Origin of the sequence: Flagellimonas sp. CMM7 (assembly GCF_021390195.1) — a bacterium.
Taxonomy (GTDB): domain Bacteria; phylum Bacteroidota; class Bacteroidia; order Flavobacteriales; family Flavobacteriaceae; genus Flagellimonas.
Window position 1 is genome coordinate 4356238 of record NZ_CP090003.1, and the last position, 57671, is coordinate 4413908.

Genomic DNA, 57671 nt, shown 5'->3' on the forward strand with positions numbered 1-57671 from the left:
TTACGGTTACGATACACCACCAACTCTTGCCGGTCGCCCTATTGAAGGTATAGATTTGGACCACTGGAGGAACTCTGACAACTGGTTGATTGAAGGAAACACAATCAGAGGTTTTACAAATGGCGCAATTGGCTTAACGCCTCCTACAAATGCTACTTCCGTTGTTGTTAGAAACAATATTTATGACAACCCAGGTACAGATATCCGAATTAGTTCTAGAACCTATAAAGGTGAGGCTGATGGGCTTGCTGAAGAAGGTATTGGAAACCCAAAAGCATTCCCGGGCTGGCCTGGTATGGTAACCATGTCTAATAACCAAAGAGTAATGACCCTTACTAATGAAAACTTCATATCTACATCTGCCAATAACATCGTGATGAGAGCTTCTTTGAGCAACGACTTTGTAGTAGATGCTGAAGATGGATTTGCGGTAAGTGGACAGCCAAGAAACCCTTATTCATTCTTGTATAGAGATGAGATCACACTCAATTTTGGAGAATTCAGCAATTCTAGATTGTATTTCAATGAACAAGCGGGAAGTTATACACCTATTACAAATCAGAACGAAAGGTGGGATGCTGAAGAGGTAGAACCAGGTGGCACGGCTGAATATGTCATTCCTAATGCATGGAGAAATAAAACAAACAATCAACTCCTCTCTGTCAATTTAACCTATGAAGGCAGTACCACTCAAAACCATTCATTTGGTGGTGAAATCATGCCAGCTGGAGCCAATACACACCCTCAAATTACAGGTGGTCAGGCTACCAATATTGTTGTAGACCCATGTGCAGGTGTCACACCACCAGCGCCAACTAATGTCACAGCAACTAACAACAACTGTATTTCTGTGGATCTCAGTTGGACTGCCTCTAACTGCGCAACTTCATATAGAGTGCAGCGCAGAGTAGATGGAGGAACATGGTCTACACTCAATGCTAATTTGGCTGCCACAAATTACACAGACAACAGTCCAGCTTCTGGTGACAATGAGTATAGAGTTAGAGCACAAAATAGTGCAGGCAATTCCAGTGACGAACTGGTAACTGGTGCTGTAAGTTGTGGTATTCCTACTCAGTACACTTTAACAACAAACACAAATGGTTCAGGATCTATTTCATTGAATCCATCTGGAGGCACTTATAATGACGGAACTGTGGTTACTGCGACCGCTACCCCTGCATCGGGATATCAGTTTGATAACTGGAGTGGCTCGTCTACAAGTACAAGTAGCTCTGTAGACATTACTATGGACGCTAACAAATCCCTGACTGCTAACTTCAGTTTGATACCACCTCCTGCAGGTCTTACTGCAGAAAGTGGATCTATTTCTGGAATTAGCACAAGCGGTTATACTGCGGTGAGTCTTACAAAGTCTTTCACCAACCCTGTAGTGGTAGCCACACCAGTACTACCTTCTACTGGTACCGCTTCTGTGGTAACCAGAGTCAGAAATGTGACTGGCAACAGCTTTGAAGTTAAAGTTCAAAACCCCAGCGGATCAGCTGTTAGCGGTATTGAAGTGAAATATCTGATTGTTGAAGCAGGTACTTATACATTGGCCTCTGATGGTGTAAAAATGGAAGCGAAAACTGTGACCTCTTCTGTCACTGCCAGAAAGAATGGCTGGACTTTGGAAACGGAAACATACAATCAGTCTTATACTAGCCCTGTTGTATTGGGTCAGATTATGACTGCTAACGATGCAAATTGGAGTGTATTCTATGCCACTTCCAGTTCTAGAACTTCTCCGCCTTCTGCTAGTGCATTGAGAGCGGGCAAGCATGTTGGTGAAGATAGCAATACAAGTAGAGCAAATGAAACAGTTGGCTTGATTATCGTTGAAGCTGGCTCCGGAATTGTTGATGATATTTCATTCCAAGCTGGAGTAGGCTCTGACATTGTGAGAGGTCCTGGTAATTCTGCCAGTGGATACTCATACAGCCATAGTGTATCGGATGCTACGGGAGCAATCTTGAGTGCTTCCGGTATGGACGGGGGTGATGGTGGATTCCCAGTTTTATTGGGCGCAAGCTCGATATCAGGTTCTAATATCGCAATGACCTTTGATGAAGATCAGATTGGGGATAGCGAAAGAAATCATACTACTGAACAGGTTGCCTACATGGTGTTCAATGGCGGAAGTACGCCTCCGGTGCAATATACGTTAACCACCAGTACTGATGGAAATGGTTCAGTAACCGCAGGTGGCACCTATAATGCAGGTACGGTAGTGCAAATCTCTCCAACACCTAATGCAGGATATGTATTTAGCAACTGGTCTGGTGATGCTTCAGGCGCTTCTGTCCCGCTTTCGGTAACAATGGATGCCAACAAGAATATAGTGGCCAATTTCACGCAAAGCCCTCCTACTCAGTACATTTTAACTACAAACACGAATGGTTCGGGATCTATTTCATTGAATCCATCTGGAGGCACTTATAATGACGGAACTGTGGTTACAGCAACTGCTACTCCAGCATCAGGGTATCAGTTTGATAACTGGAGTGGTGCTTCTACAAGTACAAGTAGCTCTGTAGACATTACTATGGATGCTAACAAATCTCTGACTGCAAACTTTAGCCAAGTACAGACTTATCAGTGGAATATGGTCGATAACGCTGATGCTTCTATTTCATACAACGGAAGCTGGGCCTCCTTTACTGGTATTAGTGGTTGTGTAGCAGGCACTCACAATGAGTCCAGCTCAAGTGGTGCCAGCGCGTCGTTGACTTTTACAGGGACACAGGTAAGGATATACATTTTCGGAGAGTCTGGAGATGGAGGAAATGCTAATGTGCTCATAGATGGAAACCAGGTTGGCACCATAGATTTCACTGCATTCAGTGGTTGTAACCAGTTGGCATTCACCAGTGCTACATTAAGCGCCGGTTCCCATACAGTTCAGATTCAGAGAACCTCAGGGTTCGTATTCCTTGATGGAATCGAATTTTTTGGACCTGGTGGTGGTTCTAGTAGCTCTAAAGCTTCTAAAAGTAAAGATGTGGTGCTAAATGATAATGATAACAATAAAGTAATAATATCAATGTATCCTAATCCGGTGGAGGATGATTATGTAAATATTGGATTTATTAGAGGTATTGAAGGAAATAATGCCAAACTAAACATCTATGACATGGCTGGTAGACAGCTAGTATCAGAAGCAATTAATAATATTCAAAATAATAAAACACATCAAGTGGATATAAGTAATTTACAATCTGGAAATTATTTATTAATTGTTAAACATTCAAGAGGAACTAAATCGTTCCAAATGATTAAGAAATAAAAATAGGCGAAATACAATATTGTCCTAATGCTATTTTTAATAATAAAGACAATTGCTTTTCCATAAGGTAAGTTTGAGGTCAATTTAATAACCTTCATTTTTTATTTCTTGTTCGATATAGCAAAACATGAAGAGGCTGCCTTTGCTTCTATATATGTATAACGTATGACTTTTGGTTATCGTGAAAGCTCGGCAAAAATTTATTGTTAAGATCAATTTGGAGATATTATCCCTCAAAGTGTTTAAAATATTAAAGGTAGAAACTCCCGAAATTATTCTAATTAATTTTAAATTTTATGTACAATAAATTTATCAAGACAGGAGAAGGTCACATCATTTCCTAAATCATTCAAAAGCATATAAGCCTTAGGAAATTCATCAACCTTTATTTGTAAAGTTAACTATATTAAATTAGAGCACCTCCATCTATTGGTAACGCATGTCCTGTAATAAAAGAGGCCTTTTCTGAACAGAGCCATAATACAGCATCAACCACTTCATTTGGCTTACCGATACGACCAATAGGGTGCATCTCAATAGCCAGTTTTGTTAATTTATTATCATGAAAAAAGGCTCTTTCGGCCATTGATGTTTGTATAACGGCAGGGCAAACTGCATTAATTCTAATTCCCTTATCTGCATATTCCAAAGCCGCAGACCTTGTTACACCAACAACGCCATGTTTAGAAGCATGGTAAGCAGCTCCTGCCAGGCCACCTCTCAACCCAGCTCCTGATGCATTATTAACAATTGCACCGCTGTTTTTAAGAAGTTCTGGAATTTGATATTTCATACATAGCCATACGCCTTTCAAGTTTATATCTAAAACTTTATTCCACACTTCTAGGTCATAATCTTGTGCATTCACAAAAGGAGTACCTTCAATACCCGCATTGTTAAATGCCATATTTAGTTGGCCGTAATGCCTAATGGTGTTCCGAACCATTTTTTGGACTTCATCTGCGTTGGCTACATCTGTTTTAACAAAAATGGCTTCTCCCCCTTTTATGTTTATGTTATGTACTGTTTCTTCTCCCTCTGTTGTTCTTCTCGAAGCTACCACAACTTTAGCTCCGTGTTTAGCAAATGCCAGTGCAGCTTCTTTTCCAATCCCCGCACTTCCTCCTGTTACAATAACTACTTTAGAATCAAACATTGTATTTCTTTTTAACTTTAAGCATCTCTTTGACTAAATAAACCATTTCTTTTTCCCTTTTTCTAAGTCTTCGGATAAAATTTGAACTCCCTTTATTAAAATTTAAAAGAGGTTTTGTGCTAATTTAAAGTTATAATTTTTACTTATTGAAACCTGAAAAGATCTCTCTTACATTGTCAATACTAAGACCTATAGCTTCTATGGCACTCATAGTATGCGGTGTTTCTTCATCTGCAGCTTGTTCTAAAAAAAGCCTCGGTTTTTGATTGTGCTTTAGAAGCGTCTCAGCAATCTTTCCATAATCAATATCACCTGCTCCGAAAGTTTCGGTCCAAATCCCATTCTGGGTCTGTCTTAAGTGAAGTTCTTCAATGCGTTTTGCGTGCTCATTTATCAGTCCGTAAAGGGCATCTAATGAACCTGTGCCTTTGTAAATCCAATCTGAATCAACACAAAGCCCAAGATTTTCAGGTTTTGTATGTGTCACCACATGATTGAACTCTTTGGCGTTATTTTCCATTTCTATGGCGTGATTGTGATAAAGCATTCTAATACCAATCTTTCTCAATCCTGCTCCCAGAGAATCCAATGCCTTAGATTGTATTTTAAGTTCGGAATCTGTTTTATGCTCTACGGGTTCATTCTCTTTAGCTTCAGGATTAACCACCATGGCATCTATTCCCATCCCTTTTAATTTGCGTCCAACGCCAAGCATTTCAGCAATATGTTTTTGTGCTATGCTTTCAATGTGCATGGTTGGGTTCACAAACATACATGCACCATTAAAATTATTCTTTTGCAGCCTGGCAAAGGTCTTTTGGGGAAGCCTTGTTCCATTTCCATTAAAACCTCCATACCACTTAACGACGCTATTGATTGGTTCTTCCAAGATGCTTCCAATTCTTGATACCAACGTTTACCTTCTCTTTCAAAAAAAGTCATCCAGGTAAACTCCTGACAGTATACTTGGATTTGATTTTTACAATTATTAATTGATGCAACCACATCAATAGGGTTCATCATTAATAAACTGGAGCCCAACAGGCTTTTTTTAATAAAGCCTCTTCTTTCAATGGTCTTCATAACTTTTATTGAAGATTTTAAAAATTAGTATTTAGGTAAAATAGCATGGGCAAACCTATCTGCCATTTTCTCACTTCCTTGCTCATTCGGATGACAAACATCTTCCAAGTCATCTACTGTAAAGCCAGCATTACAGTCCACCAAAACGATTGGGGAGTCCCCTGAATTTAGTTCCGAAGCGAGCAATGCCCAATTAGAGTTAATCTTTGGCACTAACATATTTTGCTTTGGAAACTCAGTATTAAGAGGAGTTATTTGAGCTAGATAAATGGCGATTTTCGGGTTCTTTTTACGCAACTCTCTTATTATGGTGCGCATACTCGTGATTACCTGATTCAACGTAAGGTGTCCTTCAAAAATAAATTCGGTGTCATTGGTACCTAAATGAATCAAAGCGAGATCGGGGATATCCTTTAGCTCTCGCATCCATGAGTTTATTTGAGCAGAAGCATCCACCGTTGTAATGCCACTTACGCCTTGATGCCTATTATTAAAAGTATATCCTTTATAAACCGGGTATTCATTAGTACCCCCTACTCTGTTTCCAATAAAATTATGTTTGTACCCCGCATCAAGCAGTTTTTTCCATAATAAATAACGGTAATCAGATTCTTCTGTAATAGAATTGCCCAAGGCCAATATATTTTTAGTTGATGAAACTTGAGGAGACATACACGAAAGACTTTCTTTGTTTTTCAAATGGCCATCTTTATAACCGTTAATTGAAATCACCACCAAAATGAGATAAATTAATTTACTCATTACTTCAAATTTAGTTATTGGTTGATATTTTTATACTAAAGGGTTCTTTGGTAATATAATTTATAAAAACAACCAGATTATCTCTAGACATCTTTTGCTCAATAGCTTTATTAAAAGCCACATTAGGTTTATTAGAGCTGATATTAAAATCTGTCGATTTCACGTTTTCTATAATTAATGCTCCATTATTAAATGACTGCTTACTATTTGCACTAAACTTAACGGTATAATCTTCCTTAGCTTCAGTTAGGTTATTAAAAATGTGAGCGCGTTCTAATTTATCATAACCTATAAATTCAACATTACCGTTTGTGACTGTAACAGGACTAGCTTCATTCCAAGATTTGGATGGAATTATAAAGCTCTTCCTTACTTACCGATGCAAAATCAAAACTATCAAGTGCATCTTTTTTATGATTACCTTAGAATCAATCAAGCTTATTAATTAATCTCCAAGTTTAGTACTTTATTTAAGATTAAAGAAAAAGCGCCCATTAACGCTGCATTTTCCCCAAATGATGATTCCAGTAGTTCTGTTTTAGATGATAGGCTCACCATTGAATGTTTATTAATTTCACTTTCTAGCTTATTTATTAGAAACTTCTTGCCCCCTATTAGACCTCCTGAAAACACTATACATTCTGGATTGAAAAGTTTTATTAAAGTATCCAAACCAATACCAAGATATTTCATAACCTTATTATAAATACATAATGCAACTTTGTCACCTGCCATTGCTGCAACAGTGATAATTCTTGCGTCTACATTCTCAATGTTTGAGTCAATCATTTCTTCTAACAATCCTGAACCCATATCCTCAATAAGCTCTTCTTTGGCAATTTGTATTATCCCATACCCCGATGATAAAGCTTCAAGTGATCCCTTTAGGCCTGCTCTGTCAATAAAATTGCTATCGCTATCCATTATTAAATGCCCAAATTCACCTGAAAAACCATTAGAACCATAAAAAGGTTTTCCATTGGAAATAATTCCAGCGCCAATACCGTAACCTAAGTTTACACTTATAAAATGCTTGTATTCTCTTCCTATTCCATACCATAGCTCTCCTAAAGCTGTTAAACGAGAAACATTATCAAAAAATACGGGTAGTGCGGTATACTCCTTGAGCACCTCCAAAATATTAACGTTTTTCCAGTTAAATACTGGAGAATATTCTATTATGCCATTATTTTTATTCACCAAACCTGCTACTGCCAATCCAATTCCAAGAACTTTCTTATCCTTCGCTAATTTTCTGGAAGTTAGGGTCTCTATAATACCTCCTATCTGTTCAATAACTTTTTCAAATCCCTCTTCGAACTTCGTAGGAATTTCTCGTTCCAAAATAAAATCGCCATCTAAGTCTGATAAAACCCCTCGGATGTAAGTGGTCCCTAAATCAATTCCCACCACGAAATTTTCCTTAGAATTAAACCTTAGTATTTTTGGCTTTCTACCTCCGCTAGACTCCCCAGTACCAACAACAGAAACTAACTTTTCTTTATTGATAAGGTCATCTGATATTCTTGTAACGGTTGGAGCACTCAACCCTGTTCGTTTAACAATTTCGGCTCGACTTATATGCTTTTCATTTCTAATAAGATGTAAGACCCTAATTTTATTAAGTTTATTTATGTAAATGGAATTACCTATTGACAACTTTTTATCACTCATAGCATGTACTCTTATCTACGCACATAAAGCATTCTTTTTGAATTAACAGCGTGTATTGGATTAGTACCATAAGTAAAAGTACGTTTTAATAAATTTGGGATTAAAAAAAGGTGGAGGCACTTAAGTTTCCTTAATAGGACGCTTTAACCAACTCAATCATTTCGTTTTTTGTTGCCACCTTTGGATTGTTCTCATAATCTGGCAGTACCATGCATTGCTGTGCTAATGCCTCTATATCATTTTCTGGCATGTTCACATCGCTCAATTTTTTATACATACCTATTTTCTTAAGGAATTTAACAATGGCCTCTTCGGCATGCTTAGCCGCTTCTTCATTAGACAAGTCCTTTAAAGTTGAATCCATTAGTTTTGCCATTCTACCGTACTCTTGCGGCGCTGAAATTGCCGTAAATCTGGTACATGCAGGATAAACAATAGCTAATGCCTCGCCATGTGCCACGTGAGGATACATACCACCAATGGCCATTCCCATTCCATGGGGCAAGGTTACTCCCGCACTTGCAATGCATAATCCGGCCAGGGTATCAGCCCAAGCCATTTTTTCTCTATATTCAATACTTTTAGGTTCTTCAAGAACTTTAGGTAAATAGGTTACAACATGTTCTATGGCCTCCCAGGCCAACAAATCTATATAAGCTCCTCTTCCGGGATGGATAGCACTCTCAAAGGCATGACAGAAAACATCAAATCCTGTTGGAGCTGTTATGAAATTTGGCAGCGTAGTCATTAATTCAGGGTCTACAATACATACAGCCGGAAAAATTAAAGGGTGATAAAGCGCACTTTTATCTCTTTCTTCGGTATTGGTAATCACAGAAACTTGTGTTACTTGAGACCCCGTACCAGAAGTTGTACTAACGCTAATCACAGGCAAAGTTTTTTTGGTTGGTTGTTTCTTGTAAAACAGATAATCCCAAGCGCTACCTTCATGTGAGGCTTCCACGGCTATGGCCTTAGCTGCGTCCATACTAGAACCACCTCCTAAGCCTAGAATAACATCAGCCTTATGCTCTAGGGCCAATTTTGCTCCAGCAGCACTGACTTCCGTTGTTGGATTAGGAATAACTTGATCATAATGGGCAACGGCCACACCAGCATCTTTGAGTATTTGTATCACCCTATCGTACATGGGCTTTGTTGCTTCTATTGCAGGCGTTGTAACTACTAGGCATCTATCTCCGTATTTTTTCACTATCTCTCCCGCATCTTGAACCTTTCCTGTTCCAAAAATGATTTCCGTTGGTTGATGGTATCTAAATGATTTCATATATTTTACTATGGTTTATTTTATAAATGGTTTATAAATCGATAATAACTTTTAAAGTTTGGTCCCCCTGATCATCTATATACCTGTAAGCTTCTAAATAATCCTCAAATGGAAATCTTTTGGTTATTAAAGGTTCCGTAATCAGTTGGCCATTGTCTAGATATTTGACAGCTTGCTCATAATCTTCGTGTGTATACATCAAGGTTCCTATAAGTTTGAGCTCTCTATCCCCTAATATGGAAACATCTACTCTGGGGCGGTCACCATATACCGCTACGGCAACAACATCTCCTCCTTTATTCACATTTTGGATTAAATTATCTAGAGCTATTTCCACACCGGCACATTCAAAACCAACATGAAACCCCTCTCCATTGAACACCCGAGACAAACATGCTTCCAATTTTTCTTCTTTTGGATTGCAAGTATGCTCGATACCACAATCCTTGGCCTTTTGCAACCTATACTCACTTAAATCCGTAATCAATACATTGGCTCCTCTTATCCTTGCAAACTGTGCCACAAGATTACCAATGGGTCCTGCTCCGGTTACAACCACATTTTTGCCTTTTAAATCCCCAGCCTTTAAAGTGCAATGAGCTGCAACGGCGGTTGGTTCTACTAAAGCCCCAATTTCGAATGACATACTACTTGGAAGCTTAATCATTCTATCTTCGGGAAGCACAAAATAATCTTGGGCCACACCAGGCGCCTGAAAGCCTTGTACTTTTAAAACATCACAAATATTATAATCGCCTCTTTTGCAAGGGCCACATTTTCCGCAAACCAACTGTGGTCTAGCCGTAGCTTTGTCGCCTGTTTTAAATTTGGTAACTGCTTTACCAGTTTCAACCACTTCGCCACTATACTCATGCCCTTGAACCACTGGGTACGGCGTAAAAGGATGCTTACCATGAAAAACATGTATATCACTTCCACATACACCAATTTTTTTTACCGAAATCAGCACTTCTTTATCTCCAATGTTAGATGGTTTTTCAACATCATTAAACTCTATAGCTCCCGGTTTGGGCATTATAGCTTGTCTCATATTTTCTTTTTTACTGTTAATAAGTAACTTTTATATTTTTAATATGTTAATTAAATTATTCCTCTATCCTACTATAGCATACAATACAACAAGCGCAAGTAATAATAAACCTGCTAAGACTCTAACATCTTTCCAACCTTTTAGGGGGCCAGCAAAAACTTCTCCCGGATTTGCAAATGTGGTTTGAGCAATTTGCTCTGCATCTGGTCTAGGAGTAGCCAAACTCCATACAATAAACATCACGCAACAAATACAGAAAGTCCACCATGCTCTCATAAGAAAAGGAACTCCTAACCCATCAGTTATATATTGATACCCGCTTACTGGCTTAAAGTCTAACAAGAATAAAACGATACCTAAAATCAAACCAATCAACAATGTATAAAATGCCGCTTGTTTTGTTCCACGTCTATAAAACACGCCCAAAAGGAAAACCGCTGTAATTGGGGGTGCCAACGCTACGGCCATATCATTTATCGCCTGAAATATACTCTGAAATTTACCCCCTTGCGTAGACCATAAAATAGCAACAATCATAACCACAACAGCCGTCACTCTACCTATATAAACCTGTCTCTTATCGGAAATATTTGGGTTTATACGCTTAACAATATCTAAAGCAACGAGCGAAGAGCAACTGTTTAATGCTGCTGCTACTGTACTCATTAAAGCTGCTAATAGTGCCGCCGCAAACAAGCCTTTTAATCCAACAGGCAACAAATTATTGATTAAAACAGGCAACGTCTCTACAGGTAAATCTATTTGTTCTTTGAATAACAAATACGCTAGAGCACCAGGTAACACTAAAATAAACGGAGGCAATAATTTCAACAACCCTGCAAATAATGGCCCGTATTGAGCATCTTGCTGTGTTTTAGCACCAAGCACACGCTGTACAATGGTTTGATCGGTACACCAATACCAAATACCCAAAACTGGATAACCAAGAAGAAAAGCATACCATGAATAACCATGACTTTTTGCCACTTCAGATTCACTTCCATGCAACATTTCTAATTGACCTGGCCTCATTGCAGATTTAACATCAGCATAACTCGTAAAACCAGCATCATTAACTGCATAAATAGCGAGCGCTGTCAAAACAATAGACCCTAACAACAATATTACAGTTTGAATATTTTCAGTAACCACAACCGCCTTTAGACCTCCAACAATAGTATAAATAGCCGTTAAAACAGAAATAACAATAATTGACATATAAATATTAACACCGAAAAACTTCTCAAAAACAGTAGCTCCTGCATATAAACTCATACCTATATGAATAAAAAGCGCTCCTATTATCGCCATGAAAGCCATTAATGATCTAGACCTAGAATCAAAGCGTCTTTCTAAGAACTCTGGGAGCGTTGATATTTTTGTTTTGAAATAAAACGGCGCAAAAATAAGCCCTGTGAACAACAATGTGAATGTTGCCCCCCACTCGTAATTACCTGCAACTAGACCAATAATAAAACCTTCTGAAGCTAACCCTGTTAAATGGATTGTAGATATGTTTGAGGCAAACAGCGCAGCGCCAATTGTAGCCCACCCTAAGCCTCTTCCAGCAAGAAAATACCCCTCACCAGTCATTTTTACTTTTCTAGCAGAGAGCAAACCTACAATTACTATCCCCACTAAATACACCATGATTATTATTGAATCTACAATCGAAATATTCATTTTCTATAATATGTTTAAAATTTATACTTCACTAAAAGAGATAACGCACACAATTATTTACTTTCTAAATAATAAAAAGTAATATACAGAAACTCTGTAACACACCGTCAAAAATGACCGATATAATTATAATTCTTTATGTATTTTATAACGCAAGCGTTGCAAATATATCTTTTTTATATACCTTTACAAAGTTTTCAATTATTTTAAAAGCCTTATGGCAGTTTTTTCATGTCAGAAATTGCGTTTAAGTGTTTAGTTGACAAGATGGGCATTGCATCCAGTGACGCTCTCCTTTATTATTATTTTAAAAAATGATGAAAATACCCAAAGTTGTCTGTTATGGTGAAGTCCTATTTGACAAACTTCCAACTGTAAAAAAAATCGGTGGAGCACCTTTGAACGTAGCGATTAGAGTGAATTCTTTAGGCGGTCAAGCCCAACTTATTAGTTCTGTTGGTGCTGATCAAGAGGGAAACGAAATCATTGATTACCTTAATGCACTTGATTTTCCAACAGACTTTATACAAACCTGCCAGCATTACCCTACAGGTGAGGCCAAGGTATCTCTTGATGATAAAGGCAATGCCACTTATGAAATAAAGCATCCTGTTGCCTGGGATCAAATTACATTGAATCAAAATATAACCACATTGGTAGCCCAGTCAGATGCCCTTATCTTTGGATCCCTTTCCAATAGAGACAAAAAGTCCAGGACTACCCTCCTTGAACTTTTGAAACTCGCTAAATACAGTGTCTTGGATTTGAACCTTAGAGCTCCGCATTATGAACAATCCACCTTAAAGGAACTCATACTAAATGCCGACTTAATTAAGTGTAGTGATGAAGAGTTTAATGAAATTACTTCATTATATAAATCTACTTATAACTCAATAGAGCTCAATGTACAGTACATAGCTAAAATCACAAAAACCAAGAGTATTTGTATTACAATGGGTGCAAATGGCGCTTTGTTTTATTATGATTCGAAATTCTATTATTGCGATGGGTACGACATAAACGTAGTTGACACAGTTGGTGCTGGAGACTCCTTTTTAGCAGGATTGGTAATACAATTACTTCAAAACAATAATAAACCCCAATATGCCTTGAATTTTGCCTGTGCCACTGGAGCGATGGTTGCTCAAAACAGCGGAGCGAATCCAAAAATACATCTCCATGATATTATTGAAATAATGTCCACATAAACTCCTCCCGGATTATTTTTAATCCTAAAAACTAAATTTTATGAAAACCTATTTTAAAACCATTAGCCTTTTATTCGCCTTATTTTTATTGGTTTCATGTAATTCAACACCTAACAACGCTATGAATGAAAAAATAACAAAGCGTGTTGGCATGGTTATCAAACTTAAGCCAGAACACATTGAGGAGTATAAAAAATTGCATGCCGACTCCAACCCAGGGGTCCGTGATTTACTTACAAAATATGGCATGCGCAATTTTTCCATCTTTCTTCATGAAATAAACGGAGAATACTATGAGTTTGGCTATTACGAATACGTCGGCAATGATTTTGAGGCCGACATGAAAAAAATGGGAGAAGAAGAAAGAACCATTGCCTGGCTAAAAGTATGTGACCCCATGCAAACTCCATTAGAGGGGTATAAAAGCTGGACAGAAATGGAACGCGTATACTTCAACCCCTAAGAAAGAACGGGATTTAGCCTCACATAAATTATTGGGCAAAAACTTAACTTTACCTTAAGTTTTTAGCCAATTTTTACTTTTTTATAACATCCTAATAATCAATTTATTAGACAATAAATTAAACTTCCATAAAACAGATTTTTCCATCATTTTTAATTCACTGTTAAAAAGTAGGAAATATACTTATCTTAGCATGTGGAAACGATCTAAGTAAAAAGTATAGGATTATGATTGTAAAGGACGCTTCATACATTAATAAGCTGAACAAAATTGAGATTTTAAAAATTATCCGTGATTCGGAGTCAACTTCTAGGGCAGAAATTGTAAAAATTGCCAAACTAAGTGCTCCAACGGTTACAAGAATTGTTGACAGCTTGGTGCAAATGGAACTTGTTAAGATTGTTGGCGATGGTAATTCAACGGGTGGAAGACCTCCTAAAATGCTCAAGTTTGACGGAAGTAATGCTTATGTTGTGGGTATAGACCTCGGAGCCACTAGTATAAGAGGAGCTATTTCCAACTTGAATGGTGATATTATAATTGAAGTTGAAACTCAAACCGATTTAAGTGGGGGATTTGAGAAGATTTGTATCCAGATTAATCAAATAGTAGATAAACTAAAATTACGATCTAAGTTAGATGATTCTAAAATTCAAGGTATTGGGATTGCGGTAGCTGGTTTAATTAATTTTGAAAATGGTATCATAGAATATTCCCCAGTTTTTAACTGGAGTAAAGTAGACCTTAGACAAGAATTAAAAAAGCACATTAGCTTGCCAATAATTTATGATAACGCTTCAAGAGTTACCGCTTTCGGAGAGCTCCTTCAAGGGCATGGCAGACAATTCAAAAATTTCATTTTTGTTAATGCCGGTTATGGTATTGGGTCCGGAATTGTGGTAGACGGAAAACCTTTCTATGGCCATAAAGGGTTTTCTGGAGAGTTTGGACATATCATTCTTAATGCAGAAAGCGAATACGTCGGTAAAGACGGACTAAGAGGAAGTTTAGAATCTTTGTCCTCTGGTTATGCCATTGCTGAAATAGCTAAGCAAAAAGTATCTGATTATCCTAATAGCATAATACTGGAAAAAGTAAATGGTAAGATTGAAGATATATCTGCAAAAATTGTAGTTCAATCAGCCAAAGAAATGGACAACCTAGCAATGCAAATTTTTGAAGAAGCCATGAAATATTTTGGAATAGGTTTAGATGCGCTAATAAAACTATTTGATCCTGAAGCCATTATACTAACAGGGGGGCTTACAAAAAACGGAGACATATTCTTTGACAAACTAAAGGAAAATATGGTTCTTAACCAATTTAAGCAACTGGAAAGAGAAGTTAAAATACTACCTTCTTCTTTTGGTGAAGACGCCTCCTTGGTTGGAGCATTGTCTATTATTCTAGATAGGGTTTTCCAGTTTGAGCTTACCCAATGAAATGACGACAAGATTTAGTTTTCCTTATTTGGGGAATCAAGAGTAGGCACATTATCGATTTGGTATTTACACTCTAAATTGATTTAAACACCTTCTCATGCCGGTCTTTTTGAAAGTTGCCCCCCTGTCAAAGCATTACCTTCACCTTAAAGTCAAAAATACAAGAGAACCTGTGTAAATCTAGCTATTTTACTACTAATTCTATTTTTACTTCTCCATTTTCAGTTTCATTATCCAACCATATTATCAAATCTGTACTTTCCAATGTTTTTCTAAATCCAAAACGATAGTCTGTTCCATTATTAAGTCTATCTCCATTTAACTCAAGATTAAAGGTTCTATCTCCCCACCCTTTAATAATAAATGCTGGGTCTATAACCGGAGTATTTTCATCAGCGTTTAAAATTAATTCCACTTGTGATGGATTAGGCGATTTTCTTTTAATGACATAAGCCATTTCCGTAGGGTCATAACCTTCATTGAGAAATTCATTTCCCCTAACGATTAAATTGGCTGGATTATCCCAACTCTTTGCAAAGGGCACTAAATCTTCAACAGTACCTGTAGTCATACCATGTAACATTAGTTTGGTAATACTGTAATCAGTTCTGGAATAGGGTTCCCACTGGGCTTGATCTGGTAAATTTAAACTCTCAATAAAGGTTCCATCAGGTTCATTAAAGTTTAAAGAGTAGACAAAATCACCTTTTTTAGCAGACAGTTTTATATTGTCCAATAAAAAGGTACTAGGCTCATCTGAACCGGCTATCTCCAGATAAATTTCATACATACTGTCAATCTGGGCGTCTCCTTGAAAATCTTCCAACATTATATCTGCAGTATATGTATTAAAGTTCTTATTGTTCGTCTTAAATCCAGTTCCTAATTTGCTAAGTTCTATTTCCTCGGTTATTTCAGAAAACCTATCGTACATAATAAGTTTGATATCAGAGGTCCATAAATTAGCATAATCAAAGGAAAATGTAATACCGCCTTTTAAGTTTTCCGGTTTTTTAAACATTAAATCCAGTGCCCCCCATTCTGTAGCCGTCCATTCAAGTGCTTGGTTGTTAATTATAGTATTATAACCATAGGTCCCCCAACTATCTACAGGAGGGTCTATTGCCAAAGCAATATGACCTAATGATGAATGCGATGGTCTATCAGCAGATTCAGCCCCTCTGCCGTCACTGGCATCCTGAGAAACTGGCCAATGATCCCACCAATTGAAAAAAGAGTCATTTCCGGTTCCTCTATAAGGCGTAATTAAATTATCAAACTCCTTGGGAGGAGACACCAATGCAAATGGTTGCCACTTACTTTTAAGGTTAACTTTAAAAATATTAGCCATTGGAGGGTTTTTATCGAAAGGCGGGGCACCATTTTCATCCCAAACATATGTAATATGTTCCCCTTTCATATTAGCAATGGACATGGCTTCATTCTGAATATTATCATGAGGCAACGTACCTGGTTGGTTAATAACGATGGCCTCTTGGAATTCCATCCATTTTATCAAATTACTGCTGTGAGCCGTAATCTTTCGAACCCCTTTGGCATTGGGGTAAATGGTATAATACTCATCAACCCAATCAAACCATCCAGTTTCTTGATTTATAAACGGGTGTTCGTAAGTGACATCAACTGGGGCATACCGCCAGTGAACAACCACTCTGGCGTCATTGTTTTCAATTATTCTAACCTGGGAATACCTACATTGTTTATCACTCATAGGCTCTACTATACTGGTTGTGTTTGAACTGTGAACATTTCTACGTTCAACAAACTCGTTGGTATACCAAATACCGTTTTCGGATACCCAAGAAGGGATATAACTCGTTCCTCTCCAGAACACTAATTTATGACCGCCGTTATCAAATCTAACCACAATGTCCGGATGCTCTCCAATACGCCAGTCTTTGTCCCACTCAGGGTCGTAATCTAAGCGAGAATAGTACGCCCCAAATTCTCCAGGGCCTTCTGGACCCGAGGGTAGTTGGTATATTTTTTTATCTTGACCAAATAGCAGACCACTTCCTATAAAAATAAGAGCTATGAAGGATTTTAGACCACTATTAAGGAAAAATGTTGCGTTTAACGAGTACATCATTATATAGTTTCATTTAATTTCAATGCTTAACTGCTTATCTGTATTAAACTGAAGCCAAACTATTGTTTTTGGTTTGCCTTGTGCGTTATATTCATGTCCAACCCTGACCTCTTTTCCCATCTCTAATTTTTTCCCGTTTGCCCTAGCCTGATCTATATCAAGTTTGATGTTATCAAAAACAAATGCGGGATTATGGATTGGCGATTCTTTTGACGCATCAATATTAATATTAATATCACCTTGGGTTACCTCGCTTATTAGGTAAGCTTTTTCGGCTTTCATAAAGCCTTTACTTTTTCCGTTATCTATTTCTGAAATTTTAGGTGCGTTTTGGAAATATTTGGCGGGGTCAATCAAAGTATGTATGGTTTTATCTGTAAATCCGTAAAAAATGCTAGCTTCTGGTCCAGGTCCGCCCGTACCTAATGCAAAATGAGTAACGCGATCTGAATCTATGGCAAATCTACCATCTGATGGCAATAAGCTAATAGGCCAATGATTCCATGGTCCTGCAAATGGATCATCGGTATATTTTGATTGTTCATCTTCACCCCATGTAAAGATGCCTTCTTCATCATAAATCTTATATATTTTCCAATCGGATTTTGAATTCATCCACTGAATAGATGCATCCTCTAATTCCCCTTCTGGCATAACATTTGGCTTTTCCCAAACATATTCAACAGTTTCTCCTTTGGTATTGGCCACTGTTACGGCATTAATATTAACAACATCTAAAGCATCTTCCCCCGGGTTTGTAAAAAACTGGACATCCTGAAAACCAGGGGCCTCAATTAATTTATTATTGAAAACTGTCTTTCTAATAGCCGTTCCATCAGGGTATATTGTATGATATTCATCTGTATAATTTGCTTTATTTGTGCAAATATAGCCTATATCTACACAAGGATACCTCCAATGTACTACCACCCTGGCCGGATTATTTTCTATAATTCTGGAATAACTGTGCCTATTTTGTTTATCAGACATATGCTCTGAGCAACCATGTTTAGTGAATATCTCTGAGCTTTGATCAGCCATCCATCGGTTGTTATCCAGTACCCAATTTGCGGCAAAATTGGAACCATGCCAATATACCACACTTACAGGGGAGTCTTCAAACTTAACTACAATGTCTGTCTTATCTGTGAGCCTCCACATTTTATCCCATAACTCATGGTAGTCAAGGGTCTTGTAATAGGCTCCAAAGTTTTCAGCAACACCTACTTCTCCTGGTAGGACCGCTTTTTCAACAGGGGAAGTTCTATCTGTTGGAACAAATCGGTTATAGTGCTTAGCTATCTGCTTCTCAGATAAAGCAGCATTATAAACCTTAACTTCATCTATGATTCCCTGAATGCCGTAAATGAATGGTAAATTTTGAGAAAATTCACGTACATAATCAGTACCTCTGGCCTTGTCTGTATTTAGACCAATAGACAGCCTCTTAGAATTCTTTAATGAACCTTTAAAAACGGTACTGCCTACCTTTTCTCCATCTAGATAAAATATAGCATTATTTTCCTCAACCGATGCCGACAAATGTTTCCATAGGTATAAAGGAAGTTTTGAATCACTCTTTATGGTTTTTCCGTTTACCCTTAAAAATGGAAATCCGTAGGCATCTACGCCAAGGTAAAACCCTTGTTCTCCAAAGTTTATGGCATTATGGATTAGTGGTGCTTCATTATAAGGATATACATCTAAGGCTATCCATCCTTCTACTGTAAAATTATCCGGTAGTTCGAACTTTTCTATATGCTCAACCCCCGTGTAATAACCATCAAACGCCAGAGCTCTTCCTGAAACACCCTTCTTAACTATATAACTACCTCCTAAAATAGTATCTATTTCTTCGGTAATAGTCTCCAGGGCACTATCTTTATAATACTCCATCTCCCAATCTGCAATACCATCTACATCCTCTGCATCCAAAATATCCATATCGAATTTCCAGTGTAATACTGGATCTTTTAGTCCACTAGTGGAAATGACCTTATTTTGTGGTCCCCTTTCTGGTTTTACCCAGCCCTTATATCCCCATTCAACTGGACTGTAATCAATTCCTGAATTAGATAGCGTGAAGGTTTGCCTATCTGCATACTCTTTACTTGACCAGCTATTATAACTAGAGCCTGTAGCGTCTTTTACCTGTCTTTCAACTTTACCATTAGGATAAATAGTAAATATTTCATGCACAACATGGGTGAGTCCTTGCTCAAATTTAGAATCTAGGTTTTTATTGGCTCTCTTAAAAATCTCTATATCCTTAACATAACGCCAGTGCACAATAATTTGCTCATTACTTTCCTCGAGCAGGCGCACATAGGAGTATTCAAAATTAGTATCAATATCTTTTTCCGGAAAGAAATCATCTACTAGGAAGGAATGACTGGAAGTTGTCCATTTTGGCAAATAGCCAGTTTGTCTTGTAAACTCCAATTTATTTTCTCCCAAGACCACAATTAAATCGGCATATTTGCCAACATAGTCAGATGGTGAATGCTGTACTTTTGTGTGATAAGCGTAAAAATTGTCTTGACCGCTTACCTCAATTCCAAACAATAAAAATGCTAAGGAAATAACCAACGAAATATTTCTATAATTCATGTAACCTACTTTTTCAATTATTTACCGCGTAATTGACATTTTAACTCTAATATCGGCTGAAGAAGAACCAACAAGAATCTCATAATCTCCAGAAGCAACCGTCCATTCTTTTTTATGTTCATCCCAATATGCAAAATCAGATTTATCTAAAGTAAAATCAAGTGTTTTAGATGTACCTTTATCTAAATGGATTCTTCTGAACTTGCGCAACTTTTTCATTGGTTGTGCAACGTCCGGAGTTGCTAGATTTCTAACGTATAATTGAACGACCTCATCTCCCTGATAATCACCAGTATTCTGAACATCTAAGGTCACATTGTTACCATCTACCTTTAAATTGCCGTATTCAAAATTGGTATAACTGAGGCCATGTCCAAATGGGTAAATAACATCACCTTCAAAGAACATGTAAGTACGTCCTTTCGCAATATCATAGTCGCCTATTGGTGGTAAATCTTCTAAATTCTTATAAAAAGTAACAGGTAATTTACCTCCAGGATTGTATTTACCAAAAAGCACTTCTGCTATAGCCGTGCCACCCGATTGCCCAGGGTACCAGGCTTCTAAAATCCCTGGTACATTATTATCGATCCAATCAATTGTCAATGACATCCCATTAATGAGAACAACAATAACTTTTTTGTTCACTTTACAAACTGCTTCTACTAACTTTTGCTGATCTCCTGGAAGGTTTAAATTAGAACGATCGGCCTCTTCATTAGCTACTGTTAAGTTGGTCCCTACAAAAACCACCGCTACATCCGAATTTTTAGCTAAAGCTACTGCCTTTTTAAGTTCGCCTTCTTTATCAAAACTTTCAATTTCTTGTAATTGCTCTGTGCTGACTTCTTCTTCATTGATATGATGAGAAATCAAACAGCCCTTAGCGAATTCCACTTTTACATTATCTCCAACCATTTCTTTAATCCCTTCAAGGGCACTTACTTCTTTTGATGGGGTCCCGCTGTACCCGCCCAGAACAGCCACATTAGCATTTGGCCCAATAACAGCAATACTGTTTAGCTTTTCCTGATTTAAAGGAAGTATACCATCATTTTTAAGTAGCACCATACTTTCACGAGCCACTTGTAAAGCCAATTGTTTATGGGATTCGCTATCTAGGTCACTTTCAGGAATTGCACTAAAAGGAACTTTCTCGGCTGGATCGAATTCTCCGAGTAGAATGCGTGCCCTGAATAATCTTGCAACAGCCTTATCTATTTCTGCTTCTGTGATATATCCTTTCTCAAAAGCCCCAGAAAGATATTTATCATATAAGAACTGCTCGTCACCACATGTTTCACATTCTAAATCAGTACCAGCTTTCACGGCCATGGCCACGGCTCTTTCTGGATCTGTTTCAAATTTATGCCCATGAACAATATCACTAATGGCACCACAATCTGAAACCACATAACCCTTAAAACCCCATTCTTTTCTTAATACATCATCTAGCAACCAAGTATTTGCACTAGCAGGAATACCGTTCAGGCTGTTATAGGCGCTCATCACAGACATTGCTCCACCTTCCATAATTGACGCTTTAAATGCTGGTAAATAATATTCCCTTAACCATCGCTCACTTACGTCTGAAGATCCTGTATGCCTATTAAACTCACTGTTATTTGCTACAAAGTGCTTTACGGTAGCCACCGCTTTTAAATAACTTGGGTCATTACCCTGAAGTCCTTTCACAAAGCCTACTGCCATTCTGGACAGCAGGTAAGGGTCTTCACCATATGATTCCTCATTTCGACCCCACCTTGGATCTCTTAGTATATTAATGGTAGGTGACCAATAGGTTAGTTTTTTTCCGTATTTATTATAATGGATGCGGGCCTCTGTTGAAGTAACATCTGCCATACTTTGAATGAGATCCGGGTTCCATGTACTTCCCAACCCTATGGCTTGAGGAAAAACAGTTGCCAATCCCGAGCGTGCCACCCCATGTAGTGCTTCGTTCCAGTAACCCCCATCTAGACATCCCAATCCCATGTCTTCCCAATGGTGCCAGTTCTCCTTCTCCCATGGACGTTTCTGCTCATATTCTGCGGCATCCTCATTTTCGAATTCTATAGAAATCTGTCCATACGGATTGTCAAAATTCATATCATAAGCGGTTACGTTCAGACGCTCTATTGCCGGAGATAAATGACTTAATTGCAAAATTTTTTCTTCTAAGGTCATTTGGGAAACTAGATCTGCCGACCTTTCATCTGCAGACAAGGTCATATCAAGATAAGCAGGCTTATTTTGATTTTTGCAACCCACTAGAAGTATTAGAAGGTATAGAAATGAAGTGTTCTTGATTTTCATGATTTTTTCTAAAGCCAGTATTATTTACTAGCAAATATAATTCTTTCTTTCTATCTGTAAGAAAGTATATTTAAGTTTTACGCAAATTTAAGTGATAGCCCAATATTGCACATAAGCCACTTCCCTGCACCTACACAGTAAGAGAAAACATCCCATGCCTACTTAATAACGGCAAAAATCATGAAGCCTATCTTTAGAATACCCTTTCCTAAAAAGGAGTTTTTATAGGATTCAATTTGATTTATGATTGGTTAAAAAAAGCCATTAGAAAAAATTCCAATGGCCCCAAACTGATTAAATTAATTGGCTGTAAAATTCCATACCTGGCCTATAGCAGCTGATTGTTTATCATCTTTAACAACAATACGCCAGTAATATGTACCTGCACCTTGCAAATCTACATTCCTTGAAGTCTGGGTTACTCCTGCAGCTAATAATGGGGGCGGATTAGATGTTCCAAAATATACATCGTATGTTAATGGATCATTATCTGCATCCTGAGCATTCCATGATAAATTGGCCGTATTCCCTGAAACTGTAATTCCATTGGTTGGCCCCAATATAGTTGGGCCATAAGGAATATTATTAGAAACTGGGTTAGGCTCGGTATCAAATTTCCATATCTCTGAAGCAACTGAAGTTTCAGAGCCCGGTCGTTTTGATACCATTCTCCAGTAATAAGTCGTATTCTTTTCCAAAGTAAAAATCTTAAAGGTTGCTGTTACAACTTCTCTGATTATTGGGTTTGTGAAATTTTGTTCTTTTGAAATCTCGATCTGATTTTCAACGGCCCCTGTATTGTTATTAGACCATCTGAATTCCAACTGAAAGTTTGTACAAATAAGATTGTTAGTTGGAAAACTTAAAGTAGCTGCCACCAAATCAGACTCTTCAGGCGGTGGTGGCTGGGTATCATCGCTTTTACTGCAAGATAAAAACATAAAAATAAAGGCTATAAGGAATGATGTTACTTCTTTTTTCATATTTCGTGATATTTATATTATTGCTTGATCATTTTAAAAACTTTGCTGTTGCTTCCGGTGTCTACTTTGACTAGATATAGTCCCTGAGCCAGATCACTAGAACTAATGCGAGCTGTATTACCGATCAAATTATAATTCTCCTTGTTTATCAAACGTCCCGTTAAAGAATATATCTCTACTTGTATTCTGTTAGATTTTGATTGCCCGGTAATGGTAAAATCATTCTTGACTGGGTTGGGGTATAAATTTATGGCTCCATCAACCTTGGCAATAAAGGCTAGCTTTCCTTCGCAAGATTTCGTTGACGTAACCTCTACCTGATCTTGGTCTGTTACTACTATCTCGAATTTAGAGGTATTGTATTGACCTGTTTCATTACCATTAACCTTTACGGTAAAGGGTGCTGTTCCCTTATCGATGTCTATAGTCATTAGTGCGCCTTGAGAACCTGTCATTTTACTAGTACTCGATTTCCCTGTTAAGCTAATACCTTCGCCAATAAAGATTTCATAACAACGATCACAACTTACTGGTGCTCCGGGTACTTCTATACACAATGTATAGGTTCCCGGCGCCAGACCTTCAATCTTATGTTGGTTGAAAAATACTGTAGTTGTATTGTTAATATTGGCGGCATAGGTACCTGCCTGTTGGCTGTTTATTATAATCTCACCATTAGACCTTCCTTGACAAGTTTCATTGTTGCCCACTATAGTGAAATTATTAGAGGGCAAATTATCCAACGGACAGCCCTCAATGCTAACTCCAGTGACTTTACCGCCGGTAATCATAGCATTTGCAGTTGCGCCGGCAGGCATGATTTCACCACTAAAAGAATGACCCGTCGTTCCGTTTAAGGAAACAGATGCTAACTGTTGGTTTGTCTTATTTCTCCATTCAAGTGCTATTGAAAATTCATTAGGAGTTTCTTCATTTGCAGACCATTGGTAATTTTGATTTGTGATAGGGGTGAAATCTGCAGCTTGCTGATCAAAATACAATCTTGAATTATTAAATGACCCAAAATTCAACGTAATCTCATCCTTATATAAAAATGAATAAGGGTTCCTAGGTTTACTACTCACTGCAAATCCATCTTCTACATCCACGGTAAAATCATTACTTAACGAAGCTCGCATGACTATATTATTTACAGATTGCGATATAAAATCCTCATTGGTTAATGTTAACACCCTCTTATTAAGTGGTGTAGTCACCATTCCTGTCCAACTAGGTTCTCTTTTTTCAGCTCCAACACCTGTCTCTGATACTTCTTCAGCTTCTCCCCGATAGGTTCTTGAACTGATTCGTATATCTGTTCCTGGATTATCATAGGTATTGTTGCGCATAACAATAGATGTAGCATTGGTTGGTGGTGTAAGACCAATAGCTCCTGAAGCAAAACCTTTTATGGTATTACCTTCAATTAACCAATTATCAGAGTTTCTCCAATGATCTAAATCTACACCTTCTACTACTCGCCCTCCATGAGTGACTGGAGTACCATAACCATATACTTCGTTGTTTACTATAGATACATGTGAAGCATACTGGGATTGTATTCCAGCATTTCTAATATTCCATATCTTGGTTCCTTCAATCCTTACGTCAAGTGTAGCTCTAAATTCTTCTGAAACATGGTTATATAAACCTTGTGTACCTGCAGGTAATTGAGGATTTGCAGGTTCCAGATTGTTTAAAAATCTGGAATGTGCATAAAATAAAGAAACGCCTTTGCTTGTAGAATAAGCCGTATTATTTTGAAACGGTTTGGCCGGAATTAACCAACAGTCAAACTGCCAAGGAATACCATTTAATTCAGGGTCAGGATGCGAACTGGCTGTGCCTACTAATGCACGTTGAGCTGAGCTTAAATGCCAATTCACCTGTCCGCGCCTTTGTCCTTTTCCAATTTCAATCAAGCCCTCTGGCCAGAATACATAGGAATGCCCTGAAACGCCAGCTGCCACATTATCTCGAATTGTAACCCCATGGCTATGAAACCAATAGGCATCTCCCTGAAAAGCAAAATCCATGCCTCCTTCTCTTAAATTTAAATCTGCTTCACCAGCACTTGGGTTACCAAATGGATCTGTAGGATTAACGGTACGTAAAGCTATATTACGGACAAATGAACCAAGTTCATCTCCTGCTTCGGTATTAAATGCTCCCCCAACTACGCCATAAGATGCATTTTCAATAAAGTCAACTGAGCTCGAATGACTTACATATCCCCATCCCGGATCGTTAAAAACCGTAACACCTTGTACTTGTGCTCTAGGTATTGCATCTCCTTCTGTTTGCGGTGATTCATTCTCTAAACTCCTATGAAAGTGTACTGAATATCGTCCTCTTGGATTGGTATTCGACCCCCATTGATTTTCTCCTGCTTCCAACTCTGGAGAACCTGGATCCCCTGGTAAGAAGTTCCTGTTAATCTGATTCATGTCTCCAATTATAAAAGCTTGAAAATCATTTACTGGCTGAGTCTTGTCCGTACGTCCCATTTCCAACATTTCAACGTGTTTCATCCTAACATCGTTAGTATGCATAAACATTAAATGTCCTCTTCTTTTAGCAGACACACTTATATTCTCTGATGTGAATACAATATTTCTGGTATAATTTGCTACATGAACCTTTAAATTAGGGGCTTCTGCCGGAGGTTGATGTGCGTAGGTGGTAGCAGGACTAAAATTTACAGTAGTACCATTGATACTTGTAATGGTTACAACATCGTCACTAGTAAAGTTTTGGGCAGTAGTTGCTGCAAGCACAAGCTTATCACCTATCTGCCAGTTGGATGGTGCTGATGCTAAAGTCATAGATGTGGCCCCCGCTGAAATACCTGAAGCGAGCTCCAACCAAGTAGTTTTAGCTTGCCCATGCATATCCACCTTACCCATCAGAACCAATCCAGGTGCATACCGCCACCAATCGTTGGCTACTGGCGCACCACTGTCTGTCACTATAAACTTAGCCGATTTACCTGCCTGGATCGGAGCTGCAGCTGTACCAATTTCCAGAATACTGGCCATACCGCCATGAACATATTCAGATTTTAATTCCGTATCAACTGAAGGGTCAAAAGTTAGTTTCCCTAAAATATCAATACTTTTCATCTCTGCTGAAACCTTCGACCTTACAGTGACGGTAAGACCTAATGGAATACGAACTTTATCTCCGTTTACAGGTATACTTCCTCCCCAGGTTGCACCAGAAGACCAATCTCCTGATTGTACTGCAGTTTTATTAGGAGTACCTGCTACCTGAGCAGGAGTTAAACCTTGGCCAAACTGCGAAAAAGATAAATTTGCGGTTAATATAGCACACCATAAAACCAGTATCAAATATTTATTTCTCATATTTTTTTATTTTTTTTACTTATTTAAATTAAAACAATCTAATTATAATTTTCCCCACCCCCTTAGATGAAAATTTTTCAATTAATGGACTAAATCTAATCTGTAGAAACTCCAAAAACCTTACCTCCAATAATCATTGGATGTTTTGTAGCTGTAATAGGGGCAATAGCTCCTGCAAAAGATACTCCACTATTCTGTAAACTTAATTGCTTATTTGTCTTGCCTATATACTTTTTTTCCAGGCACTCTGAACGCCTTCCTCTTAACGAAAATCTGATTTCTTCTCTAAAGGGTATATATTCAGGGTCTTGTGCATGATAATAAACTTTGGAGTTTTTGAATTCTCCAAATTTTAATACAATATCTTGGGGAGTGAAAAACCAATTTCCTTCTTTAGCCGGCCCTATCAAAGGAAAAGCATCTTGATCAAACCTATTGTTATGCAATTGAGGTAATAGTACAATATTCTTATTTACATTTAAAAAACGGATAGGTCCAGCATTTTCTTTAATAATAACCTTTGGATTGCCTTTATCAAAAACAAGTGGGAAATCCTCTTCAGGTTCATGGGTAGGGTTTTTTATTTCTATATCCGTTCCTGAATTATTGAAAGTTCCTCCATCAATCACAACATTGGCATTCAATGGTGTAGTAAGCCCTATGGCATTTCCAGAAAACCCTTCAATTGTATTGTTTATCAAATTCCAGTTGAATGTATTGTGATAGAAATCTAAATCCATTCCAATTGCAACAGGCTCCTCAGCTATAATTCCTGGAAGTGGGTTGGTGCCATAGTCTTCAAGCTCTTGAGAAGCATTGTAACCAACTACTCTAGAGTTTTTAATGGTCACATTCGAGGTATGGTTGTGACCAAAACCTCTTCTTCGTATGTTCCACAATACCGTGTTATCAAACACAAGGTTGAGTTGTTTTCTATAAATATCCGGGGTTAAGTTCATCCACTCTTCTGGATCGGAACTTTGTTCTCTACTGAGGTGAAATTCAGTATGTACATAGTAAGTGTGCACTCCCCTAGCCAAAGTGTAGGCTGTATTATTACGAAAGGGTCTGGGCTGTAAATACCATATATCCAAAACGAAACCCGGATATTGTGCTTTCCAGTCTTTTAAGGCTTTATTCAATACAGGAAATTCATTTGCTGGCACATGGGTATCTATATCACCTCTTGCCATACCCAATCCTTTTTCAATTAGTCCGTCTACCCAGTATACATAGGCGTGTCCTGTTGAACCTGCTACTACATTCCCATCAACGGTCACCCCAGTACCATGAAACCAAAATCCATCACCCTGCCACGCAAAATCTTGCCTACCTTCCCTAATATCGGCCAGAGCCTGTGTTGGCTCGCCATCAACATATGAATTTCGGGGTCTAGGCTCTGTTGTCATAGGCTCTGCGGGATTATAAGTTCTTATGGCTATATTTTCAACAAAAGAACCTGTTTCATTTCCAGATTCGGTACAAAAGGCACTTCCAACAACATCGTAACTCACGTTTCCTAGAAAGTTTACTCGGGATGAGTGGTTTACAAAACCCCACCCTGGATCATTATTTACCACACAACCTTCTACATGTGCAGGTTTTGGCAAAAAAGCTTTTGCTGGATATACACCGGTATCTACCGCTCCCCTGTGAAAATGGAAAGAATACCGACCTCTTGGGTTCCTACCTCCTTTGGGGACAGGGTTACCCGTACTTTTTCCTCTGGCTAAATCTTCAAAATCCCAATCATCAAGGAGGATTGATTTATCAGTACGCCCAGTGTTATTAGCCTCTACATATCTCAAATCCACATCTTGATTATGCATAAACATCATATGACCTCTAGGCTTATGAAAGTCTCCACGTATTGAAGTCACACTAGTGTTTTCTGAAGTTATTACAACATTTCGAGATAGATTAGCAATGTGTACATCTAAGTCCGAAGCCTGAGATGGCGCCTTATGATCTCTTAACAAAGGCGTCTTTATGGTGATAATACCTCCTGAAACACCGGTAATTTCCACTACTTCATCACTAGTAAAACTATTAATATCTGTTCCGGCCAAAGCCAGTTTATCGCCTATTTGCCAACCCGATGGAGCCTTATTTAAAACCAATTTCGTAGTTCCTTTTGAGGGCTGATTAGCATTATTAAAAGCCAACCAGTTCGTTTTCTCGGCACCGTGCATTCTTACAGGCCCCATCAATACTGCGCCGGGGGCAAACCGCTCTGGGTCTTCAACTTGGGTCGTCCCTCCCCTTTCGGCAAATATCAAACTTGCTTTGACATTTGGTGAAATTTTATTTGAGGCTGTTCCTATTTCAAAAATACCGCCCATTTCACTAACTAAATACTCTGTTCTTAACTCCGTATTAACGTTTGTGGCGTATTGAAGCTTGGCTCCCTTTGCTATACGGATGGATTTCATTTCCTCAGCAATCATGCCGTCCACTGTCACTGTAATACCATCTGGAATAAGGACACGCGAATCACTATCAGGTATGGAGCCACCCCAAGTGGATGCCTCACTCCAATTACCATTTTGAATAGCTGTTTTCGTGGCGGCCCCTGCTACTTGTAGAGGTGTTTGGGCAACAATATTGCAGGATAGAACTAAGGAATTAAACAAAATTCCTAGGAACAATCGTCCAAATTTATTCGGAAGTCTTTTCTTCAAATTTGATTTAGTCATTATTAACTTTTTCTTTTCTAATTATTTAAACAGCTTCACATCAATTTCCTCTGCCATTTGAGTTTGAAGAAACTTGTCAGGTAAACAATATGCTAATTTACTTATTAATTGTTAGAAAGTAAGTTTTATTTACTGTAAATCTTCAACTAAAAGTGGACTGAACTTGGTTTAAGGTTAAGTGATGGTTTTGTTATCTTCAAGGCTAGCCTTGAAGATGGATTCATCGACCATTTAAATCACTTAAAAATGACAAAGAAGAACACTGAATCAATCGTAAAGGACATCAGGAGAAAGACAAGGCGGAAGTTCTTTGCAGAGGAAAAAACCCGTATCGTACTGGAAGGGCTCAAGGGCGAGGAATCGGTATCGGGCATCTGTCGGCGTGAGGGCATTGCCCGAGCACTGTACTACCGTTGGAGCAAGGATTTTCTTGAGGCCGGCAAGAAACGTCTTATGGGCGACACCATGCGTGAGGCCAATACCAGTAAGGTAAAGGAACTGCGTGGGGAGAACTCACAGCTCAAGGAAACGGTGGCCGAACTGTTGCTTCAGAACCGGGTACTCAAAAAAAGTACGATTGGTTTAGGGTAAAATGGAGGAAGTACATGCGATTTACCCAAGCAGAGAAATACGAGATAATACGGCCCGTGGAAACATCTGAGATAGGCGTGAACAGGACATTAAAGGAAATAGGGTCGACAAGAGCACCTTCTACAACTGGTACTGTAAGTGCCTTGAAGGTGGTTTTGACGGACTTGCGCCCAACCACAGGGCACGAAACACCTATTGGAACAGAATTCCCGACAAGGTCAGGTCAGAGGTCGTGGAAATGGCCGTGGATTTTCCTGAAGAATCCTGCCATGGACTTGCCTGCAAAATGACCGATGAAAGGGAATACAAGGGCAAGACTTCGATGGCGCACCAGATGTGGCAGACCGATTTCACCTATCTGAAGATTATAGGATGGGGATGGTACTATCTCTCGACCATTCTGGACGATTACAGCCGTTATATCGTCCATTGGGAACTCTGTCCCTCGATGAACGCAGGAGATGTGAAGAAAACAGTAGGAAGGGCACTGGAAAAAGTGTCGCTGCCCAAAGGGCAAATGCCAAAGTTCTTGTCCGACAACGGCCCCTGTTACATCAGTGGCCAACTGAAGGAGTTCATAAAGGAAAGGGAGATGGAGCATATCCGGGGAAAACCGAACCATCCACAGACACAGGGCAAGATAGAACGTTACCACCGTTCGATGAAGAACATCATCAAACTGGAAAACTACTATCTGCCAGGAGAGCTCAAGAAAAGGCTGGAAGAGTTCGTGGACTATTACAACAACAGGGGATACCATGAATCATTGGACAACCTGATACCAGCAACCGTGTATTTTGGCCTGGACAAAAAGATATTGGAAAACCGCAAATCGATAAAGAAAAGTACGATGCTCAAAAGAAGGAAAGAGCACCAAATTCATAAGTTGAAACTATGACTTAACTTTGGACTGGGCCAGTTCAAATTCCTTTGAAGACGTACAGCCTAATAATATAACTATGGCTATAAAATCGATATGTATGGGAATGTCCATATTAAATTCAAAGTAACGATAACTTCACGGTAGGATGCATGTACAGTCTAAAAAAGATGATTCCCATATTAGAATCTGACATTTGCCAAATGGGCTGCAAAATTCAAGATTTTTATCCCATGAAAATTCTAACATGTCAATAATCGTATTATTTAAGCTATATATGGTCCCACAAAAAGAACCTTTTTCGGCACTATAATCCGTTTTCAAGACTTTACCAAAGATAGTTTTATTCCCAAACCCTTGCGGAAGTCGCAAAACCTTGCGGTTTCCGACACCCTCAGAGCAGCGCGAAAGTACAAGCGGCATGAAGCCGCCTGTACTTTCTTCTCCCTATTCACAAAATACATTTTACACAAGCATAATCGTAAAAAGCGGTATTACATCCATATCCCACGGATTTGCAAAGAGAAAATGTTAATTTGGAGAAATGCTTCTGATACTAAAATATTTCATGCTCGCCTGTTTTGGTTATGTGATTATCAGACTGATGGTGCCTTACATCGCCTTATTTGCCCGATTCATGTTCAATGAACCATTCAAATGGGACAAATATGTGGAAAAGCCAAGATTGGTATTCTATGGTATGGGTTTGTCTGTGATGCATTTGGGATATACAGGTATTATAGAACCCTTAGAAAGATTCCCTATTTTTTCCTACGCCATTGGCAGCTTTCTCTTTTTGGGCGGAATGTTTATGGCCCAAGTGACTTGGACAAAAAGATTCGAAAAGATTTTCATCCCCAAAATAAAGGAGAAATTAAAGACCTCCAGAAACTTCAATATTTCAATCAGCGAGTCCCAATTGGAGAAACTCTACGATAATTTGGTCCGCTATGATATGGTTATCATCGACAAAACTTCAAAAGATGATTTTATCCAATGCTTTTTAAAGGATTGGGACGAACATGACGCGAAGATTCATCTGAAATTAAAAAACCCTGCTTGTAAGGAGTTTTATGAACTGTTCAAGTTGACCTTTCCCAAGAATGACTTACAGCTTATTGATTTCATTAAAAACTCAGATTTGCTTAGGCGTGAGGATGGGCGACGATATAACTACGATACCGTTAGAAATGCCCTGACCAGAAACAGGGTTTCCAAAAGAAGCGAGGATTTAGAAGCTGTATTTGCCTCATTTTCGTAAAATTTGCTTGCATTCTCCTCTATTTTGCTTGCACCACATGCGATGCAAGCCTTTCCTACTGTTTCCTATGCTAGTTTGCTGAAAGAATTCTGATAAAAAGTACAAAAGCTTTTGTCCATTGTTTCATCCCAAAAATTAAAATAGTAATGGATTATTTAAAACTAGAGGAACGTCTTGAACGTATAGAACGATTACTGTCAAGTAGCAAGGAAGTATTGACATTTGAAGAAGCCTGTGAATACATGGGCGTTTCACGAAGCTTTTTGTACAAACTTACTTCAAGAAGACAGATACCACACTCAAAACCCAATGGTAAAATGATATTCTTCGAAAAGAAGATACTCAATCTTTGGCTATTGCAGAATAAGAAAAAATCAAAAGCTGAATTGGAAGCAGAGGCACTTAAATATGCACTTAGAAATAAAAAGAATTGATGATGGCTAGGGAGGAAGGCTAGCGAACGAAATCAGCATGAAAAAATGATGATTGAGTGAGAATTTCAAGATGTGTCATTGTCATGACAAATCTTGCTTTTTCTCCCGAAGGTCCTTTAGATTAAAGGCCCTTTTGGTCGCAAAAGTTTAAAACCATGTTGATAATGTTTCAAGAGGGGATTCTTAAGGGGAGACTGATAACTTACAAAACAGTTAATAACTCAAAAACCGGGGGAGGCAAGGTGAACTATCCGACGGTCTGATCCAGTATCATTTTGCGAAGTAGTCCTGGCCTCCCTTTTTGTTGCACGGGCCAATTAGAATCTTAAGTCGGACTTATTAAAGGTATCAGCTGGGCAACCATTCCGGTTTAAAAAACTAAAATTGAAATGAACGAATTTATCAAGAAAAAACATTATGTCGGGGTTGACATCAGCAATGCCACGCTGGACCTGGCACTGATGAAGGAGCACGGATTTGGCGAGTTCAGGACGGACAACTCCCTTAAGGGCTTCTCCCTTGTCCTAAAATGGATAAGGGAACAGGGACTGGAGTTGGAAGAATGCGCATTCTGTATGGAGCATACGGGAACCTATGGACTGTTGTTCTGTGCATGGCTGGCCCAACAGGGGATTTTGTTCTGTGTGGAGTCCGGGCTGCACATCAAACGTAGTCTGGGGATGACCCGTGGTAAGAACGACAAGGTAGACGCCAAGCGGATAGCTGATTATGCTTTCACCCATAGGGCAAAGCTCAAGCCCTATGAAATGCCCTCCCCCTTATTGGTCAAGATAAAGCAATTGTTGACCTACCGGGAACAGATGGTCAGGATAAGGACATCGCTTAAGAACAGCCTTAAAAGTCACAAGAGGTATCTGCCCGTAAGTGGAATGGACAGTATCATTGCCCAAATAGAGGCACAAATTGAACAACAGGACGTAATAATTGTGGGCATCAAACAGCAGATAATGGATATTATCAAGAGTGACGTGGAACTGAGCAGGAACCATACGCTTATTTCATCGGTCAAGGGGGTCGGGGTCATCATAGGGGCCTTCATGCTCGTCTCCACCAACAACTTTACCAGTTTCGACAACGGCCGTAAATACGCCTGTTATGCGGGGATAGCCCCCTTTGAGTTCAGTTCGGGTACTTCCATTAGGGGAAAGACCAGAACCAGCAAGTTCGGTAACAAGACCATAAAGACATTGCTCAACAACGGTGTAAATTCAGCGATCAGATATGATGAACAGATAAGAAAATACTATAAGAGGAAAAGGGAACAGGGCAAGGACCATAAGGTTATTGTCAATGCAATTTGCTGCAAACTGGTGAACCGGATGTTCGCGGTGGTAAAGAGGCAAACTCCCTATGTGGAAGTCTATGGACAGAATTTTGTCCAATGATTTGGTTTTCTCTTAGAATTCACAAAAGAAAAAAAGGAAAAATGAAAAGGGAACACATCCAGTTCCGATGTAGCATCTATGAAAAGAAGCTATTGAAAATCAAGGCCAAAAAGGCAGGGCTCTCCATTAGTGAGTATTGTCGCCGTGCCGCATTTGATGACAGAATTATTGAACGTTTATCAGAAGATCAAATCGAGGCCTATAAGTTACTGGTGCAGTACCAGAACAATTTCAAACGCATCGGGAATATGTTTCGAAAGCGGAATCCAAAATTGGCGGATGAAGTCACCCAGTTGGCAAAAGAAATCAGGGAGCACCTTTTAAGTTTTAGGGTATGATTGGAATGGGAAACTCCATATCGCACACATCGGCATCCATGGCCTACGGACTTCGAGAGGAAAAAAGACCAGAGATTGTCCACAGTCAATTTCTGGCCGGGGATACTCCGAAAGAGATTAGCCAGGAGTTCAGGACGATTCAACAACAGAATCATCAATGCAAAAAGAACACCTTGAGTTTTGTGCTCAGCCCCACCATCAAAGATGGGCAAGAAATGAAAAATAGAGAACTCCAAGAAATCACAAAGCGCTTTTTAAAACAGATCAAACTACAGGAGAACCAGGCCATTGCCTTTGTACACAGAAACAGAAAGCACGTCCATATCCATTTGTATGTGAACCGAATCAATTTTCAGGGACAGGCCTACAAAGATAGCTTCATAGGAAAACGGAGCCAACAAGCTGCGGAACGGGTGGCAAAGGAAATGGGATTGACCACTGTTCGAGATGTCCAACAACAAAAACTGGACAAGGCCAAGGATATGCGGATGATTCTTAAAAGAATCCACGAAAAGGTTATCAGTGAGATTAGGCCAAAGGACTTTGACCAATACATCAAGGCTATGGAAGCCCATCCTGTTAAGGTTATCCCATCCATCAACAAACAGAACCAATTACAAGGTTTTCGGTTTGAGTTAGCTGGGCAAAATCTAAAGGGCAGTGAGGTTCACCGTTCCATGTCCATGAACAGAATAGCCGAAGAAATTAGTTTCAACAAAAACGTATTGGAAAAAGCTAAAACAGAGAATACCTTAAAACTATTGGGAAAGGCCGTAAACATCTCTCCAAATCTTGCTGCCAGAATAACTGCCAAGGTTGTAAAACATACCATCAAAAAGAGCATAGACCTTGGAATGGGCATTTAAAAAAATTGAATTATGGCAAAGCTTGATGAAATAGCAGAATTGTTGACGGAGGAACTGAAGAATTTTGAACATTCAGTAAATCGAATGGAAAAACTGAAAGAGTTTCTTATAGGATACAAAGTTTCAGCAGACACCGCTGATATTGACTTCCTTCTAAAAGAGTACAACGATAGTCAAAAGAAAGCAATTAAAGAACAGAACAAACTATTGGCAAATGTCATCTACCATGTCAAGAGATCTATTGCCTTTCCAAAATGGGCGGTACAGTTGTTCTGGAGTTTTTTGATCACTGTTTTGCTGGTCCTGGGATATGCTATATTCCAGATTTCGAGCATCCCAAAAAAGGAGCAGGCCGCTTTTTCACAAGGTGAAAGTAACGCAGTCAGGCACTTTGAACGATTTATGGTGGAAACCCCAGAGGCAAGTGCCCTTTATGAAGAATGGCGCAACCCCAAAGACAAAAAGTAGTTTGCGCCCTATCCGGTTTTTGCTTAACGCTTATCTGTCGGAACACTACAAAAACCGCACAGAATCCACGCGCAAAGTTTGGAGGTAAGATTTGGGGTTGATGTTATTATTCCCAATAATGTAAATATATTTCCAAATATGTAATTTTTTATTTATCTTTGTATTGTGCATGTTATTTCATTTAAAATATTAAGGGACTATTTCTCGAAAAAACCAAGTGCTAGGGTTGCACTCCAAGACTGGTATAGAAGAACGAAGAAAGCAGAATGGGAAAGTTATGCTGATTTGAAGAACACATTCAACTCGGCTGATAATGTTGGAAACAATAGATATGTTTTTAATATCAAGGGAAACCATTATCGCATCGTGGCGATTGTACGATTTAAATACAAGAAAGTATTGATACGGTGGATTGGTAACCATCGTGATTATGATAAAATAAAGAATATCGACAAATTATAGGATTATGGAAAAAGTCATAACACATAAAGAATACGTTGAAGCCAATCTCAGGTTAGAAGAATTAATTGATGTAGTTGATGATAATACTCCGACTGATAATCCATTGGCCAAGGAGTTTATGGAAGTTACTGATATTATAGAGCAATACGAAGAAATCCACTTTCCTATGGGATTACCCACCCTACAAGAAATGATTGATCTTCGTATGTTTGAAATGGGCTTAAAAAGAAAAGATTTAGCCACTCTATTGAATACGAGTGCTTCTAGAATCAGTGATTACCTAAACGGGAAGAGAGAAATCACCTTAAATGTCGCAAAAGCTTTGCACCAAAAATTAAATATTGACAGTGATATTATTCTACAATAACGGCATATGGAAAACAAAATCCTATCAAAGGAAAACAAAGGTTTTCACCTAATTTCCACCTCAAACGCTCCTACCCCACTGTTTATGGACATTGTAAAATATTGTATCGGGAAATAAGTATTTTCAGAGAGCACTTATAGCGTATCTTTGCAATCCAAATTTTATGCATGTTCAGTTTTTTTCATAAGAAAATCTTTTTGGTGGACTATCTCCATGGACTTGTGGATATGCATAATCACATACTTCCAGGAATTGATGATGGAGCAAAAACAGTTGATGATTCCATTGATTTAATAAAGGGGTTTTCAGAGATAGGAGTAACAAATTTTGTTTGCACTCCTCATATTATGAACAATTATTACCCCAATACTCCTGAGACCATTAACAACTCCTTTGAAATATTAAAAAAAGAACTTGCAAATTTAGGGTTGAATACCATCAAAATAGATAGTGCCGCAGAGCATATGATAGATGACAATTTTGAAACCATTCTAGAGAATGATGAGGTAATGCAGCTTAAAAAAGATTACCTTCTTATTGAAATGTCCTACCTACAACCATCTTTTAATTTTGATATTGCAATTGGTAAAATTGCAAAACATAGTTATTTTCCAATTCTAGCACACCCTGAAAGATATGTATACTTTCATCGTAAATACAACACATATTCAAAGTTAAAAAAACAGGGGATTCTTTTTCAGATGAATTTATCATCTCTAAATTCGGAATCTTACGGAAATGAAGTTCAAAAGATTGGTCAAAAACTCTTGGAGGATAAATCCGTAGATTTTATGGCTTCAGATGTGCATAATCTAAGACAATTGACGCTAATCAAAGAAACAAAAATATCAAGGAAAACGTTAAATTTGATTCTCCCTGTTATAGATCAAACAATCAAAACATTTTATTGATCAAGAAAATTTCCACCATTTCTTGACAGTCTTACCGTAACCATAGCCATATTTCCCTCCATAGCCCAGGTTGGCCTCTTTTACATTATTTACTATGAAAGAAAGTCCTTTAAGCCTTCCTTCTTTTTTCAGGTTTAATGGGTATTGTAACACTTTTTTATCTGTCACACCAGCTTTGGTTATATAGAGAATTTGGTTTGCGTATTGATTAATAAGCAAAGTGTCTGTAACCACCATTAATGGAGCTGTGTCTACAATTACATAATCGTACAATCCAACTACATCTTCGAACAATACTTTTAAGCGCTCACTCATTAGTAATTCAGACGGGTTGGGTGGGATTTTCCCAGAATAAATTACATCGATATTATTTGAATCAATGGATATTCTATTAATAATGTCCTGTACTTTTAATGAATGATCGTACAAATATTCCGTTAATCCATTTCCTGCGTTTCGTTGTGGTCTTTCATTCTCTTCCTCATTAGCTATGTCAGGAAAAAACGTATATAATTTGGGGTTTCTTATATCAGCACCGATCAATAGTACTTTCTTATTTGTATTGGCAAAAATCAATGCCAAATTAGAAGAAACAAACGTTTTGCCTTCGCCAGGAACACTAGAAGTCACAAAAATAGTTTGTCCTATTTCTTTAGACTTTGATTTCAAAATATAATCTAGATTAGTCCTTAAAATCCTCATTGATTCTGCTAATACTGATCTATCAACATTAAGTACCATTTTACTTTCTTTCCTGCCCAACTTAGGGAGTTCTGCAATAACAGGAATCTCCTGCACAATTTTTTCCAAGTCCAGTTTATTGTGGATTTTGTTATCCAGCAGGCTACTCAAATAAATTAGGGAAAAAGGTATTAGAAGTCCTAGCAAAAAAGCTCCTAAATAGACTATCTTTGGTTTTGGAGACACTGGAAAACGATTAGTTGAATGAGCGCTATCAACCACTTTTGATTTTGATTCTGCGGATGCAAAAGCAATTTGTGACTCTTCTCGCTTTTGCAACAAATACAAATATAAAGACTCTGTAGTTTGTTGTTTTCTTGTAATATCCCTCAAGGCCCTTTCATTACTTGGTACAGCATATATCCTTGAATTAATCTGCGAAAGTTGTTTACCTAAGCTATTAACCTTTAAATTTAAATTATTGGTTACGTTGTTTAAGCTAGTTTGCATGCCCCTTTTAAGGCTTTCAAGTTGTTGGTCTAGTTTTACAATTACCGGGTTCTTTTCATTGGAACTTGCCAAAAGTCTATTCCGTTGAGCAACAAGTTCATTATAACGTACAGCTGCATCAGATACTCCTTGATTAGATAAGCCAATATTTGCAGGTATCAAATCATATTCCTCTTGAGAACTTATCAAATTTTGCATTGAACTAGCAATATCTAATTGTATGCTCGCTTCTTCCAATTCCTGTTCACCGGCAGCGCTAAGGTTAAAATTAACACTTGATTGCGATCCTAAGTCTGCTATTCCTTTACTAGTCTTGAAGCTCTCTGCTGAATCATCAACATCAGATAGGTTAGTATAAATCTTACTAATCCGATCGTTTATAAATTTTGAGGTCCTATCGGCAACTTCTTTTTTATCTGTAATTGAATTATTGTTATTAATTAATATTAACCTATTTATTATATCAATAGCTTTTTGCTGTATTGGATCTGTAAGTGTAATATTAATTATATTTGAGAATTCACTGGCAGGTGCGATTTTCATTTTTTTCCTATATCCTTGGGCAACATCGTTAATAGGATTTATTTCAATTCTTATTTTTTTCCCCATAAATCGCTTTATCTTTTCAGAATTAGGGATTAGAATAATGTCTCCTACCTGCGTGTTAACTGCGGATCCAAATGATTGAGGTTTAGTTGGTTGATTTTCTTCCTCTGAAAAGCCAAATGAAGACTCTGTATTCAATTCAACAAAAAAGCGATATTTAGATTTATGAATTATTGAATCAGTTGCTAAAAAATTGATATTAAATGGATATGTTTCTCCATAAATCTCATTATCCTTTATATTTCCCTGTACGGTATACCTTATATTAATTCCTAAATCCTTAATTACTTGAATGAAATTTGCCCTAGAATTTAAGATTTCAATTTCATCTTCTATTTTAGTCTTGCTTCCAGAAAAAACATTTAAATCCTTAAAAATACTAAGCTCAGAATTCGAATTCTTATCTTCTATCATTTGTATTTTTGCACTCGCGCTATATTCTGGAATACTATAGCGTAAATGTACATAAGCAAGAGCAAGAGCGATAATTAAGCATAAAGCAAACCATTTCCAATATCTTAGATAATTGCCAATAAGGTTTTTTAAATCTAAACTGGTTTCGTTTTCCGAATTTTTTATTAAATCCATTAAATGAAGTGTGTTTAAGTGTGTTTAGCCTTAACTGAATTATCTTGTAAGCAGTACAACTGCCGACGTAACTACCACAGAAATTATGGAAATAGCAATAGAAGCCCTTTGATCCAAGCTAGACTGTGATTTTCCTGACTTGTTAGGCTCAACATAAACAACGTCATTCTGAGTCAAATAATAAACTGGAGATTTTAGCGAATCCTTACCATTCAAATTTATACGATTATAAACTTTTGTGCCATTAAAATCTCTTATTACCATAATGTTATCTCGTCTTCCTTTAATATTTACATCTCCGGCAAAACCAAGTGCCTCTAAAATGCTGATTTGTTCTCCTTGCACTCTATAAGTTCCAGGCCTGTTAACAGCTCCCAAAACGGTAACAGTAAAATTACGAATGCGGATATTAATAATTGGATTCTTAAGATAATCTCTTAACTTTTCCCTAAGCATATCCCTAGCCTCCGTAGGAGAGAGGCCCGAAACTTTAATTTTGCCAATGACGGGGAAATCTATTTCTCCATCCTTATTGACTAAGTAATTGACCTGCTCTCCTCTTATACCACCTTCTTCAGCACCTCTAAACAGGTTAAAAGGTGCACTAGCTTCTGGATCCAATGTAGAAATGTGAATACTTAGTAAGTCATCAACTTTGAATTTTGTGCTAGAGCTATTGTCATCTACCAATGTTTCGAACTCGTTTGCATCCTGAAAATACACCACCTCCTTAGTGGAGGTGCAACAAACAAAACAAAATAAGAATAATGGCACAAAATAATTGATTAAATTTCTACGCATGGAAAAAGTTTAAGGTGATTAAGAAGAAACTAAGGGGTTATTGTTTTTTTGAATAACAATGTCCGTTTTTACTTGTTTTTTGTCCAATTTACAAAAATCTGAATTGTTAGATATATATTCAGGAACAATACTTTTCATCAACTGAACAACATTGTTCTTAAAAAATAGATTGGATACGCAAAGTTCATCAATCATTGTTCGCGTCAAAGCATAATCAACATCTCTAACTTTACTTATCATAATTTTGTCATGATAGGTAGGAAGTGTATTTTCTCCATTTGCCAACAATTCTTCATATAATTTTTCTCCTGGTCTCAGTCCTGTGATTTTAATGGTAATATCATCCGGATAATGAAGCCCAGAAAGACGAATCATATTTTTGGCCAAATCTAAAATCTTAACAGATTCACCCATATCAAATATAAATATTTCACCACCTTTCCCCATAGCTCCTGCTTCCAAAACTAGCTGGGAAGCTTCGGGAATAGTCATGAAATATCTTGTAATATCTTTATGCGTTACGGTTAAAGGGCCCCCTTTTTCAATTTGTTTTCTAAATAATGGGATAACAGATCCATTGGATCCAAGAACGTTTCCAAATCGAGTAGTGACAAATTTTGTTTTACCATCTTGCTGTCTACAATCTATATACATTTCAGCAATTCGCTTGGTCGCCCCCATAACATTCGTAGGGTTTACAGCCTTATCTGTGGAAACAAACACAAACTTCTCGACATTAAAATCCACAGCAAGGTCAACTATGTTTTTTGTTCCGGCAACATTAATTTTAACAGCTTCATAAGGGTTTCGCTCCATAAGTGGAACATGCTTATATGCAGCCGCATGAAAAATTCTATCAGGCCTGTGTTCTTCAAAAAGAGCTCTCATTTCATTTTTATCCCTAATATCACTTACCACTGGAATAAAATTATGGAACCCTGCTTGTTTTAATTCTTGCTGGAGATCGTAAAGCGCAGATTCAGCTTGATCAATAATAATAAGAGATTGATAATTGTACTTGCAAATTTGACGAACCAACTCACTACCTATAGACCCAGCTCCTCCCGTGACCATAATAACTTTATCTTCAAAATCTTTTAACACTTTACTGTTCTTTATTTTTATCGGAGGTCTATCTAAAAGATCTTCTATCTGTACTCTCTTTATCTGAGAAACTTTTAGCTCCCCATTTATCCAATCTTCAACAGGGGGAACGATTTTTACTTTAACTGGCAAATCCACAATTTCATTAACCAAAGTCCTTAGTTGCCTTGGACTTATGTTCTGAATAGAAAAAACAACCTCTGAAATACTATGGAACCTAACAAAATCTTTAGTTAGTATGGATTTATCATATACTTTTACGCCATTAATTTGTTTTCCAACCTTTTGAAGATTGTTATCCACAAATCCAACAACTTTGACCTTCATCTTTGAATGATTGGTAAGGGTATTGTATGTTATGATACCAGATTCTCCAGCTCCATAAACTATAAGATTCTTTGTTGGAGTTTCATTATTCTTAATTAAGCTCTCAAAACATATCTTAAAAACATACCTCGCGGCTGTGAGTGTCAAAAAAGTGAGTAAACTATTAATAATGATAATTGAAAGAGGAATTGTAAAATTTTCAACGATGCCCAAATATCTATTTACTAAAACAACACCTATCGTTGCTATACTAGCCAAACAAATGGCGTTGAAAATGGCATAGACATCTTTTATTCCGGTATGCCTAACAACACCTTTATAGCTTCCAGAAATCAAAAATGAGACCAAGAATAATAAAATAACTATTGGCAGCTGTGCCCAAAGCCGTTGAACATCAAAATCAAAGCTAAGATTGAATCTTATAAAATAAGCCAGCATAAACGAAAACCCCACAATACAAAGATCGATAAAGAGCACAGTCCACTTGGAAGCATAATGCTTATTGTTATCAAAAATGTATTTTTTAATCATCGAAATTTCTTTTTATGATATTACAAATTCTTTCCAAATCTTCTTGCTCCAAATTTGAACCACTTGGCAGGCATAACCCCTTTTTAAAAAGATCTTCACTAATCCCATTGGTATAACTTGCCGCATTTTTAAATATGGGCTGTAAATGCATTGGTTTCCAAAGAGGTCTAGATTCAATATTTTCATTGTCAAGAGCAACTCTTATCCTTTCTCGACTTTCAAAAGAAGAGGTCAAAACACAGGTAAGCCACCTGTTAGATGAGCTTCCTTTTGGGTCTTCAAGAAAACTTAATTCTGAAATTGAGGATAAATTTTCCTTATAAAACATAAAGTTGCTTTTTCTGGCATTCACTCTTTCTGGCAAAACCTCCATCTGTCCTCTACCAATACCTGCAAGAACATTGCTCATACGATAATTATATCCAATATGTGAATGTTGATAATGAGGAGCATTATCTCTAGCTTGTGTTGCCAAAAAAACAGCTTTTTCTGTGATTAGTTTATCCTTGCTTAGCAAGGCCCCACCTCCCGAGGTAGTTATAATCTTATTTCCGTTAAATGATAAAATTGAAATATCTCCAAAACTACCACATCTAACCCCTTCATATACACTTCCCAAAGCTTCTGCACTATCCTCAATCACAGGAATGTCATACTTTCTGGATATCGCTGTAATCTCATCTATCTTGTAAGGCATCCCGTACAAATGAACCGCAATAATTGCTTTGGGTTTTTTACCTAGGTTTATCCTATCTATTATTGCTTTTTCCAAAAGTTCTGGTGAGATGTTCCAAGTTTCCTGCTCGCTATCAATAAATATGGGTTTTGCTCCTAAATAGGTTATAGGGTTTGCAGATGCCGCAAATGTAAAACTTTGGCAAAGTACTTCATCTCCCAAACCGACTCCTAGAAGTTCTAGTGCAAGGTGTATTGCGCCAGTTCCAGAACTTAAACACGCCGCATTGATATTACTTCCAATGTATTTTTCAATGTCTTCTTCAAAACCATTAACATTTGGTCCTAAAGGAGCTATCCAATTTGTAGCAAACGCATTATCCACATAAATCTGCTCCGCACCTCCCATATGAGGAGAAGAAAGCCATATTTTTTTATCTAATTCAGTCTGCATTTGGTCAAGTTAGGGGTTGTTACTTAAACGAATTTCGTTAGTAAAAATAAAGTCAAAAAGATTGAGAAGACGTTTATTGATGCTACTATTCGCCGAACGTGATGAAAAATCGGTAAAGTGCGCATTAACACTTTTCACCAAGGGCTTTATCGTTGATATAATCAAAAAGGGTGTTGCACAATCTCTAAGAAAAATTTCATAGAAAATCAGGAACGTTTTAAAACAAAAATGCTTGTTTATACAGTGAATTAACTGTTTGAATCAAAATTTTAATGGTTGATCACCAAGGTAATCTGTAAGGGAATGGATAGAATGCCCCGAACACTTATCCAGTTCATTAAACTTACATTCTTTAATTGTGTTCATAAAAGATTGCCTACTGTTCAACATCCCATTCTCTTCATCATAATATATTGACTTTACCAACTCATAGTCTTCTATCAATCCTTTAATACTGTTAACACCTTTAAAATGCTGACTAGCATACCTTTTCTTATATAACTTTCTGAACTTCCTTTCCGGGTGTTCACTCATGGAATACAAAAAATAATCTGATTTCTTTTCATTCATGAAATCACGATACTCTATTTTAAAGTAGATATGTCGTTCAAATTTATCCAACCAAGTTCCATTCTTTTCAGCTCTACAATCCTTTACAAGTCCAAAATATCTAGAAGTAAGATTTCTTTCCAAGTAAATGGTGTCTACTAATATTGGTTCGCTAACGATTTTCTCGCGAAGTTTTTTAAAAGCATTAGTTCGTGAAGTTACTATCCCTTTATCACCATAAATTTGTTGGCTCTCCAATTGTTTTAAATCATCCCAGAAGTAAAAGATATGTTTCTCTCCAATACCGTTCTTACGAATATTAATTTCTATGATCAAATATATATGAACCTTAACATTTCTTGCAATTCCGCTATTATTTCTAACTGTAGCTCTTAAATTTTTAACAACGTTGAGAGGTTTATTCCTATTTCTTACATGATATGGAAAAGATCCTTCATGCTGGATTGCCACACTAAAATCCGGTTGATTTTCATTATAGTTTGTGTTGGTTTGGCGCTTTGATATTTGATTAGTCTAATAAGTTACCATAACAGCCATAAACGATAGCAAAATAGATTGGACAAAGTTGAAAAGTGGAGCATTTCTTTTTGACCACTTCCTTAATTTCACCCATTAAGATTTTCTTCTGTTAAAAACCCTCATGCAACTAATAAAATTGAAGTAACATTAATTCATCAACATTCGTATACTATCCCTTAAACTTAGAGAGTAAATTTGGGCACCTGATTTAGACATATGAGTTCTATCCTTCCAATAATCAATATTAAAGTCCTTAAAAAAATCAAGGTTGTCCAAATATAGAGCATCTTTAGATTTAAAAAATTCTGATGTTCTTTCACGTATTGAGTTATCGACTTTGTTGAGTGATGGTGATGTGAAGAAAATTAGTTTAGAATGGTTGTTTTTTGCTTTTTCTACTGCAAAATCGATAAAACCAATTAGTCTTCTGTTAAATTCATAAGGTTCCAGAATGTCGGTTTTTTTTTGGATCCCTTCTTTATCTAAAATTTTCTGAAAAGTTTTCTTTTGAAGTTCAGAAGGTTCCAAAGGTGCAAAACCATGTGTTTTTTTCATACTGGTTCCTCCAATTACAGCATTCTTCAGCATTCCCAAAACTTTACCATTATATACATAGCATTTAGAAATCTTGGAGAGAAAAATTTCTTCTGGATAATATTCATCCATAAAACCCAACAAACTCTCCGAATCCGTTATCTCATTTATCAAAGACAACATATCTTCACCTTCGTAACTTTGATCATAAAGTTCATGGTGATCAATATGCACTAAGATAATTTGTTCTCCCTTTATCAAAGTTGAAATTAGTGCAGCTGAATAACCAAAGTGTGTACCGTCCATTCCCATATTGTACCCTGCGGTTGAAAAAACACCAGGATCAACATGACGAGCTGCCCTAGAACTTCCCAAAACTAGTAGGTCTACAGAATCTTTAACCTTGTTAAAGAGATTTGCTTTCCCCACACTCTGTCCAGTATAAACATCACCTTCAATAGTATGTAATGTAAAAAATACCGCACGATCAGCGATGAAGAGAGCCAATATAATCAACAAAAAAAGTTTAATGGATTTTATCCTCATTTTTTTAGAATTGGAAATAGATGAAATTATTGGTGTCAGAATAGAAAAGTATAATGTTAACAATTGTAAAGGTTACAATTGAAATATACCACCTTACTTTCAAAGATGATCCGTAACCTTCCAATCGGATATTCTTAACGAATAGAAAAGCATCAAACACCAAAGCCAAGAAAAGCCCATAGATTACCGTACCAAATATACTTATGTTTCCAATATATAATTGTCCATAATCTACTAAACTAAAAAGCTTTCTTATTATAATGCTAGTATCTGCAAAACTTAGTGATCTAAAAAAAATCCAAATAAATGTCACTACCACAAACACGAAAATACTGTTTAAAAAACTATATTTTTTTGGTATTAGCTTAAACCGTTTTTCAACAGCTAAAAGTATTCCGTGAAGGGCTCCCCAAATCACAAAATTCCATGAACTTCCATGCCAAAGTCCTCCAAGGAACATGGTGATAAAAAGATTTCTATACTGCTTTACAAGCCCCTTTCTATTACCACCCAAGTGTATATACAAATAATCCCTGAGCCAAGATGAAAGAGAAATATGCCACCTTCTCCAAAATTCCGTTATCGAAGATGAAAAGTATGGTAAATTAAAGTTTGGCTTAAACTCAAAACCTAAAAGTTTAGCAGTACCAATAGCAATATCTGAGTATCCACTGAAGTCGAAATATATTTGGAAGGAATACAGGGTTACCGCCATCAAAATACTTGTAGAATTATGAAGATCCGGGTTGTTATAAGTTCCATCTATAAATGCTCCAATAGAATCTGCCACAACTACTTTTCTGAAAAAACCTATTACAATTTGAAAAAAACCATCGCGAAACTTTTCATGGCTCCATTGACGTTTTTTCAATAACTGGGGAACTAAATTAGAAGCGCGCTCAATTGGTCCCGCCACAAGTTGCGGAAAAAAGGCTACAAAAGTAGCAAAGGCAACAAAATTATTCGTAGGTTCAATCTCATTACGATAAATGTCTATGGAATAGGACATCGTTTGAAACGTGTAGAATGAAATCCCCACCGGTAATATTATATTAAGTGTGGTAAAACCGGGATTATACCCTATCATTTCACCTAACACCATAAAAGACTCAATAAAGAAATTAAAGTATTTGAAAATGCATAATAATCCTAAATTGACACAAATACTGGCCATCAAATAAAGAAAACGTTTTCTTTCTTTTGTTTTTGAAATATAGATACCAAGAAAAAAATCCACCAAAGTAGAAAAAGCAATCAAAGAGAGAAATCTCCAATCCCACCAACCATAAAAAACGTAGCTAGCTGTAAGCAATACAATATTTTGTATTGTGATGTGCTTTCTCGGGATTAGCCAATATATAATGAATACTATAGGGAAAAATACTAAAAATGCAAGAGAGTTAAATAACATTTTCGTTTCTAGGATTTACATCTGGCAAAAATAAAAGGTATTAGTGAATCTAATCCTATTTTTAGATGTTTGTCCTTTAAAAGAGTTGAAAAGCACAGAATCCGGTCATTTAACCGGATTCTGTGCTTTATTTTTAATACCTGTTTATCTATTGAACATCAGCATCTATTAAATTAATGTACTCCTCTATATTGGTATATCCATCATTATCTTCATCAGAGGCATCATCGGCAACTTGAGGATTAAGTCCCATGGCAATTTCCCAGTCATCAGGCATCCCATCACCATCACTATCTTCCTTAGCTGTACCTTGATTTAAACTTGGATACCCCCCTGCCATAGCTGGAGAATCAATTATTTTACCAGAAGTTGAGTAATAATCCTGTACGACCATTTGATCTACAGTATCAAAATATGGGAATCTCGCTCCGGCATTTGACAAAACATGGTCGATTGCCGACTGAACGGGTCTTGGGTTGATACCGGAGTCCACTGGTGGTGAACCAACAATATAACTTTCCCAGCTATCTGCTAAAAAAGGAGCATTAAAATCATTTGTGTTATCTGAAAAATAAATGCTTCCAGAGTGACCTTGACCAGAATCATTAATATAACTAGTAATATTTGCAGAAGGATCACTAGTTTGTCCTGTTTTCCAATGATTCCCTATGGCAGTCCAACTTTGTCCAGAACTAAAACCTCCTGCACCTTGAAAATTATAAAAAACATTATTAATTAGTTCAAAAGTGGACCTAGCTGCCCGAACATTTCTTTCAGAGTTATGCGCAACATAATTGTTATAAAAGGTAATATTACTTGACCTATTTATTAAAACCCCCATGGAATGAGAACTACTTTCATAATGTACGGATTGCTTTAAGGCATGTGAGATTATAGAATTTTGAACTGTTACATTTTCAGAATCGACAATAGATAAGTTTTCATCAACGCTCCATGAGATGGAGCAGTGATCGGCAATCACATTAGTAACTCTAAGAAACTCTAGTCCATCATAAACAATACCATCTGGTTTTGAACTGACCACATTTCCCGAAGCATCTTTCCAGCCATTGTCACCCAAACGAAATCTAATGTTTCTGATTATAACGTTATCAATATAATTAAATCGAATAGATCCTTTTACCGTAATTCCACCACTATTGGCCGGCGCTGTTTGGCCAGCAATTGTTAAATCACCATTTCTAACATAAACCTGGTCTTCATAATCCAATTCAATTGTCCCCCCAACAGCAAAAACGATTATCCTTGGACCGGAAGCCTCAAGAGCCTCTACAAAAGAGCCAGGACCATTTTTATTTAGATTCGTGACTGTATACACTGTTCCTCCCCGGCCTCCCGTTACATACTTACCAAATCCTTCCGCTGTTGGAAAAGCTCTAAGTTCTGATGATACTGTATCATCAACTTGAATATCATCTTCAGAATCACCACCTTCGCCATCTAAATTATCATTTGTATCCTCATCTTCCGTAATATCTGCTGCTTCTTCAATATTCTTACTAATTTCCTCGTCTATTGAATCATAAAATATATCAGAATCTTTAGCGCATGAGTTAAAAGCTAATAATATGACAATGAAAAGCATTGTAAATAGTGATGAGGTTGATTTGCACATAGGTAATACGATTTGGGTTATAAAAGTACTAACACAAAAACTTTTTTTGTTGAAATGTATCATTTTTTCGATGAAATGCATTGTTTGATATAATTTAATATGAGCTGTAATCAATTTCAATAATGTGTTTCAGCTATTTTTTTCAGTTTTATTACGTTGTTCACCCAAGAAATGGTTTACTTCATCGGTTTTTTTTAACAAAATCACTCGGTTTTTCGTTGAACTGCGCTTTTCTTTAACATCTATATCAGAAAATTTCAAACTAACAATCGTTTTAACTAATAGCAAAAAAATGTGTTCGCATAAACTATATTTGTCATACAAAAAGAAATTATGAAAATTCTGGTCACAGGTGCCGCTGGTTTTATTGGATATCATACTTCCAAGAATCTTGTAGAAAGAGGACACACCATAATAGGTTTAGACAATTTGAACGACTATTATGATATTAATCTTAAAATTTCTCGTTTGAAAGAACTTGGAATAGATTTTCAACAAGAATCAAACAAAATCTGTTTAAGTAAGACCCTTGCAAATTTTGGCTTTATAAAAATGGATATCACTAATGGAGATGAGTTGCATAAACTTTTTGAGCTCGAAAAATTTGATATTGTTTGTCATTTAGCCGCCCAGGCAGGAGTCAGGTATAGTCTTGAAAAACCGAAAGCCTACATTGATTCTAACATCAATGGTTTCTTTAATATTCTTGATTGTTGTAATAAACACAGCATTAAACATTTAGTTTATGCCAGTAGTTCCAGCGTTTATGGAATGAATGACAAAGTGCCATTTAGTGTTACAGATAATGTAGACCATCCAATTAGCTTGTACGCGGCTACCAAAAAAAGTAATGAATTGATGGCTCATACCTATAGCCATTTGTACGACATTCCCACCACTGGCCTTCGTTTTTTTACTGTTTATGGTCCCTGGGGTAGACCAGATATGGCCATGTTCCTTTTCACTAAAGCAATAATCGACGAAAAACCTATAAAAGTTTTCAATCATGGTTATATGGAAAGGGACTTTACGTACATTGATGATATTGTAAAAGGAATTGTCCATGTAATTGAAAAAGGGGGGCAAAAAAAACACCAGCCGGGAAACCTTTCAAGATATACAACATAGGTAATAATAAATCGGTTAAACTTATGCATTTCATTGAAGCTATTGAAAATGAACTTGGGATTATTGCAAAAAAAGAACTACTTCCCATGCAAGACGGTGACGTGCCCAAGACTTGGGCAGATGTAAATGGATTAATTGAAGATTTTGATTACCAACCAGATACTCCCATTGAAGAAGGTGTTGCAAGTTTCATCAAATGGTACAAAAGTTATTACAACTAATCTTTATTTTTTATAAAAACTCCATGCGACTAAATCTCTATTATACCATTTATCGTATTTAATCTACATTGGTAGTAAAACTCACTTTAATATCATTTCTTTTATGGATTTTTGCATCTAAATTGAAAAACACTGATGGATATCGAAAAGCTAAACCTAAGTTCAAACTATAGAATATTGGTTACAGGAGGAGCTGGATTTATTGGCTCCAATTTATGTGAAGCTCTTATTAATAACGGTAATTTTGTGCGCTGCCTAGACAACTTCGCAACAGGGAAAAGAGAAAACCTAAGTCACTTAATGAGCAATTCAAATTTTGAACTTATAGAAGGTGACATAAGAAATTCAAAGGATTGCCAAAAAGCTTGTTCAGAAATAGATTTTGTGCTACATCAAGCCGCTTTAGGCTCAGTGCCAAGATCCATAAATGACCCCTATACCAGTAATGAAGTTAATGTGAGTGGTTTTTTGAATATGTTAATAGCTGCACGTGACGCTAAAGTAAAACGTTTTGTATACGCAGCTAGTAGTTCAACTTATGGGGATTCTAAGAATATGCCAAAAATAGAAAATATCATTGGCAGTCCACTATCTCCATATGCCATCACAAAATACGTCAATGAACTTTATGCTAATGTATTTAGCAAAACATATGGCATGGAAACGATTGGTTTAAGGTATTTTAACGTATTTGGAAGAAAGCAGGACCCAAATGGTGCCTATGCTGCGGTAATTCCAAAATTTGTAATGCAACTTATGGACCACAAATCCCCTACTATTAATGGCGATGGGAGTTTTTCAAGAGATTTTACCTATATTGACAACGTTATTGAGATGAATGTCAGGTCTATCACCAGCTCAAATCTCAAGGCGGTCAATACCGTTTATAATGTTGCCTATGGTGAACGAACCTCTTTGAACGAACTAGTTGGGCTTCTGAAGCAATATTTAGGGGAATATGATTCTAAAATATCTACCATTGATATCACTTATGGCCCTGAAAGGAAGGGTGATGTTCCTCACTCTTTGGCATCCATAGACAAAGCTAAAAAGTTTTTAGGCTATAATCCCAAGTTCGACATTAAACATGGACTTAAGCATGCAGTCAAATGGTATTGGGAGAACTTACGATAAATAGCACATTAAAAATCATCTTCATACACATCGTTTTAGTGGTAAATTAACATTTTGAAAAAAAATAAATGAAATTAACAGTTATAGGAACTGGCTATGTAGGGCTAGTAAGTGGTACTTGTTTTGCGGAAATGGGAAATAATGTTACCTGTATAGATATAGATGAGAAAAAAATAGAGGCGTTAAAAAAAGGACTGATTCCGATATATGAACCTGGGCTGGAAGCCATGGTCAAAAGAAATGTTGACAATAAAACATTACACTTTAGCACCAACTTATCTGAGCATTTAGATAATTGTGATATTGCTTTTATTGCCGTTGGCACACCTATGGGTGAAGATGGTTCAGCAGATTTACAATATGTACTTAAAGTTGCTGAACAGATAGGACAGCATATGCAAGCCCCTATTATTGTTGTCGATAAATCAACTGTTCCAGTTGGCACGGCTGATAAAGTTAAACACACAATACAAAGCGAACTGAAAAAACGGGGAGAAGATATAAAATTTGACGTTGTTTCAAATCCAGAATTTTTAAAAGAAGGCGATGCAATAAATGACTTTATGAAACCGGATAGAGTAGTTATAGGGTCAGATGATATTGAAGCTACCAAAAAAATGAGAAACCTTTATTCGCCTTTTTTCAGAAGCAGCATGGACAGGCTTATTACAATGGACGTAAAATCTGCAGAAATGACCAAATATGTTGCAAACGCAATGTTAGCAACTAAAATTTCATTCATGAATGAAATAGCCAACATTTGTGAACTTGTAGGCGCTGACGTAAATAAAGTAAGAATTGGAATTGGTTCCGATAGTAGAATTGGCTATAGTTTTATTTATCCTGGAAGTGGATATGGAGGATCCTGTTTTCCAAAAGATGTAAAGGCTCTTACAAAAACTGCAATGGAAAATGGATACACTCCGCAACTTATTGGAGCTGTTGAAGATGTAAATGATCGTCAAAAATTAGTGGTTGCTAAAAAAGTAGTAAATAGATTTGGTAAAGACCTTAGCGGAAAAACTTTTGCTGTATGGGGGCTGGCGTTTAAACCTCAAACTGATGATATGCGAGAAGCTCCTGCCATTTATATAATCAAAGATCTTGTGGCAAGAGGGGCCAAAGTGCAAGCTTATGACCCTAAAGCTATGGAAGAGGCCAAAGAATATTACTTAAAAGGTATTGGAGATGTTTCGTATTATGATTCAAAATATGAAACTTTGAAAGGTGCAGATGCCATGATTCTATTGACAGAGTGGAAAGAGTTCCGTTCGCCTGATTTTTCAGAATTAATAAAACAATTGAACTCTCCCATAATTTTCGATGGTCGAAATCAATACAATGATACTTCTCTTGAAGAAATGGGAATTGAGTATCACCAAATAGGGAAAAAAAATAAACTCTAACCTTTATCAAAAAAAAATGAACTCAACAAAAATTGCAGTTATTGGACTAGGTTATGTTGGATTGCCTTTGGCTCGCTTATTTGCCACTAAATTTCCAGTTATAGGATTTGATGTAAACAAGAAAAGGGTGGCCGAACTTCAAGATGGTTCCGATAGTACATTAGAAGTGGAAGACGAAACGCTACAGGCTGTTTTATGTAAAACTCCAAAAATGGATAAAGGATTGTTTTGCAGTTTCGATATCGAGGATATTAAAGATTGTAATTATTATGTGGTAACAGTTCCGACCCCAGTTGACAGTACCAATAGGCCTATACTTACTCCCTTGTACAAAGCCAGTGAAACGGTTGGTTCAGTTCTTAAAAAAGGTGATATCGTTATCTATGAATCCACTGTGTATCCCGGAGTAACCGAAGATGAATGTGTCCCTGTTTTGGAAAAGATGAGCGGTCTTACGTTCAACAAAGATTTTTATGTTGGTTATTCTCCTGAAAGAATTAATCCAGGAGATAAGGAACATACCGTAGAAAAGATATTGAAGGTCACATCAGGTTCTACACCAGAAATCGGAAAAAAAGTAGACGATCTCTATGCACAGGTTATAACGGCTGGAACACATCTTGCCCCCACAATTAAGGTAGCAGAAGCCGCCAAGGTTATTGAAAATTCCCAAAGAGATATTAACATTGCTTTTGTTAATGAATTGGCTAAAATTTTTAGCCTCATGGACATAGACACCCATGATGTTTTAACCGCAGCTGCCACAAAATGGAATTTCCTTCATTTCACTCCTGGTCTGGTAGGTGGACATTGCATTGGGGTTGACCCATACTATTTAGCACAAAGAGCACAGCAATTCGGATATCATCCAGAGATAATATTAGCAGGAAGAAGAATGAATGATGGTATGGGCAATTATGTTGCTTCCGAAGTTGTTAAACTTATGGTACAGAATGACATCAAAATTAAAGGTTCTAAAATATTGGTTTTAGGCATTACATTTAAGGAGAATTGTCCTGATGTAAGAAACACCAAAGCTGTGGATGTTGTCACAAACTTAAAGAGCTATGGTATTACCGTTGATGTAAGTGACCCATGGGCTTCTCCAAGTGAAGTAATGCACGAATATGGGTTGCAAACCTCAAAAAAAATAGAGGGTAATGATTACGACGCCATAGTTTTAACTGTTGCTCACAACGAATTTAAAGATTTCCCATATGATTCATTATTAAAAAAGAACGGGGTAATTTACGACGTTAAGGGCTGTGTTGATAAGGAATTAGTAAATGGCAGGTTATAACTCAATGAGCAAGAATCCTTTAATCAGCATAGTTATACCTGTTTACAATGTTGAAATCTATTTAGAACAGTGTTTGGATAGTATCATTTCCCAAACCTATCAGAATCTTGAGATCATACTTGTTAATGATGGTTCTGTCGATGCCAGTGGAAGGATTTGTGATGACTACGCGAAAAGAGATTCAAGAATAAAGGTTGTTCACCAAGCTAATCAGGGAGTAAGTGAGGCTAGAAATACTGCTATAAAACTTGCAACAGGAGAACTTGCTTCATATGTAGATAGCGATGACTGGATTGAAATAGACATGTACGAAACTCTCGTTAAAAAAATTGTAGAGTTTGACTTAGATGTCATAGAATTTGGAATCGTTGGACGATTAAAAGATAACCAAATATCAAATGAAATATGTATTGAGGACTACCTACAAACTTATAAAAGAATTATAAAATATAATCAGTTTGCCGCATGGAGAAGATTATACAAAATTGAACTTATAAAAGATTATACATGGGTAGTAGGTAGAATAGCCAGTGATGTACAATTTAGTATTGATAACTTAAGAAAGGCAAAAAAAATTGGTTATTTACCCCTTCCATTTTATAACTACCGAAAGAATCCTGACAGCATTACCAAAAGTCGTTATACGCTGAAAAATTTGGATTCACTGGAGGCAGGGCTTTATTTGAAAAAAATAATAGTTAAAACGGAAAATGATGTAGAATTATTGAAAACTGTACAGGATCATTTGCTCAATAAATTTTTATATCACTACAAAATGTTGAATTACTTTCCTAAACTGGATAAGGACTACACACATAGAAACAGAGTAAAAGCCCTTATAGATGGTAACTATTATAAAAACAAAAAACACCATACCTACCTTAAGTTAGCTCACTATCTCCCCCCTACTTCTTTTCATTTGCTCATTTACTTGAATAATATCAAAAGAAAAATAAACAAAGATTAAATTGCATTTAAAGGTCTATAATGTCCAGAATAGCCAAGAGTATTAAAAATGCCAAAGTAGGAGTGATTTTTTTCTCACTCTCACTCATTGCGCAATTTTTTTCAAGAAAAATATTTTTACAATACTTAGGTGATGATTTTATAGGATTAACTAGTACGCTTAGAAATATTTTGGGTTTCCTAAATTTGGCAGAACTGGGAATAGGTACTGCTGTTGGTTATTCCTTGTACAAGCCTATTTATGATAAAAATAGAGATGAAATAAAAAAAATCCTTAGTCTGCTTGCCTATATATATAAAAAAGTAGGCCTAATAATCCTTGCCCTAGGATTACTAGTATCTTTATCTTTTCCGTTTATTTTTGAAGACACTCCTTTTTCTCACTCATTGATATTCTTTGTCTTCTATGTGGCCCTAACATCTAACCTGTTTGGTTATTTCTTCAATTATTACATGGTTCTTCTTGAGGCTGATCAAAAAGGATATATTGTACAAGGATATTTTCAGAGCTCCAATATTATACGGATTATTCTTCAGTCATTAATTGCTTACTACCTTCAAAACTTCTATTTATGGATTGCTATGGATTTGATTTTTGGGTTGGCGTATACCATAATCCTAAGAATTAAAATAAACAAAAACTATCCTTGGCTATTGTCGGAAATGCCAAAATCCAACATTGGACTCATAAAACAATATCCAGATATTGTTAAAAGAATAAAACAGGTTTTCATACATAAGCTAAGTGCCTTTGTCAAAGATGGAACGGATAACATTTTAATTTATGCTTTGGTTAACCTACAAAGTGTAGCCTTTTTTGGAAACTATCAACTAATTTTCTCCAAATTAACTGCTTTGATTAAAATTAGCCTAGCCGGTACTGAAGCGGGAGTTGGCAATTTAATCGCAGAAAACGATGAAAAAAACATTAAAAAAGTATTTTGGGAAATGATGGCCATGTACTTTTATATTGGAGGGCTATTGAGCATTGTGCTTTACCATTCAATGAATTTATTGATCACTCTTTGGGTTGGGCAAAAATATGTTTTAGATAATTACATTTTATTAGTAATGTTAATTATTTTTTTTATCAGCCAAATAAGAAAACCTGTTGACATGTTCAAAAATGCTCATGGATTATACTCCGACACCTGGGCTCCTGCAACACAAATAGTCATCAACCTTGGATTCTCTTTTTTTTTAGGAAAAGCATGGGGGATAGTAGGTGTTATGTGCGGCACACTTATTAGCATGTTATTTATTATTTGTCTCTGGAGACCTTACTTTCTATTCAAACATGGGTTTAAAAAGAATGTTGTTACTTACTGGACGGGAATAGCGCCATTTTTAATTATCTTTTTTTCTGTTGCTTTTGCAATGGGATATCTAATTGAAATAATCAATTATTATGGAAATGAGTCATTTCTGGGACTAATAGTTTTTTTAGCCTTTATATTTTTTACCACCGCTATTATCTATGGTCTACTTCTATATGTTTGCACAAAAGGTTTTAAAGATATATTCCATCGGTTCAAAAATTTGCTTTTTAAGAAAATCAAAAAACAATAAATACTAGATTGTGATGGATAAGAAAAGAAAGATTGCCTTCGTAATAAGTAAACTATCTTCTGGCGGAGCGCAAAGGGTTATTGCAACCTTGGCTAATAACTTAATCCATACATTCGATATTACTATAATAACATATTCCAATCAAACTTCGTTTTATAAACTGGATGAGAATATTAAAGTCCTATCATGTTTCGAGAGCAACAAAATACAGTCCAGTAAAAACTTTATACAATCCATTAAACTCAATTATCGCATTTATAGAGCTATAAGTGATTTTTTGAGAGAAAAAAATATTGAACTCGTTATTGGCTTCATTACACAAAGTAATGTTTTCTCAATTCTTGCTGCTAAAAAAAATAAGATTCCAAGTATTATCTGTGAAAGAACCAACCCGAAATTAGCCAATATTCAAAGGTTTTGGAGGATATTGAGAAAGTTAACTTACCCAAAAGCTGACCGCTTGGTTGTGCAAACTGATTTTGCAAAGAGTTTTTATGAACATAATGTTTCAGAGAAAAAAATCATTACTTTACCTAACCCGCTAAACCCGGAATTATCGAACAAAAGAATTAAAGGCCAAAAAGAAAATATCATTCTAGCTGTAGGGAGACTTCGTAAACTAAAAAACCATTCAATGGCCATTAAATCGTTTTCCCAATTAAATTCCAGAAAATGGAAGTTACAGATTTTAGGTGAAGGTCCTGAAAGAAAGAATTTGGAAAAATTGATTTCCAATAATCCGAATATAGAGTTGTTAGGCGCTAAAACTAATATAGAAGATTATTATAATAAAGCCAGAATATTTTTGTTTACCTCTTATTACGAAGGTTTTCCCAATGCCCTTTTAGAAGCCATGCATTTCGGATTGACACCAATATCAACAAACTGTAATTCAGGGCCCTCGGAGATAATTGATAATAAAAAAAATGGATTTTTGGTGAACATAGGAGATTGTAATAAAATGGCCGAACATTTGAAAGAATTAACAGAAGATCAAAAGTTGTTGGAAGAAATGTCAATTGAGGCCATGAAAACTACAGAGAAATATTCTTCAGAAAACATTACCCAACTTTGGAAAGATTTAATAGATAATACATTAAACTAAAAAATTAACTTTATTCATTAAATTATATATTGAAGCTACTTAGATATTTAATATTAGCCCTTATTATTCTTAACCTCCCAGCAGCTACTCTTAAGTTTGGAGGTGGAGGTTTCGGTAGTGTTCTAAGTTATGCCTCCCTTATTCTAATGATGATCTTCTTCATGTTTTCCCGCAAGGGTAAAGCTA

Annotated in this window: 44 protein-coding genes and 1 pseudogene (2 of these 45 only partly in view); 23 read left to right on the forward strand and 22 right to left on the reverse strand. The window is 36.9% G+C overall.

Translation table 11 applies throughout. The annotated features are described in order from the left end of the window. Positions 1–3289: the 3' portion of a T9SS type A sorting domain-containing protein gene (locus LV704_RS19705; protein WP_163421977.1), read on the forward strand. Its footprint begins 1895 nt before the window's first position; the window shows 3289 of its 5184 coding nt (coding positions 1896–5184); its start codon lies off the left edge, out of view; it ends in the stop codon at positions 3287–3289. A 406-nt stretch (positions 3290–3695) separates the two neighbouring features. Here LV704_RS19705 and LV704_RS19710 read toward each other — a convergent pair whose 3' ends face one another. The 8 genes from LV704_RS19710 to LV704_RS19745 all read right to left on the reverse strand — a co-directional run bounded on the left by LV704_RS19710 (position 3696) and on the right by LV704_RS19745 (position 11986). After that, on the reverse strand, positions 3696–4445 hold the full coding sequence (locus LV704_RS19710) for an SDR family oxidoreductase (protein ID WP_163421976.1): 750 nt from the start codon (positions 4443–4445) through the stop codon (positions 3696–3698). A 139-nt stretch (positions 4446–4584) separates the two neighbouring features. Next, a complete protein-coding gene (locus LV704_RS19715; protein WP_233782098.1) occupies positions 4585–5217 on the reverse strand; it encodes a sugar phosphate isomerase/epimerase in 633 nt (210 codons plus the stop codon). Then, on the reverse strand, positions 5208–5528 hold the full coding sequence (locus LV704_RS19720) for a hypothetical protein (protein ID WP_233782099.1): 321 nt from the start codon (positions 5526–5528) through the stop codon (positions 5208–5210). Before LV704_RS19720 ends, LV704_RS19715 begins: the two co-directional genes overlap by 10 nt. Positions 5529–5552: 24 nt before the next feature. Further along, complete coding sequence (locus LV704_RS19725; protein WP_163421974.1) at positions 5553–6290, reverse strand: GDSL-type esterase/lipase family protein; 738 nt, start codon at positions 6288–6290, stop codon at positions 5553–5555. 441 nt (positions 6291–6731) lie between these two features. Beyond that, positions 6732–7964 carry an ROK family transcriptional regulator gene (locus LV704_RS19730; RefSeq protein ID WP_163421973.1) on the reverse strand — a complete coding sequence of 411 codons (1233 nt, stop codon included), beginning with the start codon at positions 7962–7964 and terminating at the stop codon, positions 6732–6734. Positions 7965–8094: 130 nt separating this feature from the next. Then, positions 8095–9252, reverse strand: a complete 1158-nt coding sequence (locus tag LV704_RS19735; RefSeq protein WP_163421972.1) for an iron-containing alcohol dehydrogenase — start codon at positions 9250–9252, stop codon at positions 8095–8097. Between the two features lie 31 nt (positions 9253–9283). Beyond that, positions 9284–10303: a zinc-binding dehydrogenase gene (locus LV704_RS19740; protein WP_163421971.1), complete on the reverse strand. Its 1020-nt coding sequence runs from the start codon at positions 10301–10303 to the stop codon at positions 9284–9286. 63 nt (positions 10304–10366) lie between these two features. Continuing rightward, complete coding sequence (locus LV704_RS19745; RefSeq protein WP_163421970.1) at positions 10367–11986, reverse strand: sodium:solute symporter; 1620 nt, start codon at positions 11984–11986, stop codon at positions 10367–10369. Positions 11987–12300: 314 nt separating this feature from the next. On the opposite strand from LV704_RS19745, the gene LV704_RS19750 reads away from it, so the two are divergent. From LV704_RS19750 to LV704_RS19760, 3 genes are all read left to right on the forward strand, one after another. Next, on the forward strand, positions 12301–13194 hold the full coding sequence (locus LV704_RS19750; protein WP_163421969.1) for a carbohydrate kinase: 894 nt from the start codon (positions 12301–12303) through the stop codon (positions 13192–13194). Between the two features lie 40 nt (positions 13195–13234). Beyond that, positions 13235–13657, forward strand: a complete 423-nt coding sequence (locus LV704_RS19755; RefSeq protein ID WP_205597880.1) for an L-rhamnose mutarotase — start codon at positions 13235–13237, stop codon at positions 13655–13657. A gap of 227 nt (positions 13658–13884) precedes the next feature. Next, a complete protein-coding gene (locus tag LV704_RS19760) occupies positions 13885–15099 on the forward strand; it encodes an ROK family transcriptional regulator (protein WP_163421968.1) in 1215 nt (404 codons plus the stop codon). 184 nt (positions 15100–15283) lie between these two features. Here LV704_RS19760 and LV704_RS19765 read toward each other — a convergent pair whose 3' ends face one another. The 6 genes from LV704_RS19765 to LV704_RS19790 all read right to left on the reverse strand — a co-directional run bounded on the left by LV704_RS19765 (position 15284) and on the right by LV704_RS19790 (position 29179). Further along, positions 15284–17209: a hypothetical protein gene (locus LV704_RS19765; RefSeq protein WP_163421967.1), complete on the reverse strand. Its 1926-nt coding sequence runs from the start codon at positions 17207–17209 to the stop codon at positions 15284–15286. Positions 17210–17218: 9 nt separating this feature from the next. Then, the gene (locus LV704_RS19770; protein ID WP_163421966.1) at positions 17219–19819 is read right to left on the reverse strand and encodes a LamG domain-containing protein; all 2601 of its coding nucleotides are present in this window, start codon (positions 19817–19819) and stop codon (positions 17219–17221) included. A 21-nt stretch (positions 19820–19840) separates the two neighbouring features. Beyond that, entirely contained in the window at positions 19841–22135 is a 2295-nt protein-coding gene (locus tag LV704_RS19775) for a glycoside hydrolase family 3 C-terminal domain-containing protein (protein ID WP_163421965.1), read from the reverse strand. A gap of 299 nt (positions 22136–22434) precedes the next feature. Beyond that, on the reverse strand, positions 22435–23118 hold the full coding sequence (locus LV704_RS19780; RefSeq protein WP_163421964.1) for a hypothetical protein: 684 nt from the start codon (positions 23116–23118) through the stop codon (positions 22435–22437). Positions 23119–23135: 17 nt separating this feature from the next. Continuing rightward, positions 23136–26483 carry a T9SS type A sorting domain-containing protein gene (locus tag LV704_RS19785; protein WP_163421963.1) on the reverse strand — a complete coding sequence of 1116 codons (3348 nt, stop codon included), beginning with the start codon at positions 26481–26483 and terminating at the stop codon, positions 23136–23138. Positions 26484–26578: 95 nt separating this feature from the next. Further along, positions 26579–29179, reverse strand: a complete 2601-nt coding sequence (locus LV704_RS19790) for a G8 domain-containing protein (RefSeq protein ID WP_163421962.1) — start codon at positions 29177–29179, stop codon at positions 26579–26581. A 246-nt stretch (positions 29180–29425) separates the two neighbouring features. Between LV704_RS19790 and LV704_RS19795 the strand changes: the two are divergent. The 10 genes and pseudogenes from LV704_RS19795 (at position 29426) to LV704_RS19840 (ending at position 37163) form a co-directional block, all read left to right on the forward strand. After that, a pseudogene (locus LV704_RS19795) lies at positions 29426–30668 on the forward strand (DDE-type integrase/transposase/recombinase). A gap of 526 nt (positions 30669–31194) precedes the next feature. Then, on the forward strand, positions 31195–31911 hold the full coding sequence (locus LV704_RS19800) for a hypothetical protein (protein ID WP_163421961.1): 717 nt from the start codon (positions 31195–31197) through the stop codon (positions 31909–31911). Positions 31912–32057: 146 nt separating this feature from the next. Then, on the forward strand, positions 32058–32345 hold the full coding sequence (locus LV704_RS19805) for a helix-turn-helix domain-containing protein (RefSeq protein ID WP_163421960.1): 288 nt from the start codon (positions 32058–32060) through the stop codon (positions 32343–32345). 389 nt (positions 32346–32734) lie between these two features. Beyond that, on the forward strand, positions 32735–33751 hold the full coding sequence (locus tag LV704_RS19810; RefSeq protein ID WP_163421959.1) for an IS110 family transposase: 1017 nt from the start codon (positions 32735–32737) through the stop codon (positions 33749–33751). Between the two features lie 41 nt (positions 33752–33792). Further along, entirely contained in the window at positions 33793–34089 is a 297-nt protein-coding gene (gene mbpA, locus LV704_RS19815; protein WP_163421958.1) for a mobilization protein MbpA, read from the forward strand. Then, the gene (locus tag LV704_RS19820; RefSeq protein WP_163421957.1) at positions 34086–34955 is read left to right on the forward strand and encodes a relaxase/mobilization nuclease domain-containing protein; all 870 of its coding nucleotides are present in this window, start codon (positions 34086–34088) and stop codon (positions 34953–34955) included. Before mbpA ends, LV704_RS19820 begins: the two co-directional genes overlap by 4 nt. Before the next feature lie 12 nt (positions 34956–34967). Then, positions 34968–35423, forward strand: a complete 456-nt coding sequence (locus LV704_RS19825; RefSeq protein WP_163421956.1) for a DUF6730 family protein — start codon at positions 34968–34970, stop codon at positions 35421–35423. A gap of 165 nt (positions 35424–35588) precedes the next feature. Then, on the forward strand, positions 35589–35885 hold the full coding sequence (locus LV704_RS19830) for a type II toxin-antitoxin system HigB family toxin (RefSeq protein ID WP_163421955.1): 297 nt from the start codon (positions 35589–35591) through the stop codon (positions 35883–35885). 4 nt (positions 35886–35889) lie between these two features. After that, on the forward strand, positions 35890–36252 hold the full coding sequence (locus LV704_RS19835) for a type II toxin-antitoxin system HigA family antitoxin (protein ID WP_163421954.1): 363 nt from the start codon (positions 35890–35892) through the stop codon (positions 36250–36252). Between the two features lie 167 nt (positions 36253–36419). Next, positions 36420–37163, forward strand: a complete 744-nt coding sequence (locus tag LV704_RS19840; RefSeq protein WP_163421953.1) for a tyrosine-protein phosphatase — start codon at positions 36420–36422, stop codon at positions 37161–37163. On the opposite strand, the gene LV704_RS19845 is transcribed toward LV704_RS19840, so the two are convergent. The 8 genes from LV704_RS19845 to LV704_RS19880 all read right to left on the reverse strand — a co-directional run bounded on the left by LV704_RS19845 (position 37164) and on the right by LV704_RS19880 (position 48656). Continuing rightward, positions 37164–39548: a polysaccharide biosynthesis tyrosine autokinase gene (locus LV704_RS19845; protein WP_163421952.1), complete on the reverse strand. Its 2385-nt coding sequence runs from the start codon at positions 39546–39548 to the stop codon at positions 37164–37166. Between the two features lie 39 nt (positions 39549–39587). Continuing rightward, positions 39588–40349, reverse strand: coding sequence for a polysaccharide biosynthesis/export family protein (locus tag LV704_RS19850; protein WP_163421951.1), 762 nt, complete (start codon positions 40347–40349; stop codon positions 39588–39590). A gap of 18 nt (positions 40350–40367) precedes the next feature. After that, positions 40368–42311, reverse strand: a complete 1944-nt coding sequence (locus LV704_RS19855; RefSeq protein WP_163421950.1) for a nucleoside-diphosphate sugar epimerase/dehydratase — start codon at positions 42309–42311, stop codon at positions 40368–40370. Continuing rightward, positions 42304–43440: a DegT/DnrJ/EryC1/StrS aminotransferase family protein gene (locus tag LV704_RS19860; RefSeq protein WP_163421949.1), complete on the reverse strand. Its 1137-nt coding sequence runs from the start codon at positions 43438–43440 to the stop codon at positions 42304–42306. The genes LV704_RS19855 and LV704_RS19860 overlap by 8 nt, the downstream gene beginning before the upstream one ends. A gap of 261 nt (positions 43441–43701) precedes the next feature. Further along, on the reverse strand, positions 43702–44460 hold the full coding sequence (locus LV704_RS19865) for a hypothetical protein (protein ID WP_163421948.1): 759 nt from the start codon (positions 44458–44460) through the stop codon (positions 43702–43704). Between the two features lie 216 nt (positions 44461–44676). Further along, complete coding sequence (locus LV704_RS19870) at positions 44677–45609, reverse strand: hypothetical protein (protein ID WP_163421947.1); 933 nt, start codon at positions 45607–45609, stop codon at positions 44677–44679. Between the two features lie 4 nt (positions 45610–45613). Further along, complete coding sequence (locus LV704_RS19875) at positions 45614–46921, reverse strand: MBOAT family protein (protein ID WP_233782100.1); 1308 nt, start codon at positions 46919–46921, stop codon at positions 45614–45616. A gap of 247 nt (positions 46922–47168) precedes the next feature. After that, complete coding sequence (locus LV704_RS19880; protein WP_163421945.1) at positions 47169–48656, reverse strand: polysaccharide lyase family 1 protein; 1488 nt, start codon at positions 48654–48656, stop codon at positions 47169–47171. Between the two features lie 333 nt (positions 48657–48989). Between LV704_RS19880 and LV704_RS19885 the strand changes: the two genes are divergently transcribed. The 9 genes from LV704_RS19885 to LV704_RS19920 all read left to right on the forward strand — a co-directional run. Then, complete coding sequence (locus tag LV704_RS19885; RefSeq protein ID WP_370636039.1) at positions 48990–49784, forward strand: NAD-dependent epimerase/dehydratase family protein; 795 nt, start codon at positions 48990–48992, stop codon at positions 49782–49784. 23 nt (positions 49785–49807) lie between these two features. Further along, on the forward strand, positions 49808–50005 hold the full coding sequence (locus tag LV704_RS20100) for a hypothetical protein (RefSeq protein ID WP_370636040.1): 198 nt from the start codon (positions 49808–49810) through the stop codon (positions 50003–50005). A gap of 135 nt (positions 50006–50140) precedes the next feature. Continuing rightward, the gene (locus tag LV704_RS19890; RefSeq protein ID WP_163421943.1) at positions 50141–51139 is read left to right on the forward strand and encodes an SDR family oxidoreductase; all 999 of its coding nucleotides are present in this window, start codon (positions 50141–50143) and stop codon (positions 51137–51139) included. Between the two features lie 68 nt (positions 51140–51207). After that, complete coding sequence (locus LV704_RS19895; RefSeq protein ID WP_163421942.1) at positions 51208–52545, forward strand: UDP-glucose/GDP-mannose dehydrogenase family protein; 1338 nt, start codon at positions 51208–51210, stop codon at positions 52543–52545. 16 nt (positions 52546–52561) lie between these two features. Continuing rightward, entirely contained in the window at positions 52562–53845 is a 1284-nt protein-coding gene (locus tag LV704_RS19900; protein ID WP_163421941.1) for a nucleotide sugar dehydrogenase, read from the forward strand. After that, the gene (locus LV704_RS19905; protein ID WP_163421940.1) at positions 53832–54812 is read left to right on the forward strand and encodes a glycosyltransferase; all 981 of its coding nucleotides are present in this window, start codon (positions 53832–53834) and stop codon (positions 54810–54812) included. Before LV704_RS19900 ends, LV704_RS19905 begins: the two co-directional genes overlap by 14 nt. Before the next feature lie 20 nt (positions 54813–54832). Beyond that, positions 54833–56380 (forward strand): lipopolysaccharide biosynthesis protein, encoded by a 1548-nt coding sequence (locus LV704_RS19910; protein WP_163421939.1) that lies wholly within the window; start codon positions 54833–54835, stop codon positions 56378–56380. Positions 56381–56393: 13 nt separating this feature from the next. Beyond that, positions 56394–57485, forward strand: coding sequence for a glycosyltransferase family 4 protein (locus LV704_RS19915; RefSeq protein WP_163421938.1), 1092 nt, complete (start codon positions 56394–56396; stop codon positions 57483–57485). Between the two features lie 29 nt (positions 57486–57514). After that, positions 57515–57671, forward strand: partial view of an O-antigen ligase gene (locus LV704_RS19920; RefSeq protein ID WP_163421937.1) — the 5' portion only. It continues 962 nt past the right edge of the window; 157 of the gene's 1119 nt are visible here — the first part of the coding sequence; the start codon lies at positions 57515–57517; its stop codon lies off the right edge, out of view.

Bases quoted from the DNA above. Each gene is read 5' to 3' on its own strand.
- LV704_RS19710 (WP_163421976.1), bottom strand. From the start codon at position 4,445: ATGTTTGATTCTAAAGTAGTTATTGTAACAGGAGGAAGTGCGGGGATT.
- LV704_RS19715 (WP_233782098.1), bottom strand. From the start codon at position 5,217: ATGTTTGTGAACCCAACCATGCACATTGAAAGCATAGCACAAAAACAT.
- LV704_RS19720 (WP_233782099.1), bottom strand. From the start codon at position 5,528: ATGAAGACCATTGAAAGAAGAGGCTTTATTAAAAAAAGCCTGTTGGGC.
- LV704_RS19725 (WP_163421974.1), bottom strand. From the start codon at position 6,290: ATGAGTAAATTAATTTATCTCATTTTGGTGGTGATTTCAATTAACGGT.
- LV704_RS19730 (WP_163421973.1), bottom strand. From the start codon at position 7,964: ATGAGTGATAAAAAGTTGTCAATAGGTAATTCCATTTACATAAATAAA.
- LV704_RS19735 (WP_163421972.1), bottom strand. From the start codon at position 9,252: ATGAAATCATTTAGATACCATCAACCAACGGAAATCATTTTTGGAACA.
- LV704_RS19740 (WP_163421971.1), bottom strand. From the start codon at position 10,303: ATGAGACAAGCTATAATGCCCAAACCGGGAGCTATAGAGTTTAATGAT.
- LV704_RS19745 (WP_163421970.1), bottom strand. From the start codon at position 11,986: ATGAATATTTCGATTGTAGATTCAATAATAATCATGGTGTATTTAGTG.
- LV704_RS19750 (WP_163421969.1), top strand. From the start codon at position 12,301: ATGATGAAAATACCCAAAGTTGTCTGTTATGGTGAAGTCCTATTTGAC.
- LV704_RS19755 (WP_205597880.1), top strand. From the start codon at position 13,235: ATGAAAACCTATTTTAAAACCATTAGCCTTTTATTCGCCTTATTTTTA.
- LV704_RS19760 (WP_163421968.1), top strand. From the start codon at position 13,885: ATGATTGTAAAGGACGCTTCATACATTAATAAGCTGAACAAAATTGAG.
- LV704_RS19765 (WP_163421967.1), bottom strand. From the start codon at position 17,209: ATGATGTACTCGTTAAACGCAACATTTTTCCTTAATAGTGGTCTAAAA.
- LV704_RS19770 (WP_163421966.1), bottom strand. From the start codon at position 19,819: ATGAATTATAGAAATATTTCGTTGGTTATTTCCTTAGCATTTTTATTG.
- LV704_RS19775 (WP_163421965.1), bottom strand. From the start codon at position 22,135: ATGAAAATCAAGAACACTTCATTTCTATACCTTCTAATACTTCTAGTG.
- LV704_RS19780 (WP_163421964.1), bottom strand. From the start codon at position 23,118: ATGAAAAAAGAAGTAACATCATTCCTTATAGCCTTTATTTTTATGTTT.
- LV704_RS19785 (WP_163421963.1), bottom strand. From the start codon at position 26,483: ATGAGAAATAAATATTTGATACTGGTTTTATGGTGTGCTATATTAACC.
- LV704_RS19790 (WP_163421962.1), bottom strand. From the start codon at position 29,179: ATGACTAAATCAAATTTGAAGAAAAGACTTCCGAATAAATTTGGACGA.
- LV704_RS19800 (WP_163421961.1), top strand. From the start codon at position 31,195: ATGCTTCTGATACTAAAATATTTCATGCTCGCCTGTTTTGGTTATGTG.
- LV704_RS19805 (WP_163421960.1), top strand. From the start codon at position 32,058: ATGGATTATTTAAAACTAGAGGAACGTCTTGAACGTATAGAACGATTA.
- LV704_RS19810 (WP_163421959.1), top strand. From the start codon at position 32,735: ATGAACGAATTTATCAAGAAAAAACATTATGTCGGGGTTGACATCAGC.
- mbpA (WP_163421958.1), top strand. From the start codon at position 33,793: ATGAAAAGGGAACACATCCAGTTCCGATGTAGCATCTATGAAAAGAAG.
- LV704_RS19820 (WP_163421957.1), top strand. From the start codon at position 34,086: ATGATTGGAATGGGAAACTCCATATCGCACACATCGGCATCCATGGCC.
- LV704_RS19825 (WP_163421956.1), top strand. From the start codon at position 34,968: ATGGCAAAGCTTGATGAAATAGCAGAATTGTTGACGGAGGAACTGAAG.
- LV704_RS19835 (WP_163421954.1), top strand. From the start codon at position 35,890: ATGGAAAAAGTCATAACACATAAAGAATACGTTGAAGCCAATCTCAGG.
- LV704_RS19840 (WP_163421953.1), top strand. From the start codon at position 36,420: ATGTTCAGTTTTTTTCATAAGAAAATCTTTTTGGTGGACTATCTCCAT.
- LV704_RS19845 (WP_163421952.1), bottom strand. From the start codon at position 39,548: ATGGATTTAATAAAAAATTCGGAAAACGAAACCAGTTTAGATTTAAAA.
- LV704_RS19850 (WP_163421951.1), bottom strand. From the start codon at position 40,349: ATGCGTAGAAATTTAATCAATTATTTTGTGCCATTATTCTTATTTTGT.
- LV704_RS19855 (WP_163421950.1), bottom strand. From the start codon at position 42,311: ATGATTAAAAAATACATTTTTGATAACAATAAGCATTATGCTTCCAAG.
- LV704_RS19860 (WP_163421949.1), bottom strand. From the start codon at position 43,440: ATGCAGACTGAATTAGATAAAAAAATATGGCTTTCTTCTCCTCATATG.
- LV704_RS19870 (WP_163421947.1), bottom strand. From the start codon at position 45,609: ATGAGGATAAAATCCATTAAACTTTTTTTGTTGATTATATTGGCTCTC.
- LV704_RS19880 (WP_163421945.1), bottom strand. From the start codon at position 48,656: ATGTGCAAATCAACCTCATCACTATTTACAATGCTTTTCATTGTCATA.
- LV704_RS19885 (WP_370636039.1), top strand. From the start codon at position 48,990: ATGAAAATTCTGGTCACAGGTGCCGCTGGTTTTATTGGATATCATACT.
- LV704_RS20100 (WP_370636040.1), top strand. From the start codon at position 49,808: ATGCATTTCATTGAAGCTATTGAAAATGAACTTGGGATTATTGCAAAA.
- LV704_RS19890 (WP_163421943.1), top strand. From the start codon at position 50,141: ATGGATATCGAAAAGCTAAACCTAAGTTCAAACTATAGAATATTGGTT.
- LV704_RS19895 (WP_163421942.1), top strand. From the start codon at position 51,208: ATGAAATTAACAGTTATAGGAACTGGCTATGTAGGGCTAGTAAGTGGT.
- LV704_RS19900 (WP_163421941.1), top strand. From the start codon at position 52,562: ATGAACTCAACAAAAATTGCAGTTATTGGACTAGGTTATGTTGGATTG.
- LV704_RS19905 (WP_163421940.1), top strand. From the start codon at position 53,832: ATGGCAGGTTATAACTCAATGAGCAAGAATCCTTTAATCAGCATAGTT.
- LV704_RS19910 (WP_163421939.1), top strand. From the start codon at position 54,833: ATGTCCAGAATAGCCAAGAGTATTAAAAATGCCAAAGTAGGAGTGATT.
- LV704_RS19915 (WP_163421938.1), top strand. From the start codon at position 56,394: ATGGATAAGAAAAGAAAGATTGCCTTCGTAATAAGTAAACTATCTTCT.